The following is a 54,254-nucleotide window of genomic DNA, read 5'->3' on the forward strand; positions in this document are numbered from 1 at the left end:
CATGCGCCGCGAGCAACAACGCATCCACCACATCGTCCACATAGACGAGCGGCAGCGTCTGCGACGGCGAACCAACCGCAATCCATCGACCGGCGATGGCCAGGGTTCCGTTGGGCGTGGTGTTTTCCGATCCCGGCCCCACGATCTGGCCGGGGCGAATGATTACGGCAGGAAGACCGTGATCGCGCATGGCCTCGCGAACCAGCGTCTCAGCCGCCAACTTCGTCTGCGTGTAACTACCGCGCCAATCGGGATGGGGTTCAAGCGTCGATCCTTCATGGATCGCCACGGCGGGATCGCGCCCCGCGTGGTCGAGCACGCTCATCGAACTGACGTACACGAGCTTTTGCGTCGCGTGCTTCACGCAGGCGCTGACGATATTGCGGGTACCCCACACCGTGCCGGCCTCAAAATCGCGCGGGCCACCACCCATCGCTGCACCCACGTGATAGACCGTGCGTACGCCCTGCACCGCATGTTCCACGATGTGCGGATCGCCCAGGTCGCCCACCACCACCTGCTCGGCCAACGCCGCAAGTCGCGGGTCCGGCCGGCGTACCAGGACGCGCACGCGCTGGCCGTTGCGCCGGAGCGCACTCAGCAGGTTGCGCCCAAGAAAGCCTGACGCCCCCGTCACCAGGGCATCGACCGGTTCGAGCGCGACATATCGCGCTTCCAGCTCCTGCCTGCGCTCGTCATCGGCGCGGCGGCATGCCGCTTCCATCAGGGCAATGGGGCGACGGCCGTCCTCCGCGCTCACCGGCGGCGCCTTGCCATCACGCAATGCCTGGGCGAATGCCTGGGCGCCCGCCTGGATGCCAGGCGATGGCCGCAGCCGACCGGTGGCAAAACGAAGCACATTCCACGGTATGCGGAACACATCGCGCACCGCGCCAAAAAACGCGCCCATGACGATGCCGATGAATTTCGGTCCCGGCAACACGCGGCGAACGTGACACACCTGCAGGAAGCGATCGATCTCGATCACGCCGCCGGTGCCCTGCACCACGATGCGGTTGATCATCGGGCGGATATTCCATGAGAGCATGATGCGGCCGGTACCGGCCGCGCCCTCTGCCGTGGCCTGCCACTCATCGAACTTCAGCGTGGTGGATCTGCCAGTGGAGCGATATCGGATATCGGGTTGCGCAAGCTCGCCGAGAAAAGCTTCCAGTGTGTACAAGCCATGCACGCCCAGATCGCGGAACGGATAAGAACCCTGCGCCACCATCCCTGGCAGCGGGCCGCCACCATAGGGCGGATAATCGGAGCTGCGCCATACGTCCACCGCCACCAGCTCGCCGCAGGCGCCGGCGTCAACCAGCGCCTTGGCACGCATCACCATCGGGTCGAACAGGTCCGAGTGATCGACCGAGAGCACCAAGCCCTTTTCGCGCGCCTTGGCGATCATGGCGTCGCACTCGGCCACCGAATCGGCCATCGGCTTCTCCACGAAGACATGGCAACCCATGTCGAGCGCGCGCAAGGTCAACGGGCAATGACTGGACGGTGGCGTCAGCACATAGATGGCATGCGGGCGAGTTTCGCCGAGCTCGGCAAGATCAGAAAACACCCGCTCGATGCCGAACGCCTGGGCAAGCTTGCGCGCAGCGTCCACATCGAGATCGCAGATGCCGACGATCTGGACATAGTCCAGTCGCTGCAGCGCCTCGATGTGATAGCGCGCCACGTAGCCCGCGCCCACAATGCCGATGCGCAGACGGTTGTCGACAGAAAAATTCATCCAGGCACCCGACGGTCGGCCAATGTCATATCCGCCGTGGCCAGCGACGTGGCGACCTCACGCAGCACGTCCTCCACACGGCGATCCCAGGTTTGATCAGCCACCGAGGCCATGCGCTCGGCAGCGCCCTTCTGCGGTCCATCGGCCAGGACCTGGTCGAGACCGGCCAGAAAATCCTCATGGCCTTCAGCGATGCGCACCACGGACGCAAATCGCGCAATCTCAGGATTGCTCACTGCAACGATGGGCTTGCCGGTGGCGAGATATTCGCGCAGCTTCAGCGGATTGGCATTTTCCACCTGGCGATTGCGCCGATACGGAATGATCGCAGCGTCGAACGCCTTGGCCCATCCGGGCAAGCTGCCATACGGCTGCGCGCCGGCGAGCACTACGTTCGGCAGTGCCTCCAGTTCGGGCACCTTGATCGCGGCATAGCCCACCAGCAGGAAGGTCCATTGCGGCCGTGAACTTGCCAGCCAGGCGATCAGCTCCACGTCGATCCATTCGTGGATCGAACCGAAATAACCCACGACGGGGCCCTTCAGTTCGCGTGCCAGGGCAGGAACCTCCGTCGCCGGGTCGGCTGCGCGTGCAAACAGCTTGGTGTCCACGCCGTGCGGGGAGTAGCGCGTTTGAGGGTTCTGCGCCTGCTTGATTGCCAGCAAGGCAGGAGGTGCCACGAAGACGATGTCCGCGCGCTGGGTTAGCGCCAGGTCGCTGGCAGCGATCACTTCGGCGTCTACGCCAGGGTGAGCGGCATAGTCGTCGATGCAGTAATAGACACAGAAGTTTTCGCCCAGGCGTCGCGCGAGAAAGCCCGGATGAGGCGTCACGAACCATGAGATGCGACGCCTTGTGCCAAGCACACGCATGGCGCGTCGCAGCGCCCACTGGCTGAACAGGCGGTTGAACAAGGGCACGCCGGGAATGCGCCGGAACGGCAGCTGCGGAACCGTGCAATGCCAGAAATTGGTGTCCACGCGTTGCGGCGACCGAAAGGCTTCGCGCAGTTTTCGAAATGCCCGGCGCAGGTCGCGTCCGCTGGCCTGCGGCGCGCGCATGCCCGGGGAATCCACGTATAGCACCGGCATGTGCGCGGCCAGACGCGTGGCAACGTGATGGCTGCTGGTACGGTTTTCCGCCCACCAGTCGTTGCCGAAATAGACCACGCCGTAGTGCTCTAGCATGCCAGCTCCCGCGCGAGGGCCGGGCGTACATCCATCATGACCTGTCCCCTGTCCAGGTTGATCACCCCAAGTGAAGAGCGGCGCATCGAAGGTGAACGCCGCCGGGTAGGCACGGACACCTGCTCCGCCCACTGTTCGACACAAGCAGCCTAACCCAATGCCGATGACCCTCCCATCCGTCGAATTGCCAAGGCAACCGGAGCGAAAAGCCTTGTTTCCAGCCATTTCCACGCAATCACGCGTGGTCGAACCGTGGCCTATCGGCCGTTCGCCATAGCCTGTCGGTGGCATGCCCCATTGACTATGTGCCCGATGGATATCAAAGCCCATTGGCGACAAAGTGGAGCCTGGCAGGACGGCGCCCGATGGCAGCCCAGGCCGCTGATCGACGCCCTTGCGGCGCTCGCCCATTCACATCCTTTCCGTGCGAACTGTCGTCATGACGCTCCGACCGAAAAAGATGCAATTGCTGCAATGGATACCGCATGCCGTGGTATTCACGCGCGCGCCTGGCGCCGACAAGGCCCTCTATCTCACCTTTGACGATGGCCCCAATCCCGACCACACGCCGGCCCTGCTGGAACTGCTGCGCAGGCATGGCGTCAAGGCTACGTTCTTCCTGATCGGGCGCGAAGCGGAACGCTATCCGCAACTGGTGGAGCGCATCGTCGAAGAAGGACATGCGCTGGGCAACCACTCCTATAGCCACCCGATGTTCGACGCGCTGACCCACACCGAGCAATGGGTGGAAGTGGAGCGCACGGACCAGGTGCTGTCCCATTTCGACGGGCTCATTCATCACGGCTTTCGTCCACCGCGTGGCGTATTCTCGCTCTTGCTGACGCTGCGCTTTGCCCTCAGCAAGCGCAAGCTCGCCTACTGGTCATACGACACGCTCGACTATCAAGGCCGCGAGCCGGAAGAACTCGCCGCACGCCTGCGTGCACAACCGCCGCGCGCAGGTGACGTCATGTTGATGCATGACGACAGCGACTGCTCGCGCCGCATGCTGGAACAGCTGCTGCCCGAATGGGAGCAACACGGTTTCACCTTTCGCGCGCTGCCTGCATGACGCTGGGCAGCGCACCATGCGGAACGCGCCTGCCATGGCGCGGCGACCGCTGACAGGGGATGTGAGATGAGCCTAGCACTGGGCCTGGCGTTGCTGATCTTGGCGGTGCTCGCCGCCGTCTTCTGCATCGTGGCGTGGATGGCCATACGTTCGCGCAACATGCAGGTGTGGCTGGGCAGCTATCTGCGCCGCCGGCCGCGACCCGCCGTGACTGGGCCAACCCACGTCATGTTCTGCTTCGTGGATCACTACGAACCGGCCTGGGGTCGTGTGGATCTGGACACCCAGCGCGCCCGCGTCGACCGCTGGCACAGCGGCTATCCGGCCATGGCGTCGCGCCATCGCGACGCCGATGGACGCCCGCCCCAGCACACTTTCTTCTATCCCGAAGAAGAGTACCTGCCCGAACACCTGGACAAGATCGCCGAACTCTGCGCCAACGGCTATGGCGAGATCGAAATTCACCTGCACCATGACAACGACACGCCGGAAAACTTCTGCGCCACCATCTCGCGCTTCAACGAGCTGCTGCATGCGAGGCACGGGGCGCTGTCGCGTGATCCACACACGGGCCAGCTGCGCTTTGGTTTTATCCATGGCAACTGGTCGCTGGACAACTCACGCGCGGACGGTCGCTGGTGCGGTCTCAACAATGAGCTGATCCTGTTGCGCGAACTGGGCTGCTACGCCGATTTCACCCTGCCCTCCGCGCCCAGCGAAACCCAGACGCGCGCCATCAATTCGATCTACTACGCCACCGATGATCCCTGCCGACCGAAATCCCACAACACCGGGATGCCGGTGCGTGTCGACGGCACGCCCACGGGCGACCTGATGATCGTGCAAGGCCCGCTGGGGCTGGACTGGAAGCGCCGCCGCAAGCTGATCATGCCGCGCATCGAGAACGCCGATGTGCGCCACAGCTGCCCGCCGACGCCCGAACGTGTCGATGCCTGGGTGCGCACGGGCATTCACGTGGAGGGACGCCCGGAATGGATCTTCATCAAGATCCACACGCATGGCACCCAGGAACGTGACATGGAGACGCTGCTCGGCGCCCCCATGCACGCCATGCACGAGCATCTGGAGTCGGCGTACAACGATGGGCAGCGCTACGTGCTGCACTACGTCACCTCGCGCGAGATGTACAACATCATCAAGGCCGCCGAGGCAGGCATGCAAGGCAACCCGGCGCGCTACCGCGATTTTGAACTACCCCCGCCACCGGGCGTCACCCGGTGGACATCCCCGGCGTCATCGCCCGATCAGCGCGCCACCGCAGCGATGGTCGACGTTCCCGGCATGGAGTAACCACGATGCATTGGCGAGCCAAAGGCGTGCTGCAGAAAGTGCTGGGACATGTGCCTGGCGGCGAGCGCGCGCATTACGAGCTGCAGCGCCGGTTCGGCGGCCTGCGCGGCTTCACCCGCGAATTCGACATCAAGATGGATGATTGGCGCCTGATGGCCGGCCACCTGCGCGAAGCCGGTGTTCCCATTGCCGGCGCGCGGCTGTTCGAAATCGGCAGCGGCTGGTATCCCACCTTCCCGTTTGCCTGCTATCTCGGCGGGGCAAGACAAGTGATCACGGTCGACCTGAACCGGCATATCAAGCTGGATCTGGTCAGGGAATGCGCCAGCCATCTGGCCCGCCACACCGCCTTGATCGCCGAAGCCTGCGATGTGCCCGAGCACGTTGTTCAACAGCGTCAGCAGATTCTGGTGGCGCGCCTGGAGCTGAGCGATGACGTGACTGCAGCCACCAACGGCGTAGTGGTCTACGAGGCGCCGGCGGATGCCTCGCGTACGAGCCTCGGCTCACAGCAGCTCGACTGCGTCTTCTCCAACAGCGTGCTGGAGCACGTCGCTCCCGAGGCAGTGGATGGCATCTTCCGCGAAGCCCTGCGCATCCTGGCGCCCGGCGGCATCATGTTCCATTCGGTGAACTGCGGCGATCACTATGCTTATGTCGACCGCAAGATCAACCAGCTCAACTATCTGAAGTATTCCGATAGCCAATGGCGCCGCTGGGACAACGCCTTCCTCTACCAGAACCGCATGCGCGCGCACGAGTTCGTCGACCGGGCCAAGGCGGTGGGTTTCGACATCGTGCTCAACACCGAGTGCGCGCGTGAAACGCGCCTCGCCCAGTTGGCGGCCATGCAGGTCCACGCCCAGTTCGCGCACATTCCACCGGAGCGTCTTTGCGTGACCTCGATTGACTTCATTGGCCGCAAGCACGCGGCAGAAGCACGTCCATGAGCAGCACCCTGGTCAGCGTGGTGATGCCCGCTTACAACGCGCAGAACTATATACGCGGCGCGGTTGCCTCGGTGCTGTCGCAGACCTATGCCTCATGGGAGCTGGTCGTCGTGGACGACTGCTCCACCGACGAGACGCCCGCGCTGCTCGACTCGCTCGCCGAAGTAGACGATCGCGTTCGCGTGATCCACGCCAGGGAAAACGCAGGCGTGGCAGCGGCACGCAACGTCGCCATTGCAGCGGCGCGCGGCAGCCATATCGCATTTCTTGACAGCGACGACGGCTGGCATCCGCGCAAGCTGGAGTGGCAGATGGAGCATATGGAGGAGACGCGTGCACGCGTGTCATTCACGGCTTATGACCGCGTCACCGAACAAGGCCACCTGCTCTCCTGCGTCAGGCCACCCGCCACCGTCAGCTACGAGCAGATGCTGCGCAGCAACCATATCGGCAACCTTACCGGCCTCTACGACCGCAGCCTGGGCGACGCGGCATTTCGCAAGGTAGGTCACGAGGACTACGTGTTCTGGCTGGAGATGGTGCGCCGCGCCGGCTCCGCTTCATGCGTCCCCGGCGACCAGCCCCTCGCCTATTACTGCGTGCGCGACGGCTCCGTCTCCGCCGACAAATGGCGCGCCGCCTGCTGGCAGTGGCGCATCTACCGTGACATCGCCCACCTCAGCTGGCTCTCCTCATCCCAATATATGTGCCACTACGCGTGGCAGGCGATGAGGAAAAGGATGGCGTGACGGCCGCCGATGCACGACATCGGAAACGCCGCCGCGCCCTCACCCCATGGCCAAAATCCCCTTGTAGGAGCGCACTCGTGCGCGACCACCTGACGGAGCGGTACACCCCAGCGCCGCGGTCGCGCACAAGTGCGCTCCTACAATGGGGACGCAGGTCTGTGGATGGCGGATCAATCGTGCCGGTCGGCTTTTTGTGGGAGCGCACCCTGTGCGCGACCATCCTACGGAGCGGCACACCCCTGCGCCACGGTCGCGCACAAGTGCGCTCCTACAAGGGAGGACGCAGGTCTGTGGATGGCGGATCAATCTTGCCGGTCGGCTTTTTGTGGGAGCGCACCCTGTGCGCGACAAACCTACGGAGCGGTACACCCCAGCGCCGCGGTCGCGCACAAGTGCGCTCCTACAAGGGAGGACGCAGGTCTGTGGATGGCGGATCAATCTTGCCGGTCGGCTCTTCTGTGGGAGCGCACCCTGTGCGCGACAATCCTACGGAGCGGTACACCCCAGCGTGGCTGTCGCCCACAGGGTGCGCTCCCACAGACAAGCGCCAGGCGCGGCACCAACTGCCATGCGCGGCTAAGGCCGAAGCGCAGCGAGGCCCGGCTTTAAGTCCTCAGCGATTCGGGCGCGTTGCGCAGCGCTTGGAAGTATCCCTGTGTACCCTCGGAGGTTGTCCCACAACAGCGCACCTCAAGCGTTCGGGCTTATCCCAACACGATGCTGCGGGCGTTATCAGGCCATTCTCTTTGGGTTACTTTCGACGCGAAGCTAGTCCCGTGGGATCTTTTGGGCCAGCAAGAGAAAAGTGACTCGAGCGGCGGCAGCCGTTCGAAACGCCCGCCGCGCAGGCGGCACGCTGGCGATATCGCCACAATCGAGTGAAAAGTCACCGGATCTCCGTCTTCACAGGAATGACGAACTGAAAATCGGCCGCACAGCGATGACGAGCTAAAACTCTACGGCGCCCTAGGCACCGGCCCCTGCAACATCCCCAACACCCTCTTCGCCACCCGCCCCACCGGCCCCAACTTATCCGTAATCATCCCCATCAACCGGAAATCCTCTTCACTCCAGTAACGCACCAGGAAACTGGAAGGCAAGAACACCGCGACAAACGTCACCGCCCCCGTGATGAAGGCAAAGTGCCCCGGCGTCACCGCCGCCACCAACCATCCCGCTCCCGTGGCCACCAACCCCACGACAAACAGCTTCAGCATCGGTGCGATCGGCAACCCGGCACTGGCCACACGCCGGATATAAAACGTGCAGATCGCCAGCTCAGCCAGACGCGTGCCGGCATAGCAAAGCACCGCGCCCAGCAGACCAAAGTGCGGAATCAGGCTGAACCCAAGGATCACGTTGATGATCAACGCCGACCCGGAGATGCGCAGACGGTCCCCCTGCCGATCCGTCACCACCTGGAAGGCGGCGATGCTGTTGGTGATCAGCAACAGCCCCGCCAATACCAGGGTGACCTCGATCGCAGGAATCGCATCGATGTACTTGTTGCCGTACATCAGCGTCACCAACCCCGGCGTGGTGACAAAACCCAGCCCCGCAATCATCAGACCGGTGGCCCAATAGAATCGCGTCGCCTCCGACAGCACGCGGGTTGCGTGCGATTGCCCACTCTGGCCAAAGGCGCGCGCCATGTAGGGCAGCAGTGTCGAGGTAAGTCCCACTGAGAACAGCTCCACCGCGCCGCGCGTCAAGGTGCCCGCAATGGCGAAGAAGCCCACCGCCGTGGAATTGGCATAGGTGTTGAGCAGAAAGACTTCGATCGTGTTGGTCTTCAGCGCAATCAACAGGATCAGCACCGCGGTAAGCCGCAAGTGGCGCGTCAGGCGCTTGGACATTTCATCGGGCACGTCGCCCGGGCCAAACGGCAGGCAGTAATGGCGATACGCCATGCGGTTGATCAGGTTCAGCGTCAGGCAGGAGACCGCAAAGATCCCGACGAAGGCGAGCAGGCCTGCGTGGAACCAGGTGGCAAGCCCCACCAGGGCCAGCATGATGACGCCCGAGATCACCGTGGCGATGGACACCGGCTCGAAATGCTCCTGCCCTTTCGATATGGCCACCAGCAGGCTGTAATTGGCCTTGGCCACCACGCCGATAGCCACGAGTACCGTGATCGGCAAGATGAAGTCCGCCCATTCCTGCGGGCGGATGATCGCGACACCGGCGAAAAACAGCGCAATCACAACCGCGCAACTCCACATCTGATTGCGCATCAGGCGATAGGAGATATGCGAGGCGACCTCGGGCAGCTCCGCACCGTAGGCCTCGGCGATGAATTTGGTCGAAGAAGTCGTCAATGCGTGATTGCTGCAAGTCATCAACCAGCCGCACAGCCACACCGTGAACGCATAGCGGCCAAAGTCCGCCGGCCCCAGCGCGCGCGCAATCCACACGCTGATGAACAGGCCCAGCGCGTATTCCACATAGGTGGAAGCCGACACCAGCGCCATGCTGCGAAGTGCTGCCATACGACGATTCATCTAAACCTGCCCCTGCTGATACCTTGCCATTCGTCCCATCCAAGCCCTAGGGCGTTGTGTGCGCCGCCAGCGGCGAGTTCGATCCGCTGCCCGGCGGCTGCTGCAGCAACCACATCGCCACGCCACTGCCGCGGTTGTTCCAGTTGAAGCGACGCACCGTCTCGCCAATCTGCGCGCACTCGGTGTTGTAGGAGGAGGCCAGTGCGTCGAGACGACGCTTCAGCGCATCGCTTTGCGCCGGATCGCGCTCGAAGTAATAGGCTGCCGCCACCGGCATCACCAGCTCGACGTTGTGCGAGTCGCTGTACCAGCCGTCGGAATCCTCGATCTCGGCCAGCTTGCTGCGACTGGCGCCCGAGGATGCCCAGTACCAGGCGATCTGCCCTTTCTCACCGGAGCACGGATTGCGCCACTCGTGACCCTGCACGATGGTGTTCACGTCGATCCAGCCGTAGCGCTCCAGGTAACGCCCAAAGGCCGTGATCATGTCCGGGATGCGGTGGTCGCCCGTGACCAGCCAGGTGTGCCAGAGGCCGTCGATGATGTTCTCGCTCATCCACGGCGAGGACCCGCGCACATCGTGTTGCGGGTTCCAGGAATCGTCTTCGTGCAGGTTCCAGCTGTTGCGCCACGAGCCGTCGACGCCGAGTTTGTCCGGGTTGCTGCGCTGATGGTCATAGAGCCAGCTCACGCGTTCGCGCGCATGGGCGAGATAGCGCGTCTCGCCAGTCAGTTCATAGGCGTTGATGGTGGCCAGCAGGCCCAGCCCCGCCAGGCGCTCGGTGAAGCGCTCGCCCGGATTCGTATACGGTCCCGGCGTGCCGCTCCAGCCGCCGTGTTGCCACAGGATGACCATCTTGTCGACGGTCTCCCTATCGTGTTCGCTATCGTCGCCGGTGAGCGCCAGAGCCAGCAGGATGGGCTCGACGTAGACGTATTTCACGTCGCACGGCTCCTTACCCATGGTCCAGCCGCCCGCGCAGAACGGACTGAACGGCATGCCATCCCGCTTGATGTACTTCATGTAGAAGTGATAGCTCTGATCGGCGGCTTGCAGGTAATCAAAGCGGCCCGTTCGCACATAGGCCTTGAACAACGTGCTGGGGCGATCGAACAGCCACGCGGTGTGATCGTCGGCCGGCAGCTTCTTCGCCCAATCGAATTGGGTGGACACGTAGTTGGCGTAGGCCTCGCCCTTGGTGGCAGGCGTCTGCGGGCCGGCAATCAGCGACGCACAAAGCCACGCCGGTTCCAGTGTTGCGAGAGCGGCAGCCACACGCACGCCTTGCCCATCCGTCACCAGTTCCTGCGCATACGGCCAGCCGGGCGCGTCGCGGGTACGCGGCTTGCCGATCGAGAAATAATAGGTGCCCTCACCCTTGGTTAGTTGGGCATGAAACTGGGCGCGTACCGCCCGAATGCTGCGATCGCGCGCATACCAGAGCAGGGTCGCGTCCACGTGCGATGGCACTTCGTTGCCCGCCGCATCGAGTATGCGCAGCTGCTGCACATCGCGTAGCGTCGATGGCGGAAAAGGAATGCCTACGGAGACTCGAACCTCTGGCCCTTCGCCCACGTTCTGATGCACCACGATGCGTTGCACAGCTGCACTATCGGCAGGTGCTGCAACAGCGGGCGCTTCAGTAGTCTTGGTGGGCGCGCCATGCGACTTGTGCGTATGCCCCGCCGACCAGCATGTCATCGGCAGCAGCAGGGCGAGCCACACTAATGAAGTTGCACCGCGCCTACGTCCCCCTATCGGGCGGGAAACCAACGCGGGCGCGCTTCCCGTCATCACGCCACCGACGACAATGGCGCAGGCTTGCTTACCAGCTTGCGTTCCCACAACAGGGCTGTGCGCACGATGAAATCGAGATCGTCGTATTGCGGCTGCCAGTCGAGCACTTGCTTGAGCCGGTCGCTGCACGCGATGAGCATGCCAAGGTCGCCGGCGCGTCGCGGCAGCTCGACGATATTGAGCGGGTGCCCGTCGACCCGCGCCACGGAATCGAGCACTTCGCGCACGCTGTATCCATGGCCATAACCGCAGTTGAGCTTGAGCGAATCACCACCTTCGCGAAGATAGTCCAGCGCACGCAGATGAGCCGTGGCTAGGTCTTCCACATGGATGTAGTCGCGAATGCCGGTGCCGTCGGGCGTGTCGTAGTCCGTGCCGTAGATGGCGAGCGATGCACGCTTGCCCACCGCATGCTCGCACGCCGCCTTGATCAGCAAGGTCGCCGATGGCGCCGAATGACCGATGCGCCCCTTGGGATCGCAACCGGCCACATTGAAGTAACGCAGGATCACATGACGCATCTGCCCAGTCGCGCAGTGGTCGCAGAGCATCATCTCCGACATCAGCTTGGAGCGACCATACGGATTGGCGGGCTGGGTCGGCGTGTCTTCATCGGCGACGCCATGCTCGGTCAGGCCGTACACGGCTGCCGTGGACGAGAAAATGAACTTGTCGACACCCGAATCCGCACAGGCCGCCAGCAGGTTGCGCGTATTGCAGGTGTTGTTGCCGTAGTACTTGAGCGGATCGCTCACCGATTCGGGCACAACGGTGTGAGCCGCAAAGTGCAGCACGGCATCGATGCCGTGATGCTGCAGCACCGAGGCCACCAGCGCGGTATCGCCCACATTGCCCACCACCAGCTCGGCACCCTGCACGGCCTCGCGATAACCCGAGCTCAGGTTGTCGATCACCACCACATGCTCGCCACGTGACGTCAGCTGCTGGACGACATGACTCCCGATATAGCCGGCGCCGCCGGTGACGAGTACTTTGTGCATGATCACGTGCCTGGTCGTGTGACGGGGAAATGGCGACCCATCCACTGCGCGACGTGCTCGAGCAGCTGCTGGCGGTCACCGCTGAGTACGTAGGTGTGGTCCGCTTGCTTGAAATAATTGACGCTCACGCCCGGGTGATCGGCCAGCCGGCCAAAACACTCGCGGAACTGGCGGACGTGGTTGAAGTAACGCGCCACGCCGCCGCTGTAGATGAAATCGAGCTTGATTCCACGCTGGAGCATGTCGGCGAGCTGCGCGCGCACGACCCTCGGCGGCAACGGCTCGACCACGAAGGCCGGCTCGGCGGGACGCTGCGCCACTGCCACGCCACGACGCGCCAATCGCTGGCGCCACACCGACAGGCTCAACAGGCGCGGCAGGTAATGACGCACGCGCTGCCCCAGCGTGCGATGTCCATAGCCATCGAGGAAAAACGCACCTGCCACGCGTTCGTCGGCAAACGCCGTCGAATGCGCGTTCTGCGCGCCGGAACAAAGTCCGAACAATACAAAGCGCGTGCACCCCGACTGCTGCTTCAGCAGTTCCATCGCGTCGCGTACATCGGCAACCACCTGTTCGGGACGCGACAGGCGCTGCCCGCTGGCGCCGCTGTCACCGATGGTGGACAGATCAAAACGCAGCGTGGGGTAACCCAAGGCATTGAGTCGCCGCGCCAGCTCCACATGGAGGCGGAACGGCCCCACGCGATGCACCATGCCGGCATTGAGAAAAATCACGCCAACGCCCTGGTCGATCAGCGCGGGCAAACCGACCACGCCAACCAGATGCCTGGCGCCACCAAAGCGGAAGGCCTGCTCGTGCATCAGGCCATCTCCTTCAGGTGGCGCTTGGCCGCCTCCAGCAAAGGATGTGAAAGTATCGCCAGCTCAAGGCTGTCGACATCGTCCCAGCGCGGCGAAACCTCGACCGCGGTGCACTTACCGGCATAACGCTCATCCAGTTGCGACGCGTCATCGGATACGGATGAGGCAAGCCAGGCCGAGGCAATGCCCGGGTCCAGCAAGCGCAGATCCATCAGTTGCCCGCGCAGGCGATCGCTGGTCTCAAAGCCCGGCCATTGCGTACTGACGTCGAGCTCCGGTCGCGCATATTCGAATCGGTTCAGATCGACCTTCAGGGATTCCTGCATGTGGTCGTACTGACGTACCAGGGCTGCGCCATCGGTAATCACGTCCCACGCAACGACGCCGTCCAGTCGCGCCGCCTGCGCCGCCGCGAGCGCCGCATTGGCGCCAAGACGCGCGCCAAACGCCAGCACACGCCCGCCGCCGTGGCGCATGCGCAGCTCTGTGGCGGCTGTCACCACGTCAGCGAGGCAACGCGTCCATTCAAAGGCGCGGCTCTCACCCGCCGAATCGCCGGTCCCGAAGTAATCGAAGCGCAATACCGGAAATCCTGCCTCGGCCAAGCCATGGGCCAACTGGCGGTACAGCCGGTGGCAGCGGATCTGCTCCACGCCAAACGGCGGACATAGCAACACCGCCGCGCGCATGCCTGCGGCGGGATGATAGAAGCCGAACAGCTCCCTTCCGGGGCCGAAGTAAAACGGCAGTTCGGCTTCGATGCGCGCTTTCATCGGTGATAAACCAGCGACACGAGAAATTCGTTCTCGTGGTAGCTCTGCTGGACGGCCGTGCTGTTGCGCAACTGGCGGGTATAGGCAGCGCGCCAGCTCCAGCGCTGAGTGAACTGGTGGCTCAGCGCAAGACCGAAACGCGTGCTCTTGTCGGTACGGATGATGTTGGTGTAATCGAGATGCTGGTAGTTGCCGAACGCCGACAGAAACAACGTGGGCCGCAGTTTGTACTCCACGCTGATGGCTCCGCTCTTCTCTTTCTGATTGAACTCGGTGTCATTCAAATAGGTCAGTTTTCGATAGAGAGGCTGCACGGTGATGGACAAGCGATCGCCGCGATAGCTGTAGGTGCCCTCGATGCTTTGGTCCAGGTACACCTCCGAGTCCACCACCATCGTGCCGGTGTTGATGCCGCCGCGGGTCGGGTCGTTGATCAGATCCAGCGGGTTGGTCGGCACATTGGTCATGCTGTCGACGATGGTCTGGCCCGGCTGCAACAGCATGTCCTGGGCCGCATCGGAGTACTCGTAGCGGCCAGTAAGGCTGAAGCTGTTGTCCACGCTCGGCCGCCAGCCCACGGTGACGTTGGCCAAGGGCTTGGACGCGCTGGGAGCATGGGTGAAGTCGATGTATGCCCACCCCAGCGACGCATCCACGTCAAAATCGCGCAGCGTGTGCACGTAGTGCGCATAGAACTCGTTGCGGGTGTAGTCGGGGCCGGCGTCGTTGTTCTTCAGATCGACGCGCTGTGACTCCACGTTCAACGACACCTGGGTCGTGGGATTCACGTCGCGAATCACGCGGAACGCGCCCAGCCCGCGCGACGAATCGAAATCGTCCACCTTCGAGGCATAGCTGTTGAGATACTTCAGCTCAGCCTGGCCGCGAGTGGACCCGTTGAACTGGAAATGCAGGATCGGGCCCAACGACAGCACGTTGGTCTGCTGTTCGTTATTGGGCGAATTGCTGGCCAGCGTGTCGACCGGCTGGACGCCCGCATCGTCCTCGATGGAAAAATCCAGTCGCTGCGGTATCACCGACCAGTTGGCCTGCGCGCCCAACGTGCCCAGCACCTGGCTGTCGAAATTCTTGTTGCTGTAATCGAGGTATTCCACCGTACCGACTACGTTCGCCTGGAGCGTGGAACCCACCTGCCGATAGGCAAAGTTGACGCCGGGAACGAACACATTGGTGCTTTGGGGGTTCTCCGTGGACAGGGCGATGTTGTCGCTGTGTTCCACGCTGCCGAACACCGAATACGCGAAGTCGCCTGCCCATGAGGTGCCAGGCACAACGACGAGCGCGATCATGGTGGCGCGGGCGAGCCTGTTGTAAGCCGGCATATCCATTCCTCTGACCGTTACCCCTTGAGGCGTCGTCCCACCCTGTGGCGGCGCCTTCTTCCCTATCCTTCATTCCTGTTGGTCTAGGGCGCTTGGTTGAACACCACTCCTGCGAGCTTGCTCGGCTCAAAATGACTGAGCGCCTGGCTGATCGCCCCAGGCGTGTCCTTCCCGTAGCCAGCCACCACCACCACGAAGTCGGCCAGGTCGGCGAGGATTCGCGCGTCCGGCGCGCCCTTGATGGAGGGACCGTCAAGGAAGATGTAGCGGTCGGCATAGCGCGAGCGCAGCGAATCGATCACCGCACGCATGCGATGGGAGGTGAAGTATTCGCTGCTGCTTTCACGCGACTTGCCCGCCGGTATGAGGCGCAGGTGCGGTACGCCGGTGTGATAGATGATCGACTCGATGCCGATCGCCGGATGATCCATCAGGTCGATCAGTCCACCGCGCGCAGGCTCGATGCCCATGACCTTGTGCTGGTTCGGATAACGCACGTTGCAGTCGATCAGCAAACTGGTCTTGGCTTCATCGAACGCAAAGGCGGCGGCGAGATTGCGCGCCACGAAGCTGCTTCCCGAACGCGGGCTCACCGCCACCACCAGGGTTGTGAAGTTGTGGTGTCCGCCCATCGCGAGCAGGCGCGTACGGATCTCGCGGAAGGCATCGGACTGCTGGCGCACCGATTCTTCGCGATGAATCATCCGCCGCTGCTCGAGCTGGATCGGCGCCAGCGCGCCGCCCTCCTCGTGCATGCGTGCAATGGACTGGCTTGAGGTCTTGCGCAACTCGAGGTTGTGCGCCGCCGCTTCCAACACTTCGCTGATACGTTCGGACATGTTGTCGTCTTCGATATTCTTCATGGTCATCCCTTCAGCCGTATCCAGACGGCAATGAGATAGACAGCGCCCACCCCGATCACGATCAGGCCGAGGATCATGTTGCGCATGCGATCGCGACGGCGATCACCCGGCGTGGGATAGAACGGAATCGTCGCGAGCACCGGCGCACCGATAGCCTGCTCCAGCTGCCACACCGAGCGCACGCGCGGGTCGAACCACACCAGAGCCACCAGCAGGCCAAGCGGCAAGACCAGCGACAAACCCATGCCCGCCAATCCGAAATGCATGAAGCGCAGGCCCGATGGCGACAGCGGCATCACGGCGGGGTTCTGCACCAGGAAGGTCAGGCCACGCTGTTCGGCATCCAGATTCATCGACACGCGGGCGTTCTCGCGGCGCTTGAGCAAGTCCTGGTAGACGTCGCGGTTGACGTTGTAGTCGCGGGTCAATTCGGCCGTGACGTTCTCGGAGTTGGCGATACGCGCGCTGCGTTGCAACTCGGTTTGCAGCATCGCCTCGCTCGCTCCCATGCGTGCGGCAGCTGCCGCACTTGCTGCGCGAGCCGAAGACAGCTGCGTTTTGATCTGCTGATAAGCCGGGTTGAACGAGACGTTGCTGTCCAAGGCAGTGGGCGTACCCGCCAACTGGGCTGCGTGCTGGCGCTGGTCGGAAGCGGCCAGCTGCCGCTTCAGGTCTTCCATCTGATGACGGATGCGCACGACATCGGGATAGGAATCGGTATACGTCAACAGCAGCTTGTTGAGCTGCGCCTGCAGCTCGCCCAGCTGCGCCTGCAGCAGGCCATCCGCCGTCTGCACCGTATTCACCTCGGATTCGCCGTTGAGCTGCGACGCCAACGAGCCTTCCTGCGAGCGACGCTCCATCATGTCCATGCGCGCGGATTCGATCTGCGTACGCAACTGGCTGATGCGTGCCGCGGTATCCGCTTCGCTACCCGGCCGTGCGTCGGCGTTGGCATCGCGGTACGCCTTCAGCTTGTCCTCCGCGTCGGTCAGCTTGGCGCGATAGGCCTCGACCTGGCTGTTGATGAACTCGTAGGCCTCGCGGCTCTCGCGCTGCTTCGATGCCAGGCTTTCGCTGATGAACAGCTGTGCGAAGGCATGCGCCACGTCGAAGGTGCGCTTGGCGTTGCTGTCGCTATAGGCAATGGTGATCAGGTTGTCGTGCGAAATCTGCACCTGGGTGCGCGACTTGATGCCTTCGGCGATGCGGTCCTGTTCCACCGGCGACGGATGGGTGGCCATCCAGCCACCAGCTTCGAGGATCTTGGCCATCACCTTGCGGCTGAAGATCACGTCGCGCGCCATGCTGGCGCGATTCTGGTTAGCCGTCGGTGCAGCAGCACCCGCCATCAAGGGCGTGATGATGCTGCTCTCCTGCGCAAGAATCGTCGTCGAAGCGACGTACTTGCGCGGCCACAACATGCCGGCAGTCAATGCAGCCAGCGCAATCAAGGCAAACGCGATGCCCAACATGAGACGGCGGCGACGTGCCTCATTGATCAATGCCGGCACAAGGCTTGCCATCGGCCTGAGTTCTCCACTCATGGCGACGTCCTCCCTTTCCCCTGCGTGCGGCGTTTAGAACGCGCGCATCGGTACGGTGACAACATCCCCGGGTTGCACCGGGTAATTGGTGGCGAGATCGCCCTTCTGCAGTACGTTGTCCAACCGCACGGCATAAGGCGTGGTCACGCCGTTCTTGTCTTCGCGATACAGTTCGGTGCGATCAGGCGCCGCGAACTCGGTCGTGCCTCCGGCAGCCAGCACCGCGTCCAGCACGGTCATGCCCTGGCGATACGGAATCGATACCGGCGTGCGCACGGCACCGGTCACGCGTACGCGCGACAAGTACTCGTGACTGCGCAAGGCAGTGAGGATCACGGCGACCTGCGGATCGCGTACATAGGACTGCAGCTTGTCCTTGATCTCCGCCGCGACCTCTTCGGGCGTCTTGCCGCCGGCCATCACATCGCCAATCAACGGCACGGTGATCTTGCCGTCCGGCCTCACCGGCACGCTGACGCTGAGGTCGGGGTTCTGCCAGACGGTGACCTGAAGCTGATCGTCCACGCCAATCTTGTACGTGGACACCGCCTGCGCGGCAGGATCGATCTTCGGCGCCTCGGTCGAGCCACGTCCGGTGGCACAACCGGTCAGCACCGCGGCTACGCAAACAGCAAACAACAGAGTGAGAACTTTCATGGCGGGGCCCCCTGCGCATAAAGTGTGAACTGCGTCACTTGCGAGTATATCCACGGCCCACGAGAACTTGACAAAACCATTCGTTCTATGTCTTGACGCACATGGAATCTGGAAAAAGGCGTTTGCGCAGCGCGCCTGTACCAGCGCCGCGGCGATGGCAACACCAGTCTGGTCAAAGGGGATGGGGATCCTTGCGGTGTCGACCCTCCATGACGCCAGCCGGATTTAGGCCGTTTGGCCGATAGCTCGGAAATTCACGCTTCTGCAGACCCGCCCTGTCGCAGGCGCGAAACACTGTCGACCCGGCCTATGCATGCGCTTCGCCAAGCTGCTGCCGACACCCGCAAGGACACCGCCGTGACGCAAACGCCCGCCATCACGCCTTTCGAGGCCCAGCCGCTGAAAGGAACGACCATCCTGGTGACCGGAGGTGCGCAAGGTATCGGCCGCGGCATCGCCCAAGCCGTGCTCGGCGCCGGCGGCAATGTGTTGATCGGCGACTTGAATAGCGAAGCCGGCAAGGCCTGCCTCGACGAATGGAACGTGGGCGAACGCGCCCGCTCCGCGGTGCTTGATGTATCGCGCGAAGCCAGCGTCAAACGATGGATCACCAGTGCGCTCAGACACTACGGCCGCATCGACGGACTGGTGAACAACGCCGGCATCGCCGATCCGCACAGCGGCCCACTCAGTGACCTGTCGCTGGAACAATGGAACCGCTACCTGGCACCAACCTCACAGGCACTTTCCTCTGCAGCAAACACGCACTGCCATCACTGCAGCATCAACACGGCAGCATCGTAAACATCGCCTCCACCCGCGCACTGCAATCGGAACCCGATTCCGAAGCCTACGCCGCCACCAAGGGCGGCATGCTCGCCTTCACCCACGCACTGGCCGTGAGCGCCGGCCCCAAGGTGCGAGTCAACGCCATTCTTCCTGGCTGGATAGCCACCGACGCATGGCGCGAGCCTGCTGAACGCAGCGCTCCCAGACTCAGCCGCCGCGATCACACCCAACATCCCGCGGGCCGCGTAGGCACTCCTGAGGACATCGGCGCTTTGGCCGTCTATCTACTTTCGACGCAATCATCCTTCGTCACCGGACAGCATTTTGTGGTCGACGGTGGGATGACGGTGAAGATGCAGTACGTTTGATGGCAGGGGATCGCGTCACGAAACTCGCTCACCCTTAGGCCTTGCAGCTCTCTAGCGAATTGGCAAGGCCCCACTGGGGGCCTTGCGTAGATAGCTAAGGAGACTCCCATCAATGAGAGCGACCGGTGTGCCCCTCACTTTTCGTTGAACTCAATGGCGTACAGCGGCTTATAGTCATCACCCGTGCCTTCGAGCATGAGATTGACCGAATTTCGCGTCAAAAATGCCATCTGCGCCAGATTGAGCATATTCACACCATAAGCCGAATTGCAGGTCCAACTCGCGCCTGCCGTAACCGAACCGGGGCCGTAGCGATACCGAAGAAAACAACTTCCATACTGGTTGGATTTCACGGATATCACCGTAACTCCTGGTTCCGTGTAAACCCCTGCTCCCTGCGCCGTAAGCACGACGCCCAGAACACACATCGCGACCAGGCCCTGAACAAGCTGACGTTTCATAGGTTGCTCCTTGTGAGGTAACAGCTAGACGCTGTGCTTAGAGATCCGATCGCCCTGCGGCGCTCGCTTGCCAACTCAGCCCAACTATCAACGCATCGAGGTCGGCAACACGCTCGGGACCGGAACGGCAGGTCTGAGTTGGGCTGGCTGCCACCTGCGATAGACGCTTTGCCGAGCTGCCTGAGCAGCTCGCAAAGCAGGCGGACATGAAGGCCAGCCTGCCGCCGGGCGAGGAAAGCAAAAGACCGTAATGCTGCAAGGTGTCTGCGGCATTGGCTGTGTAAGGATTCGCGTTCCCTTGAGTGTTTACGTTGAAATATCGCGTGTTCGGAATCGAACGCGACCCGGTTGCGGTGACCTCCTGGGTCTCCACGATATTCTGAGCCGGGATGCCGTCCACGGCGTCCCATTCGTCCGCCCGACGAGCCATTTCGAGTGACAACACCGAAAGAGGGCTGACCGACCCGGAGCGTTGCTGCAGCCAGTCCATCGACGCCGGGCCGCTGTAGAACGTCTGGTCGGCCCGAATGCGATAAATGTAGGTGACGCTGCGTTGCAGAAGATGCTTATTGGCAATGTCCCGTGCGGCGTTGAAGTTCGCGGCCGTCGAAACAAACGCGCTCGTCGAGCCGTCGCTGCTACATGTCGCACCGTTAATGTGCGCCACAATGTTGTGGTTAGTGCCCCATGCACGGAAACCTTCCGCAAAGATCACGCTCGGCGGCCTTGTATCGACGCGATACACAAATTTCGGCGGCGCGGCGAAGGCCAAGCCCGCGACCCCGATCTGACAGACAAGCAAGAACGCTACGAGGCGCTTTTTCATAGTTGCTACCTCCCCTTGAAGGGCCAACAAGCCGGATGGCGGCACGGAACAGCGAGCCAGATGCGCGAACTTTCACAGTGATCGGCCGCTGGACTGCGACCACGCTAGTGTCGGAAAGCATCTGCCATGTGGTCGCGAGTCCGGCCAAGTCGACACGCGATACCGGCAACCCAACCTTCCGCCCCAGCATGCGACGCGCCGGGTCTGCAAAACAAAGCAGTAGGCATGGCACCCAAGGGATGTCGAAAGCTGCCTAGGTCTGTGCGCAAGGCCAATCAGCTCTCGGCTACGCACAAAGAAAGAATCGATCTTTGATGGATGAATTCCGCTTGCAGACGTCCTTGGCTGCGGAAGTTCTGTCCTTGAACGCTGCCATCGTGCGCATTTCCCATGAGGCATCGCAATGGCGCACAGCCTTTTCATCTGTCGGCTTTTCCTGCAACACACGTACCGAATGTCAATGCAGCTCACTGCAATCGCATTAGCCAACGTCGAGATGCCCGTCAGGACGCAGGGGCTGTGACGGCGACCGCGGCATCGGGCGTGCCAAGTCAGCAGCACTTTGCAGCGCGCCGTCACCGTCGCCGATGACGACAGAGCCGAGCGCAGGAGATCAAGCCGTCATAGGACGAATGCGATGGCGCATCACGATGACCACGGTGCTCAGATCGGACTGCCCGCATCGCGACGCCTGAAGAGAGCCGATCCGTTGCGCGAAGAATGCGTCGAGGCTTTACGGGCGCCTTGGGCGTGCCCTGCCAGCGGACTAAGCTTCAGGACAATGGGACACGCAAAACAAAAGGCACCTAGATTTCTCTAGGTGCCTTTCGAATTGGTGGGCCGTGAAAGATTCGAACTTTCGACCAATTGATTAAGAGTCAGACGCACAATGCGATAACAGTGCCGGTCCCGGTGCGTTTATTTTTCCGGGTTGGTGACTTTTAAGTGCATGTTGCGCTTAGGTCGGTCGCCTTATTTTTCCGGGTCTACTTGGCCGCTTTTGACACTGTGGCAGCGTCTATCGTGAGCGCGCCGATTGTGGTCGCCGGCGCTAGGCCTACGGCCTGAACGCCGATGGCAAATCCCGGAACTGTCTGCTCAGGGGTTGGCCCGAAAGCGCCCGCGCCGAACTGATATTGGACGAGGACATCGTAGTGCCCTTCCTTGATCTTGTAGTGCCGTACGAGTACTTCACCCAACTCCCGGAGGGTCAGGGGCGTCAAGACAGGAGGAGTTGCCTTCGGATTAGTGGACATTGGTGGTCGTCAGGCTCTGCCAAGAGGTTGACACGGGGCTATTGAGTGCGGACACGGAGTGAACAGAGTCGACGCGGATGGTTACGTTGTTGTGCACCTGGCTTTGGCCATTGAGGTAGCAGTCGAGCGCGTGCACCACGACTTCGTTCAGGGAGATGTCGTCCTGCGCGGCGCGAACCACCGCTGCCCGGTGAAGCTCGGAGGGCACCCGAACGTTGAACGCGCCTCGCAACGGCTTGTGCGGGTCTCTCCCGAGTGCGGCGCAAGTTTCGATGTAGTCATCGACTGCGGCCTCGAACTCGGCTTGCAGCGCCTTGGGTGACTCAGCCTCGAAAGTCACTAGATCGGGGATGAAGAGCAGCTTTCCGCGACACACTTGGCGGGTCGTGTCGACCTCGGCAGACCCTTCAAAGCCCTTATAGGTCATTGTCTTCATGGCTTAAATAACTCCGTTCGCCTTGAGATGTTCTACAACGTCGACGATGCAGCCCTTGTCTACGTTTGGATTCGGGTGGGGCTCATGACAAACGATCAGCAAATCCTTTCCCGAGTGGTAGAACTTTCGCCTTGATCCGCCGTTGTTCAATTTCTTGTATCCCAGGTGTGTAAGCACACTGACCAAGTCGTCCCACTTGTAGTCGGACGGCGGCGGGGTCGCGCATAACTTGGCCAAATTCTTGTCGTGCTTTGACATCCTGGTCGGTACCTGGTTCCAGAGTGTAACTAAATTATAGTTACAAATTGTGAAATACGTCGAACTAGGCCGTTCGACCGTCCCCTATTCAGAAATCCTGCCTGTCAGGCTCGGTCCTGGCAACTACGCCTGTCGGCCTACGGTTCGACGTTGCGCCGCACCTGCGGGCTCAAACCTCGTCACCGCGGTAGCGCCAGATCGCCCGCTCCAGTTCAGCCTTGGTTTCGGGAAAGCAGCCGGCCTCATCGCAGAAGATCGAGAACATGACGCTGCAGGCCTCGCAGCCACACTCGCCGGCGCACAGGCGGTGGCAGGTTTCCTTGCAGATACACGCGATCGGGTCGCGCAGCTCCGTCATGTAGCCGGTCGGCGGATAGCGGCGCAGGCCTTCGGCGGTGGGTTCGCTCTGGTCGGTCATAGATCGATCGGTTCCACGAGTTCGGGGCCTTTATTACGAGGCGACCCGACGGCTTTGGGCACCGGATAGTAGATGAGTTCCGCCTCGGGCGCCTTGGCCAGGATATCGGTGGCCACGTCCGGCCCTTCTGTCAGCCAGTCGAGCCACGCATCGGGCGGCAGGATGACCGGCTGTCGGTCGTGGATGTCACCAGAGACCTTGCCCGGCTCGCCGGTGATCAGGGTGAAGGTCTTCACCCATTCGGCGGCCTCGTCGTCCTTCGGCTTCCAGGCTTCCCACAGTCCAGCGAACATGAGCACCTCACCATCGGGCGCATGGATGAAGTACGGCTCCTTGTTCTTCTCGTCGAGCTTCTTCCACTCGAAGTAGCCGCTGGCCGGCACCAGGCACCTGTGCTTCTTGAACGCGGACCGGAACATGGGCTTTTCTGCCACGGTCTCGACGCGAGCATTGATGGCATGGTTACCGATCGCCAGATCTTTGGCCCAGATGGGCACAAGACCCCAGCGCAGGCCTTTGACTTCGAAAGCGTCCGCGCCTTTGGCTAGGACAGGTGCAGTTTGGGTGGGTGCGATATTGAACTGATCGTCACGCTGGTCGAGGCTCGACACAAGGTCGATGCCCATGGAGTCCAGCGCCGCGCGTTGCGCGCGAGATAATTTGGTCGGGCCGAAGCGTGCGTAACGGCCGCACATGCCTATGCCGGAAGAGCACGCGGAGCGAGGCCATAGTGGCGGAGCATGCTGTCGATGCGCTCCCAGATCCACTCGTCGTTCTCTGGGCCGCCAGCACTCCTCACGGCGTCAGCCAGAGGCGCGAAGGCTGGCCAGAAGTCAGCTGGGTCGGGGAACTCGCGCTGAAGCTCGGGGACTTGCTCCTCGAGCTCATGCAGCATTTGCTGGAGGTGTTCACGGATGGCCATGGGGAAAGGTTACCCCTACTTGCCAACCTGGCGCCATGCCGTGCCGAGCGGGTGCGGCTGTGCCTCTGGCACGGACCGCCAATGGCAGGCCGCCCACCGCTCAACGTGCGCCATCGCCTTCTCGCGGGTCAGGTAGGGGTAGCGATAGGTGATGGGTTCGTGCAGGCCCCTGCCCTTAGGGCTGAAGTTCACGCACCAAGTGCCGTCAAGCCTCTGGCTGACTGAGGCGAAGCAGACCGATCCGGGGACGGTCGCCATCCAATGGTTGAGCGGCTGGCCGCTCATCGTCACCTGCTCCCATTCAATGGTTGGTCGTTCTGACATGCCTACAGCGTACGCCGCGGGCGTCTCAGGCCTTCAGACCATCCGGCGCCGAAATGGCCGGCGCATTATCAATGCGACGGCGGAGGGCCAGGAGAGGTTTCTCCAGGAGGTAATACGAGGCAGCAGTTATGGCTAAGGTCAGCGCCGACCCGGCGAGCAGGACTGTCAGGTTGCTGGCTCCAAACCGGGACATGGTGCGGAAGACTGCGTAATGCCACAGGTACAGGCCATAGGACACGGACCCCACCCACATCAGGGCCCTATTGGAAAGGAAGACGTGGAGGACGGTGTCCCGGCTCACCAGAAGGTGGGTGATGATCCAGCCGGCACACAGCGCGCCGACCGTGAACCCGCCCAGGTGCATCCAGCGGGCATCCCAGCGCGACAAAGCGGCCAAAAGGCCGAGGCCGACCAAGGCGCAAGGCGTCAAGAACTTCGTAGCCGCTGAAACGCGTTGCCGCATGGTCCCTTCAACGAACCCAGAAGCGAAGGCGATACCGAGGCAGCAACCGACCATCAGGCCGTCGGCGCGGGTGTCCAGACCGTTGAAAGTTCGCGGGCTCTCGGCGCCATGGGTGACCAACCACAGGCGCCAAGCGCACGACAGCAAAGCCAAGCCGGCTGCAAGGCCCATCACTGATCGACGATTCCGGAAGACGCGTAGAGCCACCACGAGAACCACGGGCCAGAGCAGGTAGAACTGCTCCTCGATCGCGAGCGACCAGGTGTGCCCGAGCAACTGAGGCGCATGCCACTGAAAGGCTCTCGCCCAGTTGGTCATATAGATCCCGGCGATAGCGGCGCCGGCCAAATTTGACCGCGCCTCTTCACCAGTGAAAGCCAGCACCGAAAAGACGCAGAACACGATGAGCAGCGCAAGGAGCGCTGGGCCAAGGCGCAAGAATCGGCGCGCGTAGAACGCGGACATGCGGACCGATCCAGTCGAATCGAACTCTTGGATCAGCAGCGCGGTGATTAAGAATCCGCTGAGGACGAAGAAGACGTCGACGCCGACTCCGCCGCCGGCGAGCCCCGGTATGTGGGCGTGAAACGCCATGACGAGCAACACGGCCAAACCGCGCAAACCGTCCAAGGCCGGAATACGGCCGAGCCGAAAGCTTCCCTGTATCATCCCCAGTCCCTTGCGCGTTCCTTACGCAAGGATAAACGAATCAGCAGCTTGTTACGACTGCGCACCCACCACTGTGCCGTCAGTATCTCCCGTCGGGTCGCCACTCTTGATCCGCAATCGACCAGAACTGTCGACCCAAATGCGGTAAGAGCCAAGCAGGAGCTTGCCGCTGTTCCAGGCGCCCCCCTCGGCGCGAAGGGAACCATTGATCGAATAGATGGTAACCCCGTTGACACTACCTGCAGCATTCAGGTTTCGCGTCGAAACACGTGTGGCGCTCGACGGCGTAGACGTGCCATTGAACGTCGTGTTCTCAGTGATCGTGCCATCGGTGTTTATGTTGAACTGGTAATAGCCGTCGAACCCCGTGTTCTGCCTCTCGATGCGCATCCCTTCTGTCCCCCAGATGCGCATATAGCGAGGGCTGTACTGGGCGCTCGAGTTCATGGTGCTGTTCGCACCATTGGCAACGGTACCGTTGTTGTACAAAAGGTTCTCGGCGAAGAAGTTGATCGTGCCGCCAAGGTCTTTGAAGAAGTAGCTGGTGAAAGCCGGCGTACCGCTAGCCGTGTCCTGAATGGACATGTTCTTCAGGTAGATGCCGCGACCATTGGACATGGACACCAGTGGCGCCACATACGGGTTTTTGAGTGTCGCGTAGAAATCATCTATCGACAACTGGCCTACGCCAACGCCGGTCACAAATGTCGTATTGGTCGTTTCGGTCTGCAGCCAGGCCGCAAAGTGTCGCTTGAAACTAATGCCAGGGTGGGCATTGATACCGCCAAAATAGAACTGTGCCGGCGCTGTCTGCGCGAGGTTGCACCCCTCGGACTTGCAGCCGCTGAAGAAATAGTTGTAGTTGTTGCTGGACGTTCCCGTCTCGTTCTTCGAGTAAACCGCACCGGCCTGCAGGGTTTCCCACGTGCAGTTGATGAAGCGAAGGTTGTTGGAGTTGTCTCCACCAGTGCCGTTGGAGATGGTGACAGCGGCGGTCCGATTGCTCGAGTCGTTGGCTATGAAGTAGCAGTCCTCAAACCAGCTATCCCAAAGCTGCGTCAACGACACTTGCGCGCCGAAGAACCCGGAGAATACGACGCGCTCAACGCGACTGCGGAACACAGACTGCATCGTGAGTGCCGTCAGCGCACCGCTTTGGCCGACGATCGACATGTCCGAGATATCGCAGCCCTGAATGGCGTTCGCCATGCCGACCGGCGCTGAAAGGACGAAGCCAGCCGTTGCGCCACGGCAGAAAATGCGCGTAGTGCCGACACCCGAACCGATCAGCTTTCCTGCAATCGGTATCGTGATGGGGCCCGTGACGATGAAGTCACCGGGTGGTAGTACCACACTGGTCGAGGCTCTAAAGGCGGCCTGAATTGTCGCCGTGTCGTCCGTCGACCCGTCACCCTTTGCATTGAACTGCTTTACGTCAGGGATGCGATTGCGAAGCGCAGCCTGAACCGACAACAGGAGCGCGCCAGAACCCGACTGCATGAAGCCCGATCCATTCCCCAGCGCGAATGTGAGGCGGTCATACGCCGTTGTCAGCGTCGCGCCGTCCCATACATAGCTGGTGTTGTTTGCCGGAGTGGCGTCAGCGAACACTACTGCTACCGTTCCAGCCTGCAGACCGGACTGCGCAGCAATCAGCGCGGCCTTCGTGGCAAAAGGCTTGACACCTGAGCCCTGCGAAGCCGCCAGCGCATTGACGGCCGCAACGATGATGTCAGAGTTTCCGTTGATCGTCGTGGCGCCGCTGCGCAGCGAATCGCCCTGCCCATCGTTTGCCACCAAACCGTTGAGGAGCTTGCCCAGCCCATTAATGAAACCCATGGCTTTCCCCTTAGAGCACGTCGGAGGCGGCAGGCGCATTCACGCTGGCCGCGGTTATGGCATTGCGGATCGAGCACTGCGCGATGTTGTCTGCGCTAAACCTGAGCAACGTCAGGTCAGGGGTTGTTGGATCCGGCGTCAGGGGCTCGCCAAGGACCAACAGCAGACATTCCCGAACAACCGCATCGGCGGTCATTGCAGTGACATCGTCGGGTGCCATGGACAAGGTTTTTACCGTTCCGACAGATCGACCCGATGCATCTGCCTTGGGCACGCCCTGGTCATCGATCCAGCGCGCTTGCGGCACGAAATCCATCATGTTCGAACTTGCGTTGCGCGCAACCGTGCACGACACGGCCGCGAGATAGGCGGGGTCCGAGTCGGTGGCCCCCTTCAATAGCACGACCGTCTCACCGCTTAGGCAGGGAACGCCAGCTTGCTTTTCGTAAGCCATGGGTGCCTTTACTGGATGGGGAAGCGGCCGCCGCCACCGCCAGGGTTGCCGCCGCCAGAGCCTGAGCCGGAGGTCGGGAACACCACGGTGACCTGGCCGACAAAAATGCGGCCCTGATTGATCGAGAGATCCGAATAGGTAGTCGTGGAGCCAAGTGGCAGCGTGCCGCCGGCGCCGGTGGGATCGTCGTAAAAGAGGTAGTACGTAACAGACGTGCCAGCTGTGCCGCTCACTACGAGACTGCTCGCGGCATAGGTGGGGTTCAACGCGCCGTCCTGCAGTGTCCCCGCAGTGCAACTGATCGTCGCGCTGGTGGCCGAGGCGGCATAGCTGATAGAGAAGCCCGTCCACGCGCTGCCGATGCCGCCGACGCGCACCATGGCAAGATTGCCCTGGCTCAAGCGGATGCTTGGCGAAGGAACGACAAGATAAGACTGAGCTGTCCATGTCGACATGGACCCTAGTGGGCCGATCGACCTGGCCTCGGTCTCGTATGTCTGCCCAGGGTTCAAGCCTGTGATGACGACTTCAGCGCCAGCCTTGAAATTCTTCGGCGAGCTCCACGCGGTGTTGCTGTTCTTTACGCGCCAGCGCACGTCGTAACTCGCGGCTCTGGTCGCACTCATTGGATCATGATCCTTCCGTTGAGCGCACCCGTCGGCCCCACTTGCCGATAGGCGGGGAGCTTGACCACGCCAGACGTTGCGTTCGCACCGTAACCAACCTGGGTCGACGCCGAGCCGATCTGGTCGGTCGAGCTAGTGCCGATCCGGATGTTCAGCGTCGGCGGCGGCGGCGGGACCTCCCAGCGCGCGCCCGTGATCTGGCTCACGAAGGTGGGTGGCGCCCCGCTGTCGGCGTTGATCACCTCCGAGCTGTAGTCCACCAGCGTTATAGTCGCCGTCAGGTCGTCGCTTGGCTCAACCGATTTCACGATCAACTTCGCTACGTCGCGGCTCACCTCACCGACGACGAATAGGTCGCCCGCTTGCGCGCCGGCAAGCGCCGTCGACAGGGTAAAGCTCCGCGTCGGTGCGATCAGCGAATCAACGTCACTATCGTTGTCGAAAGTGATGTAAGTGCTGTCCCAGCTATAGCTTGCAGCCGGGATCGAGGTGATCTGTGTGTTGTCGCTTCGACGGACCCGGATCATGTAGGTCTTTGCTGGATCCAGCTCGAGCACCTCGTCCAGAGTGATGCTGTTGCCGCTGACCGATTTCACTCGACCATGAGCGATGCCCCAACCGATGATGTCGTGGGCGACGTGGACCAAGTCCCCTCGTTCGCAAACCATGTGCTCAATATCGGCCTGAAGCGAATAGACGACCGGTCGATCCCTCATGACAGCCAGGTAATAGCGCCCAAGCTTCCAGGCTGCGTTGGCGTCGATGACCATTCGCAGGTCAAGTTCTTCGAAGATCGTGGCATTGCCGGCGTTGTAGCCGTCGGCAAAGACGATCACAACGTCAGCCTGCCAGTCCGCTTCGGGGTTCGTGAAGCTCACGCGTAGCGCGTGCGCGGGCTGGGTGAAATCGCGGGCGTAGTTGAAACCCCAGCTGTTCTTTGGAGTGAACATCTGCACAGGCACCGACTGCGCCACGTCGCGCACAGGTCCGTACCGTCCATTTCGCAGGCCGAAACTGGCTCGGCCGCCCGACAGGACGTCGCGCACGACATCGCTCAGCGCCCTGGCCGAGTCCATGACGAAACCAATCTTGAAGCCCTTGGCGTCACACTCGGCGGCCCAGTCGGCAACATCGTCCAGGTTTAGACGGGAGTCCGCCAAGGTGCGCACCACAGCCGGACAACGCGTGAGCAGCCACGCATAGATCCACGCCGGGTTTGAGGTCTCGGTATTGGCCGACCAGGTCTGCGATGGCACGTCCCATGTCGGTATCTTCTGCTGGGCCAGCACCTGGAGGTTCTGGATAACGCCATTGAGCTGATCCGATGCCTTGATGCGCATGGCCAGCTTCAGCGTGCCGGTAGCGCTCGCAGGCTTCGGACTGAACGATCGCATGGCTGACCAAACGAGGGTTCCGGCATGCTGCACGCTGGTGTTCCAGAAGATTTCACTGGTCGTGATTCGAACGTCGTACTGCCCTGCAGCGACTTTCCAGCGGACGCCAACGCGCAGCTGCTTGTTCGCGTTGCTTCGCACCTCGTACTCGCTGAGGTTGTCCACGAGGCGGTGCATCGCGTCGGAGCTGACGGTGATACCAGGCGTCGGCGGTGCCACGCCATACCAGGTGGCGGTGCCAACCTGGCGAAAGTCGATGTCGATCCGCCGGTATGCGTCGACAAAGTGGCCCTTGTCGTCCACGGCGAACAGGCCTTGAGGGAACTGGAAATCAACGGAGATCTCGGTGGTGTTCGGCTGGGTCGTGCGGATGTTCTGCTCGGTTGCCGTGTCGGACACCTGGATCGTCAACGCCTCCTCAAAAACGTCGTTGTCGAAGAGCGTCGGCGTGGTGGTGATCTCGTAGTCAACATCGGTGTAGCTGTCGATCGACGTGTCGCCGATCTTGATGTCGCTGATGTCGAGGTCGCCATAGCCTAGGTCGAACATGCAGCGGAGATACTGATCGTCTCCGCTGATTTCCGAATAGGGATAGGCCGCGTGGGGCGGAAAGAACTGAGCATGCCCTACAACGCAGGGGATCACACCGTACTGGTTGGCCTGGTTGCTTGTGCCGGTCAGGCTTTGCAGAGAGCTAAATGGATCGCTGGTCGCGCCGGCCTTGGCGGTCGGCGGCGGAATCAGCGCGTTCACAGCCATCATGCCGATGATGCCGATCGCGGCGCCGGCGACACCCGCATAGCTACCGAACGCAGCCACACCCCAGCCGGTCGATGCTCCGTAACTCAGATACGCCACCACAACCATCGCGATCGCGCGAAGCCACTTCGAGCCGTTGCCGCCGCCTTGCGGCCAAATGGTGACATGGATCGTCTGGCCAGCCTTGGGGCGAACGTTTGACCAAATGGCGCGGGGCACAATCTGACCGCCGATGGTCACCTCGCACGCGAGGGATGCTGTGTCGCCAAGCATTTGTGCCAGCGTCTGCCCGGCCTGCACCTGCGCGAATGCGGTCGAGCCGGCATCAAACACGTTCGGCCGAGCCACGACGGTGCATAGCGAGCCATCAGCCATAGCGGTAAATGCCCTCAATGCGCCGCGCCCAGCGCGGCGTGTCCAGTCGTTCGATGACGCTTGATGCGCCGGGTGGTGCATGCAGGAACCTGATTCCGCTGACCATCACACCGCAGTGCCATGGCCGCCCGGCAATGCTGAGGATCAGCAAATCGCCCTCTCGCGGCTGCTCCGTGCGCGTCCACCCATCACAAAGACCGTCGCGCACGGCGCGCGAGATACCCTCCCAGTCGTCGCCGTCCTGATAGCCTTCGGCATAGTCCGGGACAACACGGTCGAACACGTGCGCCTGCACCAACTTGACCAAGCCCCAGCAGTCGACGCCTTCCACGGCGCGCCCCTTGGTGGCATACGGAAGGCCGACGAAGGCCGCAGCCCAGGCCGGCACGCCACCGGCACTCAAATGAAGAGTCCCTGTGAGTTCGTGGGCAGATACTGCTGGCCCGGCACCTGCTGGCTAAATATGTCGTCCTCGTAACCGAGCGTTCCCTGGATGGCGTCCGAAGTCGCCGTCGCCGACTGGAGGTCGAACACGAATGGCCCCGCCTCGTCGATGTCCGGCTGACTGGCCAATGCGACGCCGAACGTCACCGTCGGCGGCCCTTCCAGAGTGCGGATTGCCTCGTTGACCGCCAGGTCGGTGTTGTCGATGGTGACGGTGACTTGCGGCAGCTGGTCTTCCTGCTGCGACGGCAAATTGATCTGGAATGCATACGGCTGAAAATCGCCCTCGCTTTTGGCCAGTGCCTGGGTGTCGTATGCAATGCGCACAGGGGTGGCAAGGTCTGGGTGCTCGATTTTCATCCACGGCACGAACACCTCGGGCGTGTCCTGCGCCAGCATCGCTTGCAGAGCCGTTGGTGATACTTCGCGCATCAGGGCACCGTCGTGAGCTCGAGTTGCACCTGCCACAGGTCTGCACCAGCAGCGGCCAACGTGTAGACAGGGCGCTTGGCGAACACATAAGTGGCCACGGTACCGTCCCGAAAATCCTTCCAGTCGAATGGAAGCACGTCGGCCAATGTGTTTTGCACGAATTGCTTCAGCGTCGAGACCTGCGCCTGTGTGAGCACTAGCGTGCAAGCGAAGGTTTCCGGAACGGCAGAGAACCGGCGGCGGCGCTTCGGCGCGCCGGTCTCCATGCTCGTAGTCTGCACTGGCTCAACGAGTGCGGTGTAGCTCAGACTCTGGTCGCTGGGGACCGGCAGCAATGCCGGCCATGTCGGATTTGCCATTAGCCTCCCCCAACCGAAATGCCGCGGCGCGCCAGGCCGAAGGTCTTGCTGAGAGCCATGCCCGTCGAACCGCCGCGCATGATTTGCTTGTTCACCTCGTCGACCGATTTGCCAACGATCACGCGCACCCAGTCCGTACCATCGGCATTGGTGCCCTGCTGAGTCGTTGCCTGTTGGCCGGAGTTGTTGATCACCTCGACCTTCGTCCCGCCGCCGCCAGCGCCGCTGGCTGCCACGCCAAGCTTTCCGTTGGCGCCGCGCGTCAGCGGCATGATTGCCTCCGGCCCGGCTTCGCCGAACACGCCGGCGCCGCTCGCAAATTTGAACAGGTGCGGCGAGTCGTAGACGTTTCCGGTGTACGCGCTAAGGCTCGGTGACGCGTACACGCCACCCTTCGCATTGAACGACCAGCCACCACCCATGCCTGCCCAGCCAGTCGACAGCGAGTCGGCTCCGGTATACGAGGCCCCGCCGTTGAGCGAATCGCCGGCGCCAGTGACAGTCGATCCGCCGAACAAACTCGGAAAGATCTGCGATAGGACCTGCGAACCCTCGACTTTCAGCTCGAGCTTCACCAAATCAGCAATGATGCTGTTGATGTAGTCGCTGAAGGATGCCTTTTTGCCCGTCAGCTTCGCGTCGAGATAGTCGCCTGCGCCGTTGAGTCCGGAATCGGTCAGGCTCGCGACCTGGTCGGCTGCGTTCGATGCCTGATCCACCCAGTTCTGCAGGCCACGCTTTACGCCATTCTCATAGTCAGCCTCGGCCGCCTTCTGCCGCTTGTAGCCGTCCGTGACGATGGATACACGCTTGTCCGTGGCCTCCTGGAGCGCCGCCACGTCTGAATCGTATTGGCGCTGATCAATGCCGCCGCTCTCACCGCGCGATCCCGCCTGAAGCTGCAGGGCGAGCTCCTGGAGCTTGTTCGCCTGATCGGTATAGGCCTGGTTGACCTTCTGGAGCTGCTGATACTCCTGGTCACCCATGCCGACATGGGCAGCCTGCGCATCCATTTGGGCCTGGAGGCTGACGTTCGCCTTATCCAGCGCGAACCGATATGCGTCGATCGCCTGAGTGCGCTTCTGGTACGACGCCTTTTCCTGATCGGCCAGCTGGTCGCTCTTGCTGATGGCGTCCGCTTCGACCTTCGCGGCTTCCGCTTCGAGCTGGTTGATCTGGCCATCGAGCTTGATGCGCTCGGCGCCGACGGCCTTTCGTGTCTGGAGACGGTTGATTTCCGCCTGGATGGCGGTGACCTGGTCGCTCTCGTTCTTCCATAGGAGGTCTTGCGATTGCTGGTAGTAGTCCTCTTCGGACACCGTGCCGGCCTTGCGCGCGGCGTCCAGCTCGGCCTGGCTGTTCTTGTAGGCGTCGCCCATCGACGCGAGCGAGGCCTTAAACGCTGCGACCTGGGCGGTCTCGTCAGCGCTGTCTGCGGCCTTGGCGTCGTGGTTCGTGTATTTCTTATCGATCTGCGCCAACGCGGTTTGTTGATCGGCAAGGTATCCAGCCGTATTCGCTCGATTGCCTTTGATCAGAAGCTGCGTCGCAGTCTTGACCTTCGCGACCTCCGCAGCCTTGTCCTGGGCGGCCTTGGCCTCCACCAGGTACTTGGACATCGTGTCGCTGGCTTTCTTTGCGTCGTCGTTGATCTTGGCGTAGTCGGCGTCGTTTTGCGCCACCCACTGTTCCAAGAGGGCGCCAGACTGCGCTGCCTGTTTCTGCCCCACGAGCTGCTGGATGAGGCCGAGGTCGCCGGCCAAATACGCGTGATTCGCGTCCGCCGGCGACGAGGCAGCGCTCAGCAGCTGGCTGTCCGATAGCCCCTTCAGTTGCGGCATGCGTGCGCGGATCGCGTCGAGCTGTTTGTTCGCCGCCGAGATGTCGTCAACATTGGTCGACGTGCGGCCAATGCCCTTCATGGCGTCCCAGGCAGCCGAGGCAGCCGTCTCGATCTCGTGCCAACCGCTCTCGATCAAGCCCTGATTCTGGCGAACCTCGGCTGCCCGCTGGGCGAATGACTGCGCGGCGGCTGTCTGCGCTATTGCGGCCGCGGCCGACGCGTCGCCCTGAGCCTCCAGGGCCTTGATGTTCTCGTACTGCGTCAACGTGAGGACGTGGTACTGCGCATCCAGCTCCTGGATGGCTTTGACCGGGTCATCCTGCAGCTTCACGAAGAACTGCACCGACTTGTCGATGCTTTCGCCGGTGACCGTGCTGAAATCGACCGCGCCCTGCGCTGCCTCGGCCAGACGGTCGCCCGTTACCTTGCCAGAGGCCACCAGCTGGTCGAGCGCTACGCGCGATTGGCCGACGCTCTTCGTTTGCGAGCCAATGCTGACGGCAAGGGCGTTGACCTGGCCTACGGTGGTGCCGGCATAGTTACTAGTCGACACGATGGCCTGGTTGAGCTTTTCCTCATCGTTGGCGCCAGAGATCGCCGCGGCACCCAGCGCAAGCACACCTGCGGCAATGCCACCAACCAGGGCGCCGATAGGCGACAGCACGCCGGCGAGCAGGCCGGAGCGGCTCGCCAGTGTCGCCAGCGAATTCTGGAAGTTGCCGAAGTTGCCCTGTGCTAGCTCACCGATCAGCACGCCGATCTCGCGGCGCGCGCCGGCGGTGCTCAGCGTGAAGTGACCCGTGGCAGCATCGGCGCCCGTGATCTTGGCGCGCGTTTGATCAATGGTCGCGGCGTAGGCGTTGAAGTCGTCCTCGCTCAGTAGGCCTTTGCCCTTGGCCGCGCGAAGCTTGGTTTCGTACTGGTCCAGGCGAGCGAGGGCCGCGACGGCCGGGTCAATCTTACCGATCAGTTCCTGCAGCGCGGCTGCGTTGGCCTCCGCTGCGGCAGCCGCAGCTTTTTCCGCGGCGGCGGCTTCCGTGGCACCCTGGCGCTCGCGATCGCGGGCGGAGTTTAGGGCGGCCAGGTTCTTGATCTGCTCCGCCTGCGCCGCGCGTTCCTCGGGAGTCAAGCTGGCAGACGCTCCACGCGCTGACTGCGCGATGCCCTGCCCCTGGCTGGCGAAGCCTGCGGCGGCAATGGCTTTGAATCGGGCGTCGTCTTCTGTCTGTTGCTGCGCCAGCGCTGCCAGAGACGTGCGCGCGGCATCGCTCTCGGTGCGCATATCCGCGAGAGCTTGGTTGTATTTCAGCAGCTGCGAGTCACTGAAGGCCGTGGCCTTCATGCCGTCGCTCAGAGAAGCAACGCCGGCGGCCGCCATCTGAGCTGCGCCGGCAGAGACCTCGAGCTTTTTGCGCAGCTCATCGATGATCGCCGTGGGCAGCCCTGCCACCTCGGCCTTGTACAGGATCATCTGCCCGCGATTTAGGCCCCACGTGTCGGCCTGTTTGACCAGCGAGTCGGTGACCTGCTTCTGCTTTGACGAAATCTGGGTATAGGCGGCCTGTGCGTCGGTCGAAAAATTGCGCACCTTCCCCGTCGACGCAGTGATGGCCGCGTCGTGCTGGTCCGTATTGAGGACCAGGTCAACGCGGGCTGTGCCGAGGCTCTGGCCTTCGCTGCTCATGCCGCTAATTCCCGTGAATTTCGCTGAGGGCCGTGGACTCGATAACGCGCAGCGCCGCCATCATTTCGTCGTAGGTCTCGCCGGTGTGCCCGGCTCGGTCCAGCTCGTGGAACACCACGTTGTAGTCGAGGGCCATCGGTCCGTTCGGCCCCACGCGCCACTGGTTGCTGATTCGGCAGAAGAAATCGACTGGCGGCCAGTTTTCGGGCCAGAGCTCGACCTCGGGAGGCGGAAAATCCGTCTCCTTCATCCCAAGGTCGGGATCCAAGGGAGGGCGCTCCCAATAGAGCGCCCTGGCCGCCTCGATCAGTTTCCCTTGCGGGATACCGCCATCGCCTGGAAGTAACCCTGCCAAATCGCCAACACCGCGCCGGGCTGGTACGAGTCGAGCGTTTCAAGCCCTTCCGCGCTGAGCTCGACGTCCGCGTCCCAGGACTCGACGATGTCGAGCACCAGATCGCGGAGGTTTTCCTCGAAGGGCTTGTCTCTCGACCTCACCTTGTCGATCAGCGCGTCGCGCTCGTCCTTGCCGCGGTGGCGATAGACGAGTTTCAGCTGCTGCTCGTTGCCCTGCCCCACGATGGTGAGCGTCGCTGGGAACGTGGGGTTGGTTTTCACCTTGAACATGCGTGTCCTTTTACGCCGCGTCGTAGCGGGTCAGCTTGCTGATGAGGGAGAACGTGGCCGTGTTGGTCATGTTCTGATTGAGGTCCATCGACGGATCGGAGTCGAAGCTGGGATAGACCAGGTAGTACAGCTCCGCGCCATTAGGCAGCACGGCGCGCAGCACGACCGGCTGCTTGGCTTCGTCGGCCTGATCGAGCGCGTTGTACCAGGCAAGGGCCGGGTCGTAATCGAGCTTCAGCGCGATGCTCTTGGCGTTCTTGAACGTCGGGCGCTGCTGCTGCTGACCGCTGGGATCTTCGACGTATTGCCACTGGAAGTACTGCTGATCGCCGCCCGACTTGCTGATGCTGACGACCTGCGAGAGCGTCACCCAGCTGCTGGCCTCCTGGTACGAGCCCGAGCCAGAGCCAGCCGGGTACTTCGCGACGGCAGTCGTGTCGAAACCCTCAAGCTTGAAGGTCGTGCCCGTGGGGTCCAGTGCCCGCACGATGCGGTTGTTCAGGCCCGGCCAGCCGGACGTCAGGACGAGGATGTCGCCCTCTACCGGCGGCGTGGCAGTCGTGGCCACGCCGGGGCTGGCGTTCGTGATCGCGCTGATGGCCACGGCGGCGGCCAATGCGGTGGCCACCGAGAACACGGTGCCGTTGGGGAAAAGCTGAGACATGACGATGGTCCTCGGTCAGGCCAAAAAGAAAGGCCGCCCAAGGGCGGCCCGTTGCGATGCAGCAGTGCTGCAGTTCAGAGGGACACAGCGAACTGGATCCCGAAGTCCTGACGTGTGCCGTAGAGCTGGGCAACGTCGTCGTGGAGCGCGATCAGTGCCCCAAAGGGCTGTGACTCGCTGAAGCTGGCCGCGATCGCTCGCTCGGCATCCCGGGCTATCTGGTTGGCTTCCATTCGTTGCTTTGAGTGCACGTTGACCTGGATGCGCGCGCGTTCCTTGTTGGGAACGCTTTGGTCCGCGTACCACGCTGCACCGCCGCCCACTTGCTGATAGGTGATGCACGGGAACGCGGCGCCGGCCGGAAAAACGTCGGCATAGAATCGATTGCCGACGAGCGGCCCAAGCGCCTGCTTGAGGGCCTCTTCAAGGGTCATCGCGCAAACTCCGCAAGCAGCTCGGGAAGTCGCTCCCTGCCGCGTTCAATCATTGCGTGGTAGGCGACCGCCGAACCTTCAAGCGCGGGCCGCAGAAACGGGTGCGCCGCGATCCACTTCGGATGCGCCAGGGGATGGCCTGCCTTCCAGTCGCCGTCCTCATCCTTGTAGAGGAAATTCGTTTGCCAGTGCCCGAACTCGATCAGGTGGCCGTGCGGTGCTTTCTTTGCGTTCCAGCTGATCGAATAAGTCACTGTCCGGTCGTCGGAATATGCCTCGCGATACGCCAGGTAGATCGCCGCGCGCAGGGTGCCGTCGCGAACCGGTGCGAATTCCTTCGCCTGGTCGCGAATGACCATACCTCCGGCGACACCCATCGATCGCGCCAGGCTGATCTTGATCGGACCGCCGAGCGCCGCAAGGCCGCCCAGCCAGTTCGAAAAGTCCATTTTTGCCTGCAGTCCATCACTCACCGGACATCACCGAGTGACAAACGAGGTCGGTCCACTCGCGGTTTTGGTGATCCATACGGACCTCCTCAACCGGCAGCACATCGCCGTTCGACTTAAGTACCCGCATGCCCTTGTAAAGGCCTTCGCGGAAGCTCACCCGGAAGCTGTAGGGGCTCGCCGCAGAGCTTATGCCAGCGGCTGCCGACTCTATCGTGCGCATGCCCGTCTGACCTTTTACGTTGGCCCAAACGGTGACAAGCGTCGTCCACTCGTCCAAAGGCTGGCCCCCCGCGTCAGTGTCGGCTGACCGCTGTTGAATCGCGATCTGGACTTTCTTGTCGCCTGAGCGAAGTGTCACGGCATCATCACTCGGCGATGGGGCCACAACAGCCCCGCGGCATCGGTCGGAAGAGCCGAAGCGGGCAACCCGACCACCGTGTCCGATCGGTTCTCGAAGAGTGAGCCGATCGTCAGCATGATGGCCGCGATAATCACCGGCGTGGCGACCATCCCATGCGTCGACCGTGCGGCGTCCACTTTCGCCGCGCACCAGCGCGATTCAGCAACTGCGAGCGCAGCGGCTGCCGCGTCGGCGTTCGACATCTCGGCGGCTGCAGCCTTTGCGGTCGCATAGGCTTCACTCGCGGCCCCAATCGCCTCGGCAACGCTGTCCTGCGCGGCGGCCAACGAGCTGGCGTCCGCGTAGAGGTATCGATTGAGGTACGCGGCAGCGGCACCCTCCGCGCCGTCGACGTACGGCTGCAACTGTTCGGACGGATAGTCGCTGTCCACGCGGCAGTGCGAACGCGCGTCCTCGATCGATACGATGGACATGGCCGACTACTTGCCTGCTGCCTTGTCCGCAGGCAGCGCGCCTACCTCTTTCGCGCCCGCTTCCAGCTCTTTCGGACATTCGTCGCCCGCCTCGAAGTCGGTCGGATAGATGTCGCCATCCTTCACGCCGCGAAAATCCTTGATCAGCTTTGCCATGGTGGTTCCTTGGTGAGGTGGGGCGACCACAATGGCCGCCCCACGTTTGTCGCAGCAATCAACCAATGCCCGAAGGCGTTAGGCCGAGACCTTCAAGATCTTCAGCGCCGTCGGATCAAGGACGCCGCCACCCACGCGCTTGGTCGTGTAGAACTGCACGAACGGCTTGTTGGTGAACGGATCGCGCAGGAGCACCAAGCCCTTGCGGTCGATCACCAAGTAGGCGCGCTGGAAATCGCCGAAGGCGACCGGCATGGCGTTGGCGGCCACGTCGGGCATGTCCGGCAACTCCGTGATGGAGTAACCGTTCAAGGTGGCGGGCTGGCCAGCGGTAGCCGACGGCTGCCAGAGATAGTTGCCCATGCCGTCCTTGAGCTTGCGAATGGCCCCCTGCGTCAGGTTGTTCATCACGTACTGCGCGCCGCCGCGATATGCCTTGGGCACCGCATATACGATGTCTAGCAGGCTGTCGGCCGTGATCGCAGCAGCAGCACCGCTGTTGACCAGGCTGATCGCGCCAAACGGATGCTTCGCGGCATTCGTGCCGCCGGTGGCATAGGTGAGGAAGCCGTTCGGCTTGCCCTTGGTGCCGTCACCCGAAACAAACGCGAGACCTTCCTGGCGCGCGAACTCGGTGTCCACCTCGCCAGCCAACCAGGTTTCGAGGTCCACTTCGGAGTCATCGAGCAAGGTCTGGGTGGCGGCCGGATTCGCGTAGAGCTCACCGGTGTCGAACTGGATGGACTGGAACTGCGGGCCGTTCGTCGCCGGGCGCGGATCGGTTTCACCAACCCAGCCGGACTGGGTCCCACGCATGTTGAACAGCTTCGTGAAACTCGTGCCCGAGATCGCCTGCACCTTCGCGATCTGGCGCATCGGCGAGATCAGCACGAGAGCGTCGGTGATACTGCGGTCCCACTCGACCGGCGCCGTATAGCCGCCGTCCGCTGCCGATCCCTTCGACATCGAGGCATTGACGTCGCCGCGGCGCACGTGAGCCTGGAATGCGGACGTGTACTCCGAGTCGCGGAGCTGGCGGCCGCCACTGTTCATCTGACTGGCAGCCAGATTGGTGTTGAGCTTGTCGAGCTCAGCCTGCATGCGGCTGATGTCGCTGTTGATGTTGTCGACTTTGAGGGCCTGCAGCGCATCGGCGTTGCCCTTTTTGATGTCGTCCAGCTGCTTGCCGTGCTCGGCCTTGAAGTCGTGGAACGCCTTGTTGATCGATTCCACCAAGGCCTTCACGTCGGTGCCGCCGGCGTCAGCGCGAACAGCCAAGAGGCCGCGCGGTACGTTCTGTTTCATGTTCATCGGTTGTTTCCTTGGAGAACGTTGAGAGTGGTTTGCAGCAACGCTGCAATGTCGTCGCCAGCGCTCGGCGTGGCAGGTTCGGCAGCGCTCGGCGTGCCAGAAAAAAGGGCTTTCAGCGTGTCCCGTCGCGCGGATCGCGACATGCCGGCCTGGGAAAGAGCGGCCTCGACCATCGCCATGGCCTTCCGGTTGCCGGCCGCCTTGCCGTCATTGCTGACGCTTGCCGCCCCCAAGTGGCCGGTGGCAAAACCCTGCGCGATCGCGTCGGCAGGCGAGAGCCAGGTTTCCGCATCCATGAGCGCGGCAACGCGTTCAGCCGGCTGCCCGCTTCGCCCGGCATAGGCCTTCGCCATGTCCGCGTCGAGCGGGGCGAGCTGCTGAGCGGCGGCGGCCATGTCATGGCGATTGCCGACGGCGACGCCCCAGGCGTTGTGAATCATCAGCCGAGCGCCATCGCCCATGTTGATTTCGTCGCCGGCCATAGCCACGAGAGAAGCAGCGGAAGCGGCCATCCCAAGAACGTTCACCGTCACCTTGCCCTGGTGCTGGCGAAGCAGGTTGTAGATCGCCACGCCCTGGAAATAGTTGCCGCCAGGCGAGTTCACGTTGACCGTGACGTCCTTGGCGCCAATGTTTCGAAGTGCCGCCGCAATGGTTCGGTCCGTCACGCCCGTGCCGTCCATGGAAGGACCAATCGGGCCGTAGATCGAAATCGACGTTGCCGGGTCCGATGCCGCTGCCTGCAGGCCGGGATCCCATGACACCAGCGCATCCGGTCGAAGATCGAAGTTGATCTTGGCGAGATTGGCGTCGGCGCGGACATCAGGTAGCTGCAGGAGGCTCATTGCCATTCCTCGGTTGTGTCATTGGGTTGCGCAGGCTGTCGGCCGCCGGATCGTCCGACTGCGGCAAATCCATGGCGTTACGGACTTCGTTTTGTGTGGTCCACGGCGCCGCCCCGCCCGCGCCCAGCGCTGCAGTGTTGTAGGCCGCCTGATCAGCAAGCGTTCCGCGCAACAGCGCGCGCTCGTTGAACTTAAACACCAGCTCGTCCAGCTCGCCGTCAGTCAGCAGCGCTCGTGCGCATGCCTGCTCCCAGGCTGTGAACCAGTGCTGGAGGCCGAACTGCACGAAAAAGATTCCGAGCTGCTCAATGCCTGAACCCCAGCTGGTGTCGTCCATCATCAGCAGCGGCCGCGGCACGCCGAAGGCGCGCGCTACTTCTTCGATCTGTGCGTTGCGATTCTCGATGTGCTGAGCTGAGACGGACGTCACCTGGAACGGGTTGGCCGTAGCGCCTTCTTCCAGAAGCATCCACTTCGCGGCGTTCTCAGCCCCCGAGTACTCGTCGTTGAGCGAAGACTTGATCCGTCCATAAGCCAGATCTGACAACGCCTTCGGCACCTGTACGGCGCCGCCGGCGAGCACACCGGTCTTGAAGACCCGGCCGGCCGCTTTTTCGAGATCGCGCGCGAGGCTGATGGCCTCACGTGCCATACGCATGCGCGAAATGCCGAGTACGCCGTCCGCGCTCAGGTCTCGAATGTGGAGGACGTCGGAGGCCTGCAGCGTTACCGTCTGACCATCAGGCCTCGTGTAGTCGTAGACCATTTCCCATGAAGTGAGGCGCCCGCGTGTGGCCAGAGGGTCCATTGGGAAAAGCCCGATAGGCCGTCCCATCGAGCGAACGATGCGCGCGTAAGCGTTACCGTGCTCCAGCACGTTTAGCTGCATGCCACTCTTGAACTCGTAAGGCGTCTGCCAGGTGTTCGGCTTCTTCTTCACCAGCCGATAGGCCGGATGATTCTTCGCCATCGCCTTATCGGGCGTGTCCTCCATGAGGTTCAACGGCAGCATGCCGATGGTCTCGCAGATGACCGACACGCTGCGCAGCACAGCCATGTTCCGGAGGCCGTACAAGCTGCGGCCATAGTCGCCGTTGTCGCCGCCCATCCGGATGTATTCCAGCAGCGCTGGGTCGTCGAGCCCCGAAAACGATTGCCCAGCCATGGCTTGGGGCGTCTGGGCGTGCGGTGCCGCCTGCGCAGCGGCGGCCTCCTCCCTGGCGGCCCGCCATAGTGGACTGTCGTAATTGCGCATGCCTGTCCTTACAGGAAGCGGATGCCGTGCGTCTCGTAAACGGACGCGTTCTTCGCTTCAGGGTTGAGAGCCATCAGGGAGGCCGCGTTGAAAGTGGCCATCAGAGGGTCGATCTTTGCGGAGCCGCTTGCCTGCTTCGTGATGTTGATCGCGTTAGCGACAACGACGGTCCGGGCGTTGCCGACACTCCAATTCATCAAGCCGGTACCGCCATGCCAGAACGTGCCTGCTGCAAGGCGGCGCTCCAGTGTCTTGATCGACCCGCCGAGCTTCCAGCCCTGGCTGATGCCGACGATCTTCTCCTTCGGAACCTTGGCGTCCTCCAGCGCGTCGAGGATGCCGCCCAGGCCAGCCGGGTCAACGCCAATCTGGTCAAGGAGCCCCGCGGCCTCGACGTCAGCCGCAATCGCCGCCACCTGATCCACGTCGTCACCAATCTGCTCAACGATGGTGAGGCAGCCTTCCTGCTCGAAATCGTGGAGGCGCGGCGCGATGTCCTTGCGACGGTCAAGCACGGACGGATGAGCCCATGCGTGTGCCCAGTGCAGCCAATCCTTTGTTTCACGGTCGCGGCCAATCGCAGACATGCCAAGTAAGTCGTCGAGGCCGCCTCCGTCGATCCCGATGTCGATCACTTCGGAGCGCTTGAGCAGCTCGTCGAAGGTAACTGCGTGGGATGCCTGTGCCTCCCAGAAATCCGCACCAGCCCAGCGGTCGCTGCGCAGGTTGAGGCCAATCTCGACGTTGAGATGCTTGGCCAGAAACTGCTGCAACGATCCGTCGGTTTTGGATTTGACCTTGCGGAGGCTGTCTTCCAGCCACTCCGCGCTCACCGATCGCCCGATGTTCGGATTGGTGATGTAGAAGTTTGCGGGATCCAGGTATGCCTTTGACTTGAGCATTGCCGGCGGAAACTCGTAGAGAACCCCCAGCGACTTCTTGTCCTCGATGACGCCCTCGCGGACGTCACGGTAATACTGGAGCTTTTCCTTGAAGACACCCGCCGGCGGCTGGTCGCTCTGCGTCGAGAGGTAGATCACCCAGCCCTCGTTGCGCGAAACCTGGCCGCCCGTCGCCTCCATGAACATCGCATCCGCGTTTGCGCGGCTACCAAAGAGCCAGTGCTCATCGATCAGGATACGACCAGACTTTTTGCCCGACACCGTATCGGTATCGGCAGCAACCACCTTCAGCGATGCGCGCGTCCCGCGATGCGTGATCGTTCGAATGTGGTCCTGGATGTGAAAGAGATCGCTCAGTTCGTCGTCGGCGCGGACCATGCCTGCGGCCGGCTTGAAACTGTTGTCCGCGACTTCCTTCGTTGGCGCCAGGATGAGGTGCTCCTCCTCTTCGCGCCAGCACAGGATCAGAGCCGTCAGCATGATGCCGGCGGCGATGGTGGACTTCGTGTTTTTCTTGCTGATCAGCAGGAAGAACTCCCGGATCAGCTGGTTGCCACTCTCGGCGTCATACGCTCCAAAAATGGCCCCGACGAAGTCGAACACCCATTGTTCGCTGCATTCGCCAAAGGTTGGCTTGCCTGGCAGATCAACGACACGCAGTTGCTTGAAGATGCTGAGGGCGTGCTCGGCCTCGTCCAGGAATATAGGGTCCGGGATGATGGACCTGCCAGCCTGCAGGCGCTCGGCCCAGTCAGGACATGCGGTGGTCCAGTCCATCCCTTACCCCTTGCTGTTGTTCACCACCAGGCGCGGCGCGCGCGGCGGCCCGAACTTGCTCGCGACCTGGTCGGCGGCGTCCTTCTTGGCCGCCTTCTTCCCGCCCTCACCCTTTTTGGCGTGGACGAACGGCGCCATTGCCTTCGCTGCATCGACGCGTAGCTTCGGATCGGCAGCGCTGTCGTTCATGACCCGCTTGAGGAACTCAAGCGGGTCGTCGAACTGCTCTTTGAAAGCCAAAGCGGCGATGGCTTTCTTGGGTCGGCCAGCGCCAGTGCGCGAACCGCCGGCATTCTTGCGCGGCCCACCAGCATTGGCCCGCGCCCCGCCGCTCTTGCCCTTCACGCCGGCCATTTGCTGCTGAATTCCATTTGAAAGGGGAAAAATTCTGCGCGTGCGGGAACGGTTGGTTTCCAGGTCAGCATTAACTGAACTTTTCACCACCCCCGGTGTAGTAACCACGACCGAGATCACGCGCCGTCTTTCGCCCGTGGCAGCCGTCCGGACCTGTGCAGAGCACCTGACAGTTCGATTCCGCGTCGGCACCGCCGTTGACCAGAGCCACGACGTGGTCGAGTTCGAACTCGTGCATCGCTACCAGCCGGCCGCAGGCCGCGCAGTGCGGGTCACGAGACCACAGCTTGAGTCGACGATCTTGGAGCGCACGACCAGTCATGCGCCTGTCGGCGCTCCGGTGAATTCGCACACTGGACGTCGCTGCCATCGCGACGCGCGGCGCCAGCGTGCGAAGTCGTGCCATGACGAGTGCTATCAGCCCAGCTTCCTGGCCAACGCGACAACCTCGTCCCACACCTGCTCGACGTCGTGACCGGCGGTGGTGAGCACCTTCTTGACGTTGGCGAGCAGCGTGTCGCTGTCGGCCGCCTGCACGGCGCCGTTCTGCGTTTCGTTTGCCATGTTCGTGGTCTCTTGCTGGGTTGATGGAACCGTTGGCGCGGTTGCTTGCTCGATACCGAACAGCACGGCCACACCATGAATAAATGATTGGAACCTGGTCATTGCCGTTCCGCCTTCAATTTGGCTTGCAGTCGGCGCACTTGGGCGTCGCACTGGTCTGCGGCTCGAACAACTCGGCCCGCACTTGCTTGCCAGTCGTCGGTTCCGCCAGATCCTCCGACGTCAGTGCCGGTAGGCGCGGACATTGGACAGCGCCACTGGGCACGCAGGCGGAGAGTGCCAGCACGAAGATCAGCGACAGTCCGGTCGTAATCGTCTTGCGCACGACGCATGTCCTTTTGGTGTTCGGAGTCCGCTGCTGCGAACTTGGCCGACCATGACTGTTCGGTGGAACGCGCGGCCTGGATAGCTACGACAGCCGCGTCGGCGCGCTTCGCTGCATCATTCGCGGTCTTTGCCGACTGTTGGGCCACTGCAATGGCGCCCGACTCGGCGCCGTCGTGGTGTCCTTTGACATAGGCACAGGCGAACATGGCGAGCAACAGCGCCAGGCGGATTGCTGCCAGATGGGCCTTCAGCCAGGTCATGCGCGGCTCAGGTTTCGCCGGTCAAACACGATACCAATGTGGCCGGCGTGCTTTCTCGTATAGAGCCACACGCGGTAGCCTGTCGACGGCCTATTGCAGTCTATTCGGCAAAAGAGCAAGCCCCAAAGTCGCCACCATGGCCAGGTCTGAGGCCCATGGCTGCAGCGATTCTCTTTCCATCGCCAGCCACGCGGCGGAAGGTCTATGCGGATCTTCACGATTTGCCCTCGCACAAGGCTTTGTCGGCTTGCCGGCGCTTCACGAGCCCGCTGTATTGCACGCCGCCGGCCGTGGTCCAGTACATGAATTGCCCGCACACGCCCGACCAGTTGCCAGCTCTGGCCATGACAAGCATGGTCGACGGCCGTCCGTTGCGGAGCAGGCAGAACCCATCCTTTCCCTTGTCGCTGCCCTTTGCGGCGCGACCGTAGCCGACGTTGAACACGAAGTCGGTAACTGCCGCTTCGACGCTCAATGGCATCTCGCGGCCAACGCACTGTCGAGCGATGCTGTTCGCAGCCTCCATGTCCGTCAGCAACAGCCTGCGGCACTCGTCGGCCGAGTACTTCCGGTATTCAACGTTTCCCGTGTGGCCGTCGCATACGGTCAGCACGCCCGTTACATCGCGGTACGGCGTGAGCCGTTGACCCTCAAACGTGCCGGCAACGGCAACGGCGAGCGACGCAGCTGCTGCCGCGCCGGCGATGATGCGCGGATTCATTTCGCGCGAGCCTCACGACGCCATTTCCAGAACAGATAAGCCAGTTGCGCCAGCGTGTAGGCGGCGATCGCCACATAGGCCCATTCCTGCGGGCCCCATTTCGCGAAGAACATGCCACCCGCAATGGGCGCAGCCTTCATCGCCGCGACGTTGACCTCGCGGGCGAGTTCGGTTTGTTCCATCAGTCTTGCCCCTGTGGCCGATGGCCTATGTGTTGGCTTGCCGCGCCGGATGCCCAGCACTGTTGCGCTACGCGCTGGCTGCTTCCCGGCTATCGACCTACGGGCGTCGCGGCAATTCGATACACGCGCCACAAACAAAAAGCCCCGGCCGATGGCCAGGGCTTTGTTGGGCGACGCGATGTGACGATGCCCATTCTCAACATAAAAATTAATTAATCAAGCGAAGTCGCCGATTTGTGTGTCGCCGTATGTTTTGAGGATTTGGGACGACGACCAAACCTTTTCGCCGCCTTAGAATCGATAGCGCCATACATGGCAAGAAGAGAAGTTGCTAATCCTGCGCGAGAGCTGTTTCGGAGCGATTGATCAGTATCGTCGATGTTGCTGATCAGCTGAGCGGACATGCCCACAGCGTTGATCCGCTCCAGCATTCCAACATATTTCTGAGCCTGCTCCATCGTCGACTTGTAAATGAGTAGGAACGTGGCGGCGATGAACTCTACAACTATTCCGGAAGAGGTTGCGACCACTGACGGAGCGACATCGCCACCGTGGATCACGTAATAGACACCTACTCCAATGATCGCGAAGCCCGCGGTCATTACGAGCAAGATGAGTCCAAATATCCAGGAGACGTGGCTCAGGTTTCGCTCGACATATTGCTCCAGCCGTGCGCTAGCCAAATCCCAGGCGGGGCGCGTGCTTGAAGGATTGTCGCTAACGGCCTGTTCGTATCGCGATATGCGAGCCGACCATGCCACCATGTCGATGTAAAACGTCGCCACTCTTCCAATGAACCAAAGTGCTGCAACCCAATAGACAGTTGCCACAATGCTTAGGAACAGCGTTGATCTCTCGCTTCTGACCGCCAGAAAGGTCAGGCTGATCGACATTGTGATCTGAAGTCCAGCCAGGAATGCCCTAGTCCTCAAGACTTTCTTTTGCGCTAGCGAATCGATGGCTGCGATATCCGTCATTTGCGGTTCCCTCCCCTACTACGCTCGTCATGAGCGGGGTGACTATAACTGCGACCCCTCAGGCCGTCTCTCGGTCATTGTAATGCAGTGGACGAGCTGCCGAGGGTGACTCGTCGAATGCAATTCTTAGCCAGCTGGCCACGGCAATGCGCCCCAGCCGCAGATGTTGGCTATACCGAACGGACGATAGCCTGAGGCGTCGCATACATTCCTCACGTGGCAAGTCCGAGCAATATTCCATCCGCAGAACTTCTGCGGGGACGACGCCGCTTTGCTGACGCTCCAGGTGGCGAACCGCCTCCTGAACCTCATCGGCGGCGGTATGAAGTGGCTCAACATTGGTGCCGTCCGGGGCGCGACCGTGCCATTTGATGATCGACGCGAGCCAAGACGGGCCTGAAGTCTCCCCCACCTGATGGCTAACGGTGCGGCGCGGTGCGGTCCGATACGGATAGTCCCTACCCCACTCGCGGAGGCGGTGCTCAAGATTTCGTGCTCGGCTCATGCGACACCCCCTGGTTGAATGCCTTTCACCGTGATGAGACCCTTCTCGACCATGCGGCGCAGCGTGCGGATCAGGCCGCGGCAGCCGTAGAACAACTTGTCCGCCTTCGAGAGCACCATCGTTCGACCATCGAGCGCGTCGTGACATGCGCTGCAGCCGTAGGCCGCGCAGTAGTCCGGCGCCTTGCGGCTATCGCGCTCCTTGGCCACGAATGGAAGGTGGCAAAGGACGACGGTCGAAGGGTCGTAATTGCAGACACCCAGGATGTTGAGCGTGCATGCCTCCCCTTCAGCAGAAGCGCGCAGCGGCGTCATCGACGGACCCTTCGACTTCAGGGCGCGGCGCTTCATGCGGGCACCGTGCGATCGGCCAGGGCTTCGCCAAGCTGCTGGTGCATCTGGCGCGCTGCGTCCTCACTCATGAACTGGGTGGCGGCTCCAACGAAGACAGCAATGCGGCCGTCCGGCTCACGACATGCCAGCGGCCGAAATCGACCCGCCGGCGGAGCGATCCTGCGCCAGTTCTGGACAAGCGCGAGCGCTTCGTCGTCGGTGGCTGCCGTCCATACGCGCTCGCCACGCCATTCCTGCGCGAAAGCCGTCTGGTTCGCATTGAGCCCAGCACGGCCGTATGCCGTTTCGGGGTTCTTGATTTCGACCAGGTGGTTTGCACCCAAGCAGCCGATCACCGTGTCAGGCCACCCAGGAAGGCCGGTCGAAACGAGCTCAGCAACGCTGCAGCCGACGCCCCGGAATACGGAAACGAGGCGGTCGTGGTTCTTGTCCTTGCTGGCGCGACGCATCAGCCGTCGACCTGTCCGGCCATCGCGCCGGCGAGCTCGCGAATACGCGCCAGGCGATCCTTCTCGGCTTGCGAGGTCACCTTCGGCGCCGGCGGCGTCGGGTCTGCCAGATAGCGCTCGCGCTCGCACTCGCGGCAGAAGTCGTGAGTGGCGAACGTCGAATTGTGCTTGTTGCAGTGGGCGGTAAAGCGCCCGAAGGGCTTTGCCGAGGTGCGCCCCTCGTAGAAGCGCTTACGCCGCATGTGCGCGTCCCTTATCAAGCTCCGCCATCCGGGCGCGGATGTCTTCGATTACGAGGCCGGTGAGGAAATGACGACCTTCGTCGACCCTGTAGCGCCCAACCAGATCAGCGCCATGCCGTTGCAATGCCTGGGCATAGCCTGGCTCATGGTGGACCGCGAGCGCGGCCTTGCCGTTGCTGCCGATAAAGAGCGACACCTCGCCTTGTTCGAACACGATGTCGCTCACCAACCGGGCAATTGTCGCTTCGCGGTGCGCAGTGACGCGGCCCAGATCGACAGCGCCGCCGGCAGCCAATGAATAGAGCTGCCTTGAACCAGGCGAGCGATCGCGCGGCGCGGCGCGCGTCACCGTCACCTGCCCCGCTCGCTCCATCCGCTCCAGCGTCGTGGCGACAGTTTTGTACCTGATGCCGCTCAGGTCAGCGATCTCCGGCGCAGACATCGGGCCGGCCTTCAATGCGCTGGTGATCGCCTGCGACGTGGTCAAAGGAGTGCTCCCTGCTTGCGCGCGCGATAGCTGGGCCAGTTGAACGGCACCACGATGCCGCACTCGCGGAAGCGATCCATGATGCGCTCGCCCAGGAAGCTCTCCAGCTGCTCCTTGTTGAGGTTGGAGATCAGGATCATGGGCTTCAGGGCCTGGTACCGCGTATTGATGATTTCGAACAGCACCTGCAGCTCGTGCTCGGTGCCACGGTGCGCGCCGATCTCGTCGACGATCAACAGGTCTGGCTCCATCATGTCGTTGATCACCTGGCGCTCGCTGCGCTTGGCGCCGTCGCGATACGTCTCGCGGACCAGGCCAACGATCTGCGGGACGGTGCCGAACATGACTGTGCCCAGGTGCTCGCCCATCACGGCGTTACCGATGCCGCATGCCAGGTGTGTTTTGCCCGTGCCGCAAACCCCGGTGAAGACCAAGGAGCCGCCCTTCACGCGCTGGTCGGCCCACGTCCGCACGTAGGTCTCGCAAATCGTCTTCGCGACACGCTCGCCCGGGTGCTCTGTCACGAAGTCTGCCACTGCGACGTTTGAATACTTTTCCGGGATCGCGGCCGCCGACGTCAGCCCGCGCAGTTTCTGCATTCGCAGGCGCTGCTCGTTGTGCCGGCGGCGCTCGGCCGCAGCTTTGTCCGCCGCGCTGGCGCAGGTCGGACAGCCCATCAGCACGGGGTCAAAGCCATCCGGCATGTCGAGCTGGCGCGCCTGATACGGCCCGTGGTGTTCGCACTCGCGCGCAACCGTGCGCTCAGTGAGCTGCGGCAAGGGCATCGCGGTAGACGGCTGGGAGGAGTTCATCTGGGGTGCCTGCATAGTCGGTGCCCTGGAAGGTGTCGGTGGCGGAGGGTCGTGGTGTGCTGGAGCTGGTCCTGCCGGGCGGATCGCTCGACCTCTTCCGGCTGAGCTGCTCCGCAACGTCCTCGAGATCCCGCATGCCGCGCATCACCGCGGCGCGCAGCACTGCGTTGACGTCGGCGCCGGCCTTGGCGATGCGATTGAGCTGGAGCACGGCCGTCTGGATTCGGGGGATCGAGGTCTTGCCGTCGTCGTCCAGCTGGCGACGGAACGCTTGCCACTGGGTCTGGTCGACGGCTTCCGGAAGGTGCGACTCGATGGGAACGGGTGCGCTGACGTGCGCGTTCTCAGCAGGCTCTTCAGACGGATATGGAGATGGAGACGGAGACGGAGCATTGCTACGCTGCTGCGTATGCACTGCTGCGCCTGTGCTACTAGCATTGCTGCCAGCATCATCATTCGGTGCTGGTGGCTTGCCAGTCGCCAAGGCGTGCAAGTGCGCAGCCCACTCTGGCACCTGCTTGTTCGCCTCTACTTCGCCGTGGTGACGCTTGACCGCGTTCCATCGTGCCTTTGCAGATCGCAGGCCGGCACCAGCCGCCCAGGGGTTGTGCTCGGTCCAGTCATGGATGCGGTAGCCGCTTTCAAGCCGCTCCAGGAAGCCAACATCCACCAGTGCGCGCACCAGTTCATCCGGCGCGCCCGCCCAGTCAATGGCCAACTCCAGATCTTCGGCCGTCATGCCCTCGAGGTCACCATCCGGGCGGTTCTCCGCCGTCCACAACAGCAGCCGCACGAGAGACCACGCCGCACCATCACCCAGCCGGCGGATCAGCTTCTTCGTCTTCGGGTGCGACGGCAGCGCCGTCGAGATGCGGGCGTCGGCCATGACTCAGCCCAGCGCCGGCTTTGCGGTGGCTGTGGCGGCGCGCAGGCGATCAATCAGCAAGATGATGGCGCGCTGCTCCGCGTTGCCGGCGGCCGCGATAGCCTTCATCTCGCTATTGGTGATCAGGTTGTCCGCCATCGCGTCATGGATGGTTCGCGCGAACTCGCCGGCGGCCATCTCCATCGACAGCATCGCGGTCAGGATGTTGCCAGGCTGCCCTTCCTGCTCGGCGCGGGCCAGCGTGAAGCCGTGCTCCTGCGCCATCGCCTGGAGCACGTCGAACTCACCGGTGACGGCCATCATCCGATTGGCTTCGGCCAGCGTCAGGTGGTTCGTGTTGTTGTTCGGGTTGACCTTGTTGCGCAGGATGCCGGCGGACATACCGATACGCGGGGCGAGCGATTCAGCTCCTCCCGGGTAACGGTCAACGATGGCGGCAGCGGCGTCGATTACATGCATGGGCTGGTGACTCACATGGAGAAGTCGCCGCGGAGCGCGGCTACATTGGCGCCATGGAACTCATGGCAAGGGCGAACATCGATGGAACGAGCAGCGCCACGACGGGCGCGCATGGAGGTGGATTCCCCTCCGTGGGAGACTTCGGTCACCACGACACCACCAACCAACGAAAGGGAATCCATGAAGCTGCAAACGCCAGAGGAACTGAAGCGCGACCAGACGGACAACGAGATCAGCGCAATGAAGCTGGTCTTGGAAGCGCTCATTGCGGCACACCCGGCGCCCGTGGAACTGCTGATGCAGTGGGAGCGCGTAAGCGAGCAAACAGTCGCGAAATTGCCGCCCTTAGCCAGCCACGCCGGCTTGCCGACGAAGGAGGAGTGGTTTCGCACGTACCTGAAGCACTGGGACTCGCGAGTTCGCGCCTTAGTGCGTTGACCGCTTGGTGTGCCTGCATTTCCAGCGTGCGCGTGTACTCCGTGGACAAGCCGATGATCTCGGCTTCGTCCGGCAATGCGCATCCGCTGGTAACCGCGCCTTGCAGTTTCACTTCCAATGTCGCTACCCGGGTCAGCGCGTGGATCGCCAGCGCGTGCAGCGCGTCGAGCGCTTGGAGAGTTTTGAACTCGCGCTCGTTCATCGCGGGTCCCCTGCATGGTTGCGCCCGACGTGAATATCGATGCCGTCGGCGTGCCGATTCAGGTAAACCGTCGCGGACGTGGCAATAGTGATGCTCACGCTTAGCTTCCCATCTGCACGGCGCGACAGCGGCAGAACCGCGATGTCGCGCCAGCCCACGTGCTTAAACCAACCGTGGCCGATGGCCCGATACGCCGGCTTCCTGATGTTGTCCCCCTGTGGGCTCATGTCAGGCCACCGCCGCGTGGCTCAGAAAAGACTGAGTTGCTTCGGCCGTCTCCCCTTGGACGGCCGACGTTCGGTGTCGGTCTGGTTTGTCCGGGTACGAGCCACCGAATACGTCAGGGCGGAGGGAAGCCAGCTCTACGTTTCCATCCGAGGCGACATGCAAGGCCCGCGCGAGAAGGCCACTGGCCTTCTTATGCCCAAGCGCGATCATGTAGAGAGTCTGCGATCCGCAGCCTGCGCGTTTGGCCAGTTCTGCAAGAACCGGGCAATCGCGCTTACCGGTTCCACCGCGTGCCGTGATGTACGTTCTCAGGTCCATGCCGGCGACATTACCTTTTCGGTTATGTTCTGGCAATACCTTTTCGGTCATTTACCGTGTTGGTAACGCCATGTGACCATCTTCGGATGGACGCCAGCGAAGCCCGAACCCTAAATATTCGAGCATTGGTCGTCGCCAATGGCGGTCCAACTCGCTTTGCAAAGCGCATCGGACGCGAGCAGGCTCAGGTGAGCCAATGGATCTCCGAGCGCTTGGCCAAACCGATAGGCCGCGTATTAGCCCGCGAGATCGAAGAAAAGCTTGGCCTACGCAAAGGCTGGCTTGACCAGGTCCATGACGAACAAGCTTCGTCTCATGATGTGTCGAGATTTGAGACTCGCGAGGGATACCGTCGGTTCCAGTTGATGGGAGCTGGCGGTGCCGGACCGGGCGTAATGAATCAGGAATACCCCGAAGTAATACGAGAAGTGGAAATCGCCGAATGGCAGCTGCAGCAGGAGTTGGGGCGCGTACCTTCTCCGGCGCGCGTGAAGCTACTGACCGTTCGTGGCGACTCGATGGCCCCTCGCATCAAAAATGGCGATGTGGTTTTCGTGGACACGGAGGACCGGGCCGCGTCCGATGGCGGCTTATTTGTAGTGGTTCTTCATGGACATGCGCTGGTCAAACGACTCGAGATCCGCACGGATGGGCTACACATCGTGAGCCTGGCCGCGCCTGACCGACCGGATGTCCTTCCACCGGAGCGCATGGAAGCCCTTCATATCGCCGGTCGAGTCTTGGGATCAATCCAGCTCAGGCGCGCGGAAGACATTTAGTAGTTAGGGGCGGCGCCTTTTGGATTCTACAGCTGACGTCCCTGGTTGCTGGCGGCGGCTGCCTTCTTGGCCGCCTCGGCAGCACCAACGGGGGTCAGCACCGAAACATAACCGGTATCGATGCGATCTGCCGTTCCAAGAAAGTCGACTCTTAGGTTCGAGAACTGCCACACGGCGGTGACCGATTCGAACTGAGCGCCAGCCATTGTGGTCGCCTTTTGGATGGTCTTGGCGGTCGGCGCGCCGTACTTGTCTAGCAGTTTAGCTAGGACGCTTTCTTGGACTCGCACGCCACCCGTGGACGCCGAGACTGACTCTATGCGGCCGTTGATGACACCGAGAAAGAAGTAGCGATCGCCACCATATTCCGAGTATAGAAACTGCGGCGCTTCGCCGTTGCCGAACCTAACCGACAGGGTTCCGGTGTAACCCTCATCGACAGTGCCCGTTCGAAGAGGCTCATAGCACGTTATGTGCTGCTGGGCCCAGGCACTGACGTCAAGTGTCTTGATTCCGAACACCACTTTGCTGGCGCATTCGGGAATTGAGACGACCTGCCCCAGCTCGAAGCCGAAAGCCGCAGTCGACGGTGCCTCGCGTGGCGCCGGCGCGGGCTTCTGCACGGCAGCGCCCGCGCCCAGGGCAACACTCGCCAGAAACATGCCGCCGGCTGCGATGCCAGTGTGTAGTAAACGCCTCATCCCTTTCCCCTGTCCCTGCGCAACCATGCGCCCT

Annotated in this window: 60 protein-coding genes and 1 pseudogene (2 of these 61 cut by a window edge); 7 read left to right on the plus strand and 54 right to left on the minus strand. The window is 62.3% G+C overall.

Annotated elements, in window-relative coordinates; genetic code table 11:
* On the minus strand, window positions 1-1,744 hold the 5' portion of the coding sequence (locus tag AC1DKY_RS11700) for an NAD-dependent epimerase/dehydratase family protein (RefSeq protein WP_441603185.1). Its footprint begins 356 nt before the window's first position; only the first 1,744 of its 2,100 coding nucleotides appear in the window; it begins with the start codon at window positions 1,742-1,744; its stop codon lies beyond the left edge, outside the window.
* Window positions 1,741-2,931: a glycosyltransferase gene (locus tag AC1DKY_RS11705; RefSeq protein WP_441603184.1), complete on the minus strand. Its 1,191-nt coding sequence runs from the start codon at window positions 2,929-2,931 to the stop codon at window positions 1,741-1,743. The genes AC1DKY_RS11700 and AC1DKY_RS11705 overlap by 4 nt, the downstream gene beginning before the upstream one ends.
* A 439-nt stretch (window positions 2,932-3,370) precedes the next feature.
* Here AC1DKY_RS11705 and AC1DKY_RS11710 point away from each other — a divergent pair, with 439 nt between their 5' ends.
* The 4 genes from AC1DKY_RS11710 (at window position 3,371) to AC1DKY_RS11725 (ending at window position 7,013) form a co-directional block, all read left to right on the plus strand.
* A complete protein-coding gene (locus tag AC1DKY_RS11710; RefSeq protein ID WP_441603183.1) occupies window positions 3,371-4,003 on the plus strand; it encodes a polysaccharide deacetylase family protein in 633 nt (210 codons plus the stop codon).
* 66 nt (window positions 4,004-4,069) lie between these two features.
* The gene (locus AC1DKY_RS11715; RefSeq protein ID WP_441603182.1) at window positions 4,070-5,314 is read left to right on the plus strand and encodes a hypothetical protein; all 1,245 of its coding nucleotides are present in this window, start codon (window positions 4,070-4,072) and stop codon (window positions 5,312-5,314) included.
* 5 nt (window positions 5,315-5,319) lie between these two features.
* Window positions 5,320-6,264 carry a methyltransferase domain-containing protein gene (locus tag AC1DKY_RS11720; RefSeq protein WP_441603181.1) on the plus strand — a complete coding sequence of 315 codons (945 nt, stop codon included), beginning with the start codon at window positions 5,320-5,322 and terminating at the stop codon, window positions 6,262-6,264.
* Window positions 6,261-7,013, plus strand: coding sequence for a glycosyltransferase family 2 protein (locus AC1DKY_RS11725; RefSeq protein WP_441603180.1), 753 nt, complete (start codon window positions 6,261-6,263; stop codon window positions 7,011-7,013). Before AC1DKY_RS11720 ends, AC1DKY_RS11725 begins: the two co-directional genes overlap by 4 nt.
* A gap of 956 nt (window positions 7,014-7,969) precedes the next feature.
* Here AC1DKY_RS11725 and AC1DKY_RS11730 read toward each other — a convergent pair.
* From AC1DKY_RS11730 to AC1DKY_RS11770, 9 genes are all read right to left on the minus strand, one after another.
* Window positions 7,970-9,514: an oligosaccharide flippase family protein gene (locus AC1DKY_RS11730; protein ID WP_477179929.1), complete on the minus strand. Its 1,545-nt coding sequence runs from the start codon at window positions 9,512-9,514 to the stop codon at window positions 7,970-7,972.
* A 46-nt stretch (window positions 9,515-9,560) separates the two neighbouring features.
* The gene (locus AC1DKY_RS11735) at window positions 9,561-11,240 is read right to left on the minus strand and encodes a hypothetical protein (RefSeq protein WP_441603178.1); all 1,680 of its coding nucleotides are present in this window, start codon (window positions 11,238-11,240) and stop codon (window positions 9,561-9,563) included.
* 68 nt (window positions 11,241-11,308) lie between these two features.
* A complete protein-coding gene (gene galE, locus AC1DKY_RS11740) occupies window positions 11,309-12,313 on the minus strand; it encodes a UDP-glucose 4-epimerase GalE (protein ID WP_441603177.1) in 1,005 nt (334 codons plus the stop codon).
* A gap of 2 nt (window positions 12,314-12,315) precedes the next feature.
* The gene (locus AC1DKY_RS11745; protein WP_441603176.1) at window positions 12,316-13,137 is read right to left on the minus strand and encodes an alpha/beta hydrolase family protein; all 822 of its coding nucleotides are present in this window, start codon (window positions 13,135-13,137) and stop codon (window positions 12,316-12,318) included.
* Complete coding sequence (locus AC1DKY_RS11750) at window positions 13,137-13,910, minus strand: serine aminopeptidase domain-containing protein (protein ID WP_441603175.1); 774 nt, start codon at window positions 13,908-13,910, stop codon at window positions 13,137-13,139. Before AC1DKY_RS11750 ends, AC1DKY_RS11745 begins: the two co-directional genes overlap by 1 nt.
* Window positions 13,907-15,253, minus strand: a complete 1,347-nt coding sequence (locus AC1DKY_RS11755; protein ID WP_441603174.1) for an outer membrane beta-barrel protein — start codon at window positions 15,251-15,253, stop codon at window positions 13,907-13,909. Before AC1DKY_RS11755 ends, AC1DKY_RS11750 begins: the two co-directional genes overlap by 4 nt.
* 83 nt (window positions 15,254-15,336) lie before the next feature.
* The gene (locus AC1DKY_RS11760) at window positions 15,337-16,116 is read right to left on the minus strand and encodes a P-loop NTPase family protein (protein ID WP_441603173.1); all 780 of its coding nucleotides are present in this window, start codon (window positions 16,114-16,116) and stop codon (window positions 15,337-15,339) included.
* Between the two features lie 2 nt (window positions 16,117-16,118).
* Window positions 16,119-17,663, minus strand: coding sequence for an XrtA system polysaccharide chain length determinant (locus AC1DKY_RS11765; RefSeq protein WP_441603172.1), 1,545 nt, complete (start codon window positions 17,661-17,663; stop codon window positions 16,119-16,121).
* Window positions 17,664-17,696: 33 nt separating this feature from the next.
* On the minus strand, window positions 17,697-18,320 hold the full coding sequence (locus AC1DKY_RS11770) for an XrtA/PEP-CTERM system exopolysaccharide export protein (RefSeq protein WP_082121019.1): 624 nt from the start codon (window positions 18,318-18,320) through the stop codon (window positions 17,697-17,699).
* 309 nt (window positions 18,321-18,629) lie between these two features.
* Here AC1DKY_RS11770 and AC1DKY_RS11775 point away from each other — a divergent pair.
* Window positions 18,630-19,477: pseudogene (locus AC1DKY_RS11775) on the plus strand (SDR family oxidoreductase).
* Between the two features lie 134 nt (window positions 19,478-19,611).
* On the opposite strand, the gene AC1DKY_RS11780 reads toward AC1DKY_RS11775, so the two are convergent.
* From AC1DKY_RS11780 to AC1DKY_RS11980, 41 genes are all read right to left on the minus strand, one after another.
* Window positions 19,612-19,938: a hypothetical protein gene (locus tag AC1DKY_RS11780; RefSeq protein WP_441603171.1), complete on the minus strand. Its 327-nt coding sequence runs from the start codon at window positions 19,936-19,938 to the stop codon at window positions 19,612-19,614.
* Between the two features lie 37 nt (window positions 19,939-19,975).
* Window positions 19,976-20,764, minus strand: coding sequence for a scabin-related ADP-ribosyltransferase (locus tag AC1DKY_RS11785; RefSeq protein ID WP_441603170.1), 789 nt, complete (start codon window positions 20,762-20,764; stop codon window positions 19,976-19,978).
* A 1,245-nt stretch (window positions 20,765-22,009) separates the two neighbouring features.
* Entirely contained in the window at window positions 22,010-22,456 is a 447-nt protein-coding gene (locus tag AC1DKY_RS11790) for a type II toxin-antitoxin system HicB family antitoxin (RefSeq protein ID WP_477179930.1), read from the minus strand.
* Between the two features lie 3 nt (window positions 22,457-22,459).
* Window positions 22,460-22,714, minus strand: coding sequence for a type II toxin-antitoxin system HicA family toxin (locus tag AC1DKY_RS11795; RefSeq protein ID WP_477179931.1), 255 nt, complete (start codon window positions 22,712-22,714; stop codon window positions 22,460-22,462).
* Window positions 22,715-22,883: 169 nt separating this feature from the next.
* On the minus strand, window positions 22,884-23,132 hold the full coding sequence (locus AC1DKY_RS11800) for a hypothetical protein (RefSeq protein ID WP_477179932.1): 249 nt from the start codon (window positions 23,130-23,132) through the stop codon (window positions 22,884-22,886).
* The gene (locus AC1DKY_RS11805; protein WP_477179933.1) at window positions 23,129-23,827 is read right to left on the minus strand and encodes an SOS response-associated peptidase; all 699 of its coding nucleotides are present in this window, start codon (window positions 23,825-23,827) and stop codon (window positions 23,129-23,131) included. The genes AC1DKY_RS11800 and AC1DKY_RS11805 overlap by 4 nt, the downstream gene beginning before the upstream one ends.
* Before the next feature lie 576 nt (window positions 23,828-24,403).
* Entirely contained in the window at window positions 24,404-25,510 is a 1,107-nt protein-coding gene (locus AC1DKY_RS11810) for an acyltransferase family protein (RefSeq protein WP_477179934.1), read from the minus strand.
* 51 nt (window positions 25,511-25,561) lie between these two features.
* The gene (locus tag AC1DKY_RS11815) at window positions 25,562-27,349 is read right to left on the minus strand and encodes a glycosyl hydrolase family 28-related protein (protein ID WP_477179935.1); all 1,788 of its coding nucleotides are present in this window, start codon (window positions 27,347-27,349) and stop codon (window positions 25,562-25,564) included.
* A 10-nt stretch (window positions 27,350-27,359) separates the two neighbouring features.
* Window positions 27,360-27,803, minus strand: a complete 444-nt coding sequence (locus tag AC1DKY_RS11820; protein ID WP_477179936.1) for a hypothetical protein — start codon at window positions 27,801-27,803, stop codon at window positions 27,360-27,362.
* A gap of 8 nt (window positions 27,804-27,811) precedes the next feature.
* Window positions 27,812-28,429, minus strand: coding sequence for a hypothetical protein (locus tag AC1DKY_RS11825; protein WP_477179937.1), 618 nt, complete (start codon window positions 28,427-28,429; stop codon window positions 27,812-27,814).
* Window positions 28,426-30,957 carry a host specificity factor TipJ family phage tail protein gene (locus tag AC1DKY_RS11830; RefSeq protein ID WP_477179938.1) on the minus strand — a complete coding sequence of 844 codons (2,532 nt, stop codon included), beginning with the start codon at window positions 30,955-30,957 and terminating at the stop codon, window positions 28,426-28,428. The genes AC1DKY_RS11825 and AC1DKY_RS11830 overlap by 4 nt, the downstream gene beginning before the upstream one ends.
* Window positions 30,950-31,345 (minus strand): C40 family peptidase, encoded by a 396-nt coding sequence (locus AC1DKY_RS11835; RefSeq protein ID WP_477179984.1) that lies wholly within the window; start codon window positions 31,343-31,345, stop codon window positions 30,950-30,952. Before AC1DKY_RS11835 ends, AC1DKY_RS11830 begins: the two co-directional genes overlap by 8 nt.
* A gap of 11 nt (window positions 31,346-31,356) precedes the next feature.
* Window positions 31,357-31,833, minus strand: coding sequence for a DUF1833 family protein (locus tag AC1DKY_RS11840; protein WP_477179939.1), 477 nt, complete (start codon window positions 31,831-31,833; stop codon window positions 31,357-31,359).
* Window positions 31,833-32,192 (minus strand): hypothetical protein, encoded by a 360-nt coding sequence (locus AC1DKY_RS11845; protein WP_477179940.1) that lies wholly within the window; start codon window positions 32,190-32,192, stop codon window positions 31,833-31,835. Before AC1DKY_RS11845 ends, AC1DKY_RS11840 begins: the two co-directional genes overlap by 1 nt.
* A complete protein-coding gene (locus AC1DKY_RS11850) occupies window positions 32,192-35,719 on the minus strand; it encodes a phage tail tape measure protein (protein WP_477179941.1) in 3,528 nt (1,175 codons plus the stop codon). Before AC1DKY_RS11850 ends, AC1DKY_RS11845 begins: the two co-directional genes overlap by 1 nt.
* Before the next feature lie 4 nt (window positions 35,720-35,723).
* A complete protein-coding gene (locus AC1DKY_RS11855; protein ID WP_477179942.1) occupies window positions 35,724-35,987 on the minus strand; it encodes a DUF1799 domain-containing protein in 264 nt (87 codons plus the stop codon).
* A 38-nt stretch (window positions 35,988-36,025) separates the two neighbouring features.
* On the minus strand, window positions 36,026-36,346 hold the full coding sequence (locus tag AC1DKY_RS11860; protein ID WP_477179943.1) for a phage tail assembly chaperone: 321 nt from the start codon (window positions 36,344-36,346) through the stop codon (window positions 36,026-36,028).
* 10 nt (window positions 36,347-36,356) lie between these two features.
* Window positions 36,357-37,010, minus strand: a complete 654-nt coding sequence (locus AC1DKY_RS11865) for a phage tail protein (RefSeq protein ID WP_477179944.1) — start codon at window positions 37,008-37,010, stop codon at window positions 36,357-36,359.
* A gap of 74 nt (window positions 37,011-37,084) precedes the next feature.
* Complete coding sequence (gene gp17, locus AC1DKY_RS11870) at window positions 37,085-37,444, minus strand: tail completion protein gp17 (RefSeq protein WP_477179945.1); 360 nt, start codon at window positions 37,442-37,444, stop codon at window positions 37,085-37,087.
* Window positions 37,441-37,893 (minus strand): HK97 gp10 family phage protein, encoded by a 453-nt coding sequence (locus tag AC1DKY_RS11875; RefSeq protein ID WP_477179946.1) that lies wholly within the window; start codon window positions 37,891-37,893, stop codon window positions 37,441-37,443. The genes gp17 and AC1DKY_RS11875 overlap by 4 nt, the downstream gene beginning before the upstream one ends.
* Window positions 37,894-37,909: 16 nt before the next feature.
* Window positions 37,910-38,254, minus strand: coding sequence for a phage head closure protein (locus AC1DKY_RS11880; protein ID WP_477179947.1), 345 nt, complete (start codon window positions 38,252-38,254; stop codon window positions 37,910-37,912).
* Window positions 38,251-38,730: a head-tail connector protein gene (locus tag AC1DKY_RS11885; protein ID WP_477179948.1), complete on the minus strand. Its 480-nt coding sequence runs from the start codon at window positions 38,728-38,730 to the stop codon at window positions 38,251-38,253. The genes AC1DKY_RS11880 and AC1DKY_RS11885 overlap by 4 nt, the downstream gene beginning before the upstream one ends.
* 6 nt (window positions 38,731-38,736) lie before the next feature.
* Window positions 38,737-38,886, minus strand: coding sequence for a hypothetical protein (locus AC1DKY_RS11890; RefSeq protein WP_477179949.1), 150 nt, complete (start codon window positions 38,884-38,886; stop codon window positions 38,737-38,739).
* 78 nt (window positions 38,887-38,964) lie between these two features.
* A complete protein-coding gene (locus tag AC1DKY_RS11895; protein WP_477179950.1) occupies window positions 38,965-40,197 on the minus strand; it encodes a phage major capsid protein in 1,233 nt (410 codons plus the stop codon).
* Window positions 40,194-41,042 (minus strand): head maturation protease, ClpP-related, encoded by an 849-nt coding sequence (locus tag AC1DKY_RS11900; RefSeq protein WP_477179951.1) that lies wholly within the window; start codon window positions 41,040-41,042, stop codon window positions 40,194-40,196. The genes AC1DKY_RS11895 and AC1DKY_RS11900 overlap by 4 nt, the downstream gene beginning before the upstream one ends.
* Window positions 41,020-42,297, minus strand: coding sequence for a phage portal protein (locus AC1DKY_RS11905; protein ID WP_477179952.1), 1,278 nt, complete (start codon window positions 42,295-42,297; stop codon window positions 41,020-41,022). The genes AC1DKY_RS11900 and AC1DKY_RS11905 overlap by 23 nt, the downstream gene beginning before the upstream one ends.
* A gap of 8 nt (window positions 42,298-42,305) precedes the next feature.
* Window positions 42,306-43,976, minus strand: a complete 1,671-nt coding sequence (locus tag AC1DKY_RS11910) for a terminase large subunit (RefSeq protein ID WP_477179953.1) — start codon at window positions 43,974-43,976, stop codon at window positions 42,306-42,308.
* A gap of 3 nt (window positions 43,977-43,979) precedes the next feature.
* Window positions 43,980-44,450, minus strand: coding sequence for a hypothetical protein (locus AC1DKY_RS11915; RefSeq protein WP_477179954.1), 471 nt, complete (start codon window positions 44,448-44,450; stop codon window positions 43,980-43,982).
* Entirely contained in the window at window positions 44,401-44,736 is a 336-nt protein-coding gene (locus AC1DKY_RS11920) for an HNH endonuclease (RefSeq protein WP_477179955.1), read from the minus strand. The genes AC1DKY_RS11915 and AC1DKY_RS11920 overlap by 50 nt, the downstream gene beginning before the upstream one ends.
* Before the next feature lie 11 nt (window positions 44,737-44,747).
* Window positions 44,748-44,894: a hypothetical protein gene (locus AC1DKY_RS11925; RefSeq protein WP_477179956.1), complete on the minus strand. Its 147-nt coding sequence runs from the start codon at window positions 44,892-44,894 to the stop codon at window positions 44,748-44,750.
* 98 nt (window positions 44,895-44,992) lie between these two features.
* Window positions 44,993-45,481: a hypothetical protein gene (locus tag AC1DKY_RS11930; protein ID WP_477179957.1), complete on the minus strand. Its 489-nt coding sequence runs from the start codon at window positions 45,479-45,481 to the stop codon at window positions 44,993-44,995.
* 214 nt (window positions 45,482-45,695) lie between these two features.
* Window positions 45,696-46,202: a lysozyme gene (locus AC1DKY_RS11935; RefSeq protein ID WP_477179958.1), complete on the minus strand. Its 507-nt coding sequence runs from the start codon at window positions 46,200-46,202 to the stop codon at window positions 45,696-45,698.
* Complete coding sequence (locus AC1DKY_RS11940) at window positions 46,199-46,384, minus strand: hypothetical protein (protein WP_477179959.1); 186 nt, start codon at window positions 46,382-46,384, stop codon at window positions 46,199-46,201. The genes AC1DKY_RS11935 and AC1DKY_RS11940 overlap by 4 nt, the downstream gene beginning before the upstream one ends.
* A 212-nt stretch (window positions 46,385-46,596) precedes the next feature.
* The gene (locus tag AC1DKY_RS11945) at window positions 46,597-47,361 is read right to left on the minus strand and encodes a TRADD-N-associated membrane domain-containing protein (RefSeq protein ID WP_477179960.1); all 765 of its coding nucleotides are present in this window, start codon (window positions 47,359-47,361) and stop codon (window positions 46,597-46,599) included.
* A 501-nt stretch (window positions 47,362-47,862) separates the two neighbouring features.
* A complete protein-coding gene (locus tag AC1DKY_RS11950) occupies window positions 47,863-48,216 on the minus strand; it encodes a nuclease domain-containing protein (RefSeq protein ID WP_477179961.1) in 354 nt (117 codons plus the stop codon).
* Window positions 48,213-48,668 carry a hypothetical protein gene (locus tag AC1DKY_RS11955; RefSeq protein ID WP_477179962.1) on the minus strand — a complete coding sequence of 152 codons (456 nt, stop codon included), beginning with the start codon at window positions 48,666-48,668 and terminating at the stop codon, window positions 48,213-48,215. Before AC1DKY_RS11955 ends, AC1DKY_RS11950 begins: the two co-directional genes overlap by 4 nt.
* Complete coding sequence (locus AC1DKY_RS11960; RefSeq protein WP_477179963.1) at window positions 48,668-48,910, minus strand: hypothetical protein; 243 nt, start codon at window positions 48,908-48,910, stop codon at window positions 48,668-48,670. Before AC1DKY_RS11960 ends, AC1DKY_RS11955 begins: the two co-directional genes overlap by 1 nt.
* Window positions 48,900-49,397, minus strand: a complete 498-nt coding sequence (locus AC1DKY_RS11965) for a hypothetical protein (RefSeq protein ID WP_477179964.1) — start codon at window positions 49,395-49,397, stop codon at window positions 48,900-48,902. Before AC1DKY_RS11965 ends, AC1DKY_RS11960 begins: the two co-directional genes overlap by 11 nt.
* The gene (locus tag AC1DKY_RS11970; RefSeq protein WP_477179965.1) at window positions 49,394-50,101 is read right to left on the minus strand and encodes an ATP-binding protein; all 708 of its coding nucleotides are present in this window, start codon (window positions 50,099-50,101) and stop codon (window positions 49,394-49,396) included. The genes AC1DKY_RS11965 and AC1DKY_RS11970 overlap by 4 nt, the downstream gene beginning before the upstream one ends.
* 58 nt (window positions 50,102-50,159) lie before the next feature.
* The gene (locus tag AC1DKY_RS11975) at window positions 50,160-51,095 is read right to left on the minus strand and encodes a hypothetical protein (RefSeq protein WP_477179966.1); all 936 of its coding nucleotides are present in this window, start codon (window positions 51,093-51,095) and stop codon (window positions 50,160-50,162) included.
* Window positions 51,096-51,098: 3 nt separating this feature from the next.
* Window positions 51,099-51,554: a phage regulatory CII family protein gene (locus tag AC1DKY_RS11980; RefSeq protein WP_477179967.1), complete on the minus strand. Its 456-nt coding sequence runs from the start codon at window positions 51,552-51,554 to the stop codon at window positions 51,099-51,101.
* Between the two features lie 180 nt (window positions 51,555-51,734).
* Between AC1DKY_RS11980 and AC1DKY_RS11985 the strand changes: the two genes are divergently transcribed.
* Complete coding sequence (locus tag AC1DKY_RS11985) at window positions 51,735-51,992, plus strand: hypothetical protein (RefSeq protein WP_477179968.1); 258 nt, start codon at window positions 51,735-51,737, stop codon at window positions 51,990-51,992.
* Window positions 51,993-52,190: 198 nt separating this feature from the next.
* Here AC1DKY_RS11985 and AC1DKY_RS11990 read toward each other — a convergent pair whose 3' ends face one another.
* Window positions 52,191-52,421 carry a hypothetical protein gene (locus AC1DKY_RS11990; protein ID WP_477179969.1) on the minus strand — a complete coding sequence of 77 codons (231 nt, stop codon included), beginning with the start codon at window positions 52,419-52,421 and terminating at the stop codon, window positions 52,191-52,193.
* A gap of 405 nt (window positions 52,422-52,826) precedes the next feature.
* Between AC1DKY_RS11990 and AC1DKY_RS11995 the strand changes: the two genes are divergently transcribed.
* Window positions 52,827-53,519: a S24 family peptidase gene (locus AC1DKY_RS11995; protein WP_477179970.1), complete on the plus strand. Its 693-nt coding sequence runs from the start codon at window positions 52,827-52,829 to the stop codon at window positions 53,517-53,519.
* A 26-nt stretch (window positions 53,520-53,545) separates the two neighbouring features.
* On the opposite strand, the gene AC1DKY_RS12000 is transcribed toward AC1DKY_RS11995, so the two are convergent.
* A protein-coding gene (locus AC1DKY_RS12000) for a hypothetical protein (RefSeq protein ID WP_477179971.1) crosses the window boundary here: on the minus strand, window positions 53,546-54,254 show its 3' portion. Its footprint extends 65 nt past the window's final position; only the last 709 of its 774 coding nucleotides appear in the window; its start codon lies off the right edge, out of view — the gene reads right to left on this strand; the stop codon is at window positions 53,546-53,548.

It is taken from the genome of Dyella sp. 01N448, from assembly GCF_056399225.1.

Coding starts and splice junctions, on each gene's coding strand:
- AC1DKY_RS11705 (WP_441603184.1), bottom strand. CDS start 2,931: ATGCTAGAGCACTACGGCGTGGTCTATTTCGGCAACGACTGGTGGGCG.
- AC1DKY_RS11710 (WP_441603183.1), top strand. CDS start 3,371: ATGACGCTCCGACCGAAAAAGATGCAATTGCTGCAATGGATACCGCAT.
- AC1DKY_RS11715 (WP_441603182.1), top strand. CDS start 4,070: ATGAGCCTAGCACTGGGCCTGGCGTTGCTGATCTTGGCGGTGCTCGCC.
- AC1DKY_RS11720 (WP_441603181.1), top strand. CDS start 5,320: ATGCATTGGCGAGCCAAAGGCGTGCTGCAGAAAGTGCTGGGACATGTG.
- AC1DKY_RS11725 (WP_441603180.1), top strand. CDS start 6,261: ATGAGCAGCACCCTGGTCAGCGTGGTGATGCCCGCTTACAACGCGCAG.
- AC1DKY_RS11730 (WP_477179929.1), bottom strand. CDS start 9,514: ATGAATCGTCGTATGGCAGCACTTCGCAGCATGGCGCTGGTGTCGGCT.
- galE (WP_441603177.1), bottom strand. CDS start 12,313: ATGCACAAAGTACTCGTCACCGGCGGCGCCGGCTATATCGGGAGTCAT.
- AC1DKY_RS11745 (WP_441603176.1), bottom strand. CDS start 13,137: ATGCACGAGCAGGCCTTCCGCTTTGGTGGCGCCAGGCATCTGGTTGGC.
- AC1DKY_RS11750 (WP_441603175.1), bottom strand. CDS start 13,910: ATGAAAGCGCGCATCGAAGCCGAACTGCCGTTTTACTTCGGCCCCGGA.
- AC1DKY_RS11755 (WP_441603174.1), bottom strand. CDS start 15,253: ATGCCGGCTTACAACAGGCTCGCCCGCGCCACCATGATCGCGCTCGTC.
- AC1DKY_RS11760 (WP_441603173.1), bottom strand. CDS start 16,116: ATGAAGAATATCGAAGACGACAACATGTCCGAACGTATCAGCGAAGTG.
- AC1DKY_RS11765 (WP_441603172.1), bottom strand. CDS start 17,663: ATGAGTGGAGAACTCAGGCCGATGGCAAGCCTTGTGCCGGCATTGATC.
- AC1DKY_RS11770 (WP_082121019.1), bottom strand. CDS start 18,320: ATGAAAGTTCTCACTCTGTTGTTTGCTGTTTGCGTAGCCGCGGTGCTG.
- AC1DKY_RS11780 (WP_441603171.1), bottom strand. CDS start 19,938: ATGAAACGTCAGCTTGTTCAGGGCCTGGTCGCGATGTGTGTTCTGGGC.
- AC1DKY_RS11785 (WP_441603170.1), bottom strand. CDS start 20,764: ATGAAAAAGCGCCTCGTAGCGTTCTTGCTTGTCTGTCAGATCGGGGTC.
- AC1DKY_RS11790 (WP_477179930.1), bottom strand. CDS start 22,456: ATGAAGACAATGACCTATAAGGGCTTTGAAGGGTCTGCCGAGGTCGAC.
- AC1DKY_RS11795 (WP_477179931.1), bottom strand. CDS start 22,714: ATGTCAAAGCACGACAAGAATTTGGCCAAGTTATGCGCGACCCCGCCG.
- AC1DKY_RS11800 (WP_477179932.1), bottom strand. CDS start 23,132: ATGACCGACCAGAGCGAACCCACCGCCGAAGGCCTGCGCCGCTATCCG.
- AC1DKY_RS11805 (WP_477179933.1), bottom strand. CDS start 23,827: ATGTGCGGCCGTTACGCACGCTTCGGCCCGACCAAATTATCTCGCGCG.
- AC1DKY_RS11810 (WP_477179934.1), bottom strand. CDS start 25,510: ATGATACAGGGAAGCTTTCGGCTCGGCCGTATTCCGGCCTTGGACGGT.
- AC1DKY_RS11815 (WP_477179935.1), bottom strand. CDS start 27,349: ATGGGTTTCATTAATGGGCTGGGCAAGCTCCTCAACGGTTTGGTGGCA.
- AC1DKY_RS11820 (WP_477179936.1), bottom strand. CDS start 27,803: ATGGCTTACGAAAAGCAAGCTGGCGTTCCCTGCCTAAGCGGTGAGACG.
- AC1DKY_RS11825 (WP_477179937.1), bottom strand. CDS start 28,429: ATGAGTGCGACCAGAGCCGCGAGTTACGACGTGCGCTGGCGCGTAAAG.
- AC1DKY_RS11830 (WP_477179938.1), bottom strand. CDS start 30,957: ATGGCTGATGGCTCGCTATGCACCGTCGTGGCTCGGCCGAACGTGTTT.
- AC1DKY_RS11840 (WP_477179939.1), bottom strand. CDS start 31,833: ATGCGCGAAGTATCACCAACGGCTCTGCAAGCGATGCTGGCGCAGGAC.
- AC1DKY_RS11845 (WP_477179940.1), bottom strand. CDS start 32,192: ATGGCAAATCCGACATGGCCGGCATTGCTGCCGGTCCCCAGCGACCAG.
- AC1DKY_RS11850 (WP_477179941.1), bottom strand. CDS start 35,719: ATGAGCAGCGAAGGCCAGAGCCTCGGCACAGCCCGCGTTGACCTGGTC.
- AC1DKY_RS11860 (WP_477179943.1), bottom strand. CDS start 36,346: ATGTTCAAGGTGAAAACCAACCCCACGTTCCCAGCGACGCTCACCATC.
- AC1DKY_RS11865 (WP_477179944.1), bottom strand. CDS start 37,010: ATGTCTCAGCTTTTCCCCAACGGCACCGTGTTCTCGGTGGCCACCGCA.
- gp17 (WP_477179945.1), bottom strand. CDS start 37,444: ATGACCCTTGAAGAGGCCCTCAAGCAGGCGCTTGGGCCGCTCGTCGGC.
- AC1DKY_RS11875 (WP_477179946.1), bottom strand. CDS start 37,893: ATGGACTTTTCGAACTGGCTGGGCGGCCTTGCGGCGCTCGGCGGTCCG.
- AC1DKY_RS11885 (WP_477179948.1), bottom strand. CDS start 38,730: ATGTCCATCGTATCGATCGAGGACGCGCGTTCGCACTGCCGCGTGGAC.
- AC1DKY_RS11890 (WP_477179949.1), bottom strand. CDS start 38,886: ATGGCAAAGCTGATCAAGGATTTTCGCGGCGTGAAGGATGGCGACATC.
- AC1DKY_RS11895 (WP_477179950.1), bottom strand. CDS start 40,197: ATGAACATGAAACAGAACGTACCGCGCGGCCTCTTGGCTGTTCGCGCT.
- AC1DKY_RS11900 (WP_477179951.1), bottom strand. CDS start 41,042: ATGAGCCTCCTGCAGCTACCTGATGTCCGCGCCGACGCCAATCTCGCC.
- AC1DKY_RS11905 (WP_477179952.1), bottom strand. CDS start 42,297: ATGCGCAATTACGACAGTCCACTATGGCGGGCCGCCAGGGAGGAGGCC.
- AC1DKY_RS11910 (WP_477179953.1), bottom strand. CDS start 43,976: ATGGACTGGACCACCGCATGTCCTGACTGGGCCGAGCGCCTGCAGGCT.
- AC1DKY_RS11920 (WP_477179955.1), bottom strand. CDS start 44,736: ATGGCACGACTTCGCACGCTGGCGCCGCGCGTCGCGATGGCAGCGACG.
- AC1DKY_RS11925 (WP_477179956.1), bottom strand. CDS start 44,894: ATGGCAAACGAAACGCAGAACGGCGCCGTGCAGGCGGCCGACAGCGAC.
- AC1DKY_RS11930 (WP_477179957.1), bottom strand. CDS start 45,481: ATGACCTGGCTGAAGGCCCATCTGGCAGCAATCCGCCTGGCGCTGTTG.
- AC1DKY_RS11935 (WP_477179958.1), bottom strand. CDS start 46,202: ATGAATCCGCGCATCATCGCCGGCGCGGCAGCAGCTGCGTCGCTCGCC.
- AC1DKY_RS11940 (WP_477179959.1), bottom strand. CDS start 46,384: ATGGAACAAACCGAACTCGCCCGCGAGGTCAACGTCGCGGCGATGAAG.
- AC1DKY_RS11945 (WP_477179960.1), bottom strand. CDS start 47,361: ATGACGGATATCGCAGCCATCGATTCGCTAGCGCAAAAGAAAGTCTTG.
- AC1DKY_RS11950 (WP_477179961.1), bottom strand. CDS start 48,216: ATGAAGCGCCGCGCCCTGAAGTCGAAGGGTCCGTCGATGACGCCGCTG.
- AC1DKY_RS11955 (WP_477179962.1), bottom strand. CDS start 48,668: ATGCGTCGCGCCAGCAAGGACAAGAACCACGACCGCCTCGTTTCCGTA.
- AC1DKY_RS11960 (WP_477179963.1), bottom strand. CDS start 48,910: ATGCGGCGTAAGCGCTTCTACGAGGGGCGCACCTCGGCAAAGCCCTTC.
- AC1DKY_RS11970 (WP_477179965.1), bottom strand. CDS start 50,101: ATGCCGGATGGCTTTGACCCCGTGCTGATGGGCTGTCCGACCTGCGCC.
- AC1DKY_RS11975 (WP_477179966.1), bottom strand. CDS start 51,095: ATGGCCGACGCCCGCATCTCGACGGCGCTGCCGTCGCACCCGAAGACG.
- AC1DKY_RS11980 (WP_477179967.1), bottom strand. CDS start 51,554: ATGCATGTAATCGACGCCGCTGCCGCCATCGTTGACCGTTACCCGGGA.
- AC1DKY_RS11985 (WP_477179968.1), top strand. CDS start 51,735: ATGAAGCTGCAAACGCCAGAGGAACTGAAGCGCGACCAGACGGACAAC.
- AC1DKY_RS11990 (WP_477179969.1), bottom strand. CDS start 52,421: ATGAGCCCACAGGGGGACAACATCAGGAAGCCGGCGTATCGGGCCATC.
- AC1DKY_RS11995 (WP_477179970.1), top strand. CDS start 52,827: ATGGACGCCAGCGAAGCCCGAACCCTAAATATTCGAGCATTGGTCGTC.